The sequence below is a fragment of the Pseudomonas sp. RA_15y_Pfl1_P11 genome, from assembly GCF_963970975.1.
Lineage (GTDB): Bacteria > Pseudomonadota > Gammaproteobacteria > Pseudomonadales > Pseudomonadaceae > Aquipseudomonas > Aquipseudomonas tritici.
This window is the reverse complement of the sequence record NZ_CAXAOY010000028.1, coordinates 1-48212: the sequence shown is the minus strand read 5'-3', so window position 1 is coordinate 48212 and position 48212 is coordinate 1. Positions and strand designations below refer to the sequence as shown.

The 48212-nt window shown below is 58.1% G+C and carries 37 protein-coding genes; 18 read left to right on the top strand and 19 right to left on the bottom strand.

Annotated features, from left to right (window positions below):
* The 3 genes from AACY44_RS26075 to AACY44_RS26065 all read right to left on the bottom strand — a co-directional run.
* A partial coding sequence (locus AACY44_RS26075; protein ID WP_339531361.1) for a transposase domain-containing protein occupies positions 1-257 on the bottom strand: 257 nt, incomplete at its 3' end.
* 115 nt (positions 258-372) lie between these two features.
* A complete protein-coding gene (locus AACY44_RS26070; RefSeq protein WP_339456713.1) occupies positions 373-1236 on the bottom strand; it encodes a DMT family transporter in 864 nt (287 codons plus the stop codon).
* Between the two features lie 175 nt (positions 1237-1411).
* Positions 1412-1768, bottom strand: coding sequence for a DUF1493 family protein (locus tag AACY44_RS26065; protein WP_065875831.1), 357 nt, complete (start codon positions 1766-1768; stop codon positions 1412-1414).
* 734 nt (positions 1769-2502) lie between these two features.
* Between AACY44_RS26065 and AACY44_RS26060 the strand changes: the two genes are divergently transcribed.
* Together AACY44_RS26060 and AACY44_RS26055 are read left to right on the top strand one after the other, a co-directional pair.
* A complete protein-coding gene (locus AACY44_RS26060) occupies positions 2503-4440 on the top strand; it encodes a RecQ family ATP-dependent DNA helicase (protein ID WP_339427354.1) in 1938 nt (645 codons plus the stop codon).
* A gap of 23 nt (positions 4441-4463) precedes the next feature.
* Positions 4464-4895, top strand: a complete 432-nt coding sequence (locus AACY44_RS26055; RefSeq protein ID WP_339419937.1) for an acyl-CoA thioesterase — start codon at positions 4464-4466, stop codon at positions 4893-4895.
* A gap of 141 nt (positions 4896-5036) precedes the next feature.
* Here the strand turns inward: AACY44_RS26055 and AACY44_RS26050 are convergent, their stop codons facing one another.
* From AACY44_RS26050 to AACY44_RS26035, 4 genes are all read right to left on the bottom strand, one after another.
* Positions 5037-5516 (bottom strand): YMGG-like glycine zipper-containing protein, encoded by a 480-nt coding sequence (locus tag AACY44_RS26050; RefSeq protein ID WP_339419938.1) that lies wholly within the window; start codon positions 5514-5516, stop codon positions 5037-5039.
* Positions 5517-5723: 207 nt separating this feature from the next.
* Complete coding sequence (locus AACY44_RS26045; RefSeq protein ID WP_339419940.1) at positions 5724-8072, bottom strand: FdhF/YdeP family oxidoreductase; 2349 nt, start codon at positions 8070-8072, stop codon at positions 5724-5726.
* Positions 8069-8908, bottom strand: a complete 840-nt coding sequence (gene fdhD / locus AACY44_RS26040) for a formate dehydrogenase accessory sulfurtransferase FdhD (RefSeq protein WP_339419942.1) — start codon at positions 8906-8908, stop codon at positions 8069-8071. The genes AACY44_RS26045 and fdhD overlap by 4 nt, the downstream gene beginning before the upstream one ends.
* Positions 8909-9011: 103 nt before the next feature.
* Positions 9012-9893 (bottom strand): LysR family transcriptional regulator, encoded by an 882-nt coding sequence (locus tag AACY44_RS26035; protein ID WP_339419944.1) that lies wholly within the window; start codon positions 9891-9893, stop codon positions 9012-9014.
* A 132-nt stretch (positions 9894-10025) separates the two neighbouring features.
* On the opposite strand from AACY44_RS26035, the gene lysM reads away from it, so the two are divergent.
* Complete coding sequence (gene lysM, locus AACY44_RS26030; protein WP_339419946.1) at positions 10026-10466, top strand: peptidoglycan-binding protein LysM; 441 nt, start codon at positions 10026-10028, stop codon at positions 10464-10466.
* 109 nt (positions 10467-10575) lie between these two features.
* Here lysM and yrfG read toward each other — a convergent pair whose 3' ends face one another.
* A complete protein-coding gene (yrfG, locus tag AACY44_RS26025; protein ID WP_339427349.1) occupies positions 10576-11238 on the bottom strand; it encodes a GMP/IMP nucleotidase in 663 nt (220 codons plus the stop codon).
* An 87-nt stretch (positions 11239-11325) separates the two neighbouring features.
* Between yrfG and nudE the strand changes: the two genes are divergently transcribed.
* Together nudE and cysQ are read left to right on the top strand one after the other, a co-directional pair.
* Entirely contained in the window at positions 11326-11892 is a 567-nt protein-coding gene (gene nudE, locus AACY44_RS26020; RefSeq protein WP_065875823.1) for an ADP compounds hydrolase NudE, read from the top strand.
* Positions 11889-12725 carry a 3'(2'),5'-bisphosphate nucleotidase CysQ gene (gene cysQ / locus AACY44_RS26015; RefSeq protein WP_339419951.1) on the top strand — a complete coding sequence of 279 codons (837 nt, stop codon included), beginning with the start codon at positions 11889-11891 and terminating at the stop codon, positions 12723-12725. Before nudE ends, cysQ begins: the two co-directional genes overlap by 4 nt.
* Before the next feature lie 63 nt (positions 12726-12788).
* Here the strand turns inward: cysQ and AACY44_RS26010 are convergent, their stop codons facing one another.
* The 7 genes from AACY44_RS26010 to rfbB are packed head-to-tail and all read right to left on the bottom strand — an operon-like array spanning position 12789 to position 19851.
* Complete coding sequence (locus AACY44_RS26010; RefSeq protein WP_339438755.1) at positions 12789-13244, bottom strand: YiiD C-terminal domain-containing protein; 456 nt, start codon at positions 13242-13244, stop codon at positions 12789-12791.
* 26 nt (positions 13245-13270) lie between these two features.
* Positions 13271-14647 (bottom strand): sigma-54-dependent transcriptional regulator, encoded by a 1377-nt coding sequence (locus AACY44_RS26005; RefSeq protein WP_339419955.1) that lies wholly within the window; start codon positions 14645-14647, stop codon positions 13271-13273.
* A complete protein-coding gene (locus tag AACY44_RS26000) occupies positions 14644-16452 on the bottom strand; it encodes a sensor histidine kinase (protein WP_339419957.1) in 1809 nt (602 codons plus the stop codon). The genes AACY44_RS26005 and AACY44_RS26000 overlap by 4 nt, the downstream gene beginning before the upstream one ends.
* Positions 16453-16488: 36 nt before the next feature.
* Complete coding sequence (gene rfbD / locus AACY44_RS25995; RefSeq protein WP_339419959.1) at positions 16489-17358, bottom strand: dTDP-4-dehydrorhamnose reductase; 870 nt, start codon at positions 17356-17358, stop codon at positions 16489-16491.
* Positions 17355-17900, bottom strand: coding sequence for a dTDP-4-dehydrorhamnose 3,5-epimerase (rfbC, locus tag AACY44_RS25990; protein WP_339419961.1), 546 nt, complete (start codon positions 17898-17900; stop codon positions 17355-17357). The genes rfbD and rfbC overlap by 4 nt, the downstream gene beginning before the upstream one ends.
* Positions 17897-18772, bottom strand: a complete 876-nt coding sequence (rfbA, locus tag AACY44_RS25985; protein ID WP_339419963.1) for a glucose-1-phosphate thymidylyltransferase RfbA — start codon at positions 18770-18772, stop codon at positions 17897-17899. The genes rfbC and rfbA overlap by 4 nt, the downstream gene beginning before the upstream one ends.
* The gene (gene rfbB / locus AACY44_RS25980; RefSeq protein ID WP_339427347.1) at positions 18769-19851 is read right to left on the bottom strand and encodes a dTDP-glucose 4,6-dehydratase; all 1083 of its coding nucleotides are present in this window, start codon (positions 19849-19851) and stop codon (positions 18769-18771) included. The genes rfbA and rfbB overlap by 4 nt, the downstream gene beginning before the upstream one ends.
* Before the next feature lie 151 nt (positions 19852-20002).
* Here rfbB and AACY44_RS25975 point away from each other — a divergent pair, with 151 nt between their 5' ends.
* From AACY44_RS25975 to AACY44_RS25965, 3 genes are all read left to right on the top strand, one after another.
* A complete protein-coding gene (locus AACY44_RS25975; protein WP_339531358.1) occupies positions 20003-22915 on the top strand; it encodes an aminotransferase in 2913 nt (970 codons plus the stop codon).
* Positions 22916-23033: 118 nt separating this feature from the next.
* A complete protein-coding gene (gene aguA, locus AACY44_RS25970; protein ID WP_339531356.1) occupies positions 23034-24140 on the top strand; it encodes an agmatine deiminase in 1107 nt (368 codons plus the stop codon).
* Between the two features lie 234 nt (positions 24141-24374).
* Entirely contained in the window at positions 24375-24590 is a 216-nt protein-coding gene (locus AACY44_RS25965; protein WP_339427344.1) for a hypothetical protein, read from the top strand.
* 61 nt (positions 24591-24651) lie between these two features.
* On the opposite strand, the gene AACY44_RS25960 is transcribed toward AACY44_RS25965, so the two are convergent.
* The gene (locus AACY44_RS25960) at positions 24652-26739 is read right to left on the bottom strand and encodes a TonB-dependent receptor (RefSeq protein ID WP_339531354.1); all 2088 of its coding nucleotides are present in this window, start codon (positions 26737-26739) and stop codon (positions 24652-24654) included.
* Between the two features lie 410 nt (positions 26740-27149).
* Here AACY44_RS25960 and AACY44_RS25955 point away from each other — a divergent pair, with 410 nt between their 5' ends.
* The 9 genes from AACY44_RS25955 to pelG all read left to right on the top strand — a co-directional run bounded on the left by AACY44_RS25955 (position 27150) and on the right by pelG (position 42128).
* Positions 27150-28466, top strand: a complete 1317-nt coding sequence (locus tag AACY44_RS25955) for an OprD family porin (RefSeq protein ID WP_339531352.1) — start codon at positions 27150-27152, stop codon at positions 28464-28466.
* 500 nt (positions 28467-28966) lie between these two features.
* Positions 28967-29899: an NAD-dependent epimerase/dehydratase family protein gene (locus AACY44_RS25950; protein ID WP_339427341.1), complete on the top strand. Its 933-nt coding sequence runs from the start codon at positions 28967-28969 to the stop codon at positions 29897-29899.
* Positions 29900-29961: 62 nt separating this feature from the next.
* On the top strand, positions 29962-32775 hold the full coding sequence (locus AACY44_RS25945) for a bifunctional glycoside hydrolase 114/ polysaccharide deacetylase family protein (protein ID WP_339497344.1): 2814 nt from the start codon (positions 29962-29964) through the stop codon (positions 32773-32775).
* The gene (locus tag AACY44_RS25940; protein ID WP_339531349.1) at positions 32753-36361 is read left to right on the top strand and encodes a tetratricopeptide repeat protein; all 3609 of its coding nucleotides are present in this window, start codon (positions 32753-32755) and stop codon (positions 36359-36361) included. The genes AACY44_RS25945 and AACY44_RS25940 overlap by 23 nt, the downstream gene beginning before the upstream one ends.
* A 27-nt stretch (positions 36362-36388) precedes the next feature.
* Positions 36389-36907, top strand: coding sequence for a hypothetical protein (locus tag AACY44_RS25935; RefSeq protein ID WP_049710551.1), 519 nt, complete (start codon positions 36389-36391; stop codon positions 36905-36907).
* Positions 36908-36912: 5 nt separating this feature from the next.
* Positions 36913-38280 carry a PelD GGDEF domain-containing protein gene (locus AACY44_RS25930; RefSeq protein ID WP_339421206.1) on the top strand — a complete coding sequence of 456 codons (1368 nt, stop codon included), beginning with the start codon at positions 36913-36915 and terminating at the stop codon, positions 38278-38280.
* Positions 38258-39250, top strand: coding sequence for a HEAT repeat domain-containing protein (locus AACY44_RS25925; RefSeq protein ID WP_339427338.1), 993 nt, complete (start codon positions 38258-38260; stop codon positions 39248-39250). Before AACY44_RS25930 ends, AACY44_RS25925 begins: the two co-directional genes overlap by 23 nt.
* Entirely contained in the window at positions 39243-40757 is a 1515-nt protein-coding gene (pelF, locus tag AACY44_RS25920) for a GT4 family glycosyltransferase PelF (protein WP_339421210.1), read from the top strand. Before AACY44_RS25925 ends, pelF begins: the two co-directional genes overlap by 8 nt.
* Complete coding sequence (gene pelG / locus AACY44_RS25915; protein ID WP_339421212.1) at positions 40758-42128, top strand: exopolysaccharide Pel transporter PelG; 1371 nt, start codon at positions 40758-40760, stop codon at positions 42126-42128.
* Between the two features lie 67 nt (positions 42129-42195).
* Here the strand turns inward: pelG and AACY44_RS25910 are convergent, their stop codons facing one another.
* From AACY44_RS25910 to AACY44_RS25900, 3 genes are all read right to left on the bottom strand, one after another.
* On the bottom strand, positions 42196-42480 hold the full coding sequence (locus tag AACY44_RS25910; RefSeq protein WP_339421214.1) for a DUF3077 domain-containing protein: 285 nt from the start codon (positions 42478-42480) through the stop codon (positions 42196-42198).
* 696 nt (positions 42481-43176) lie between these two features.
* Entirely contained in the window at positions 43177-43881 is a 705-nt protein-coding gene (locus AACY44_RS25905) for a TOPRIM nucleotidyl transferase/hydrolase domain-containing protein (protein ID WP_339531347.1), read from the bottom strand.
* Between the two features lie 202 nt (positions 43882-44083).
* Positions 44084-46735 (bottom strand): AAA family ATPase, encoded by a 2652-nt coding sequence (locus AACY44_RS25900; RefSeq protein WP_339531345.1) that lies wholly within the window; start codon positions 46733-46735, stop codon positions 44084-44086.
* Positions 46736-47248: 513 nt separating this feature from the next.
* On the opposite strand from AACY44_RS25900, the gene AACY44_RS25895 reads away from it, so the two are divergent.
* Complete coding sequence (locus AACY44_RS25895) at positions 47249-48133, top strand: hypothetical protein (RefSeq protein WP_339531343.1); 885 nt, start codon at positions 47249-47251, stop codon at positions 48131-48133.
* Positions 48134-48212 lie beyond the last annotated feature (79 nt).

Below are 48212 nucleotides of genomic sequence, written 5' to 3'. Positions count from 1 at the left end.
TGATCGGTTGCCAAGCCTTGGGCGCAGATGTTGAGCCGCCTAGCGACCTCGTGCACCGGTTCGTCGCGAAACAGCGCCATGCCAAGCACAAGCCAGAGCACTTGATCGGCAGGCAAACGACGGCGCCTGATGGTTGCCTGACTGGAGAGATCCAACGCAGATGCCACCCACTCAACGGGGATATTTTGAGTGAAGGTACTCAGGTCAGAAAAGTTGAAAAGGTCGCCGAGGTCGAGCAGGTGCTGCTGAACAGACATAAAAAATCCGATGCCAGATATCTGGCATCGGATTTTCTAGGAACTTCGACGTGAGCTCAAATGCTTAAGTGAACAGCATTAGCCTCTCGTAGGCGGCTTTTTTGTGTGCGAGAGTTTAATCGGCGATGTGCAGAACCACTGCGCCGACCAGTACCAGCACAACCCCCAGCACCTGCACCGCCGACAACCGCTCCTTGAAAAACACAAACCCCAACATCGCCGCAATCCCGCCCGACAACGTACTGATCACCGTCACCACCGAAACCGACCCCGCCATCGCCCCCCACGAAAACGCCGAGAACCCACCGAGGTTCATCAGGCTAGCCCCGGTCAAGGTCGCGCAGTTTTTCAGTGGCGGGATTTTCAGGCCGTCCTTGATCTTCAGCACCATCACCACCAGCACGCACAGGCCTACCAGGTAACCCAGCCACAACATCGAGACCGGCCCCAGCGCCGGTAAGGTGTACCGGCCTTGCAGCCAGAAACTGGTGCCGTACAGCAACGCGGCAAGCATGGCGTAGGCAATGGACAGGCGTGGGTTGTTGTGGGGTACACCGTTGTCCTTGTGGATGCTGGAGAGGATCACGCCGATCACGCACAGGGCGATGCAGCCCAGCTGGATCAGGCTGATGTGCTCACCGCTGGCCCAGGACAGCAATGTGGTGACCACGCCGTAGGACGTCACCAGTGGCGCGACGATGGCCGCTTTACCCAGGGCAAAAGCCTTGGACAGCGCAAGGGCGCCGGAGACGGTAAGCAGTGCAGCAGCGATGCCCAGCAGCCAGACGCTCAGCGGCGCATCGAGAGATTTGAACAGGAAGGTGGGGAAGATGACCAGCAGCAGCGTCATGATCAGGAAACCGAGCGCTTGGCCGAAATAGACCGCGCGTTTAACGCCCACGGCTCTGGCGTTGAGGCCCACGAGAAAGTCCGTACCACCCCAGAGCACGGCGGCCAGCAGGCCCATTATTACGTCCATGTAAAGTCCTTGTTGTTCAGTGCGCGGTTGAGCAGATTAGTGCAGATCCAGTGTGGGAGCGGGCTTGCTCGCGAAAGCGATGTATCAGTCAACATATTCGGCGACTGACCCTCCGCTTTCGCGAGCAAGCCCGCTCCCACATTTGACTTTCAGTGTGTTCGAAATCTGTATTCGCTCAGCTCAGATTCTCCAGCGTCTGCGTATCCCAGCTATGGGTCTTGATAGCCAGGTAGAGCATGCCGATGGTCAACGGCACCTTCTCGCCTCGCCCTTTGGCCCGGCGCTTGAGAAACACATCAAACACCGGTGGGTTGAAGTAACGATAAGTGTCGTAGTCGCCGAGGTCGAGCGCGAATTCCTGCTCCAGTGCTTCCATAAGTTGCTTGGCCTCACTGCCGTCACAGCCCAGGTCGAAGTTGAGTGAGGTTTGCAGGCGGATCGTCTTGTGTTTCGGCAGGCCGATTTCTTCGTGCAGCAGTTGCAGGAGTTGCTGCATCACGGGGTCTTCGGGGAGGTCAGGGGCCAGGTTCATGGTGGGGGCACGCAGGAGTGGGTGAGGGGGATGGTTGTGTGGGTGTCGGTATTTAGTTTGGCGGATCAGCAAAGCAACGCCCGTAACAAAAGCAATGACAAGCAGGCTCTCGATCTGTGACGCCCTTATCCAAGAGGTCGCGCAGAATAGAAGTGTAGGACCGATTACCACAAGGATCAGCCCACACCATTTTCTAAGGGCAGGACGCTTGAGTGTTTTTTCAACTAAGGCGGCAACGGCAAAGAGTAGGGTCAGGCTGATCCAGTCGAGGTAGTCGGTCATTGTATTAGCCACCCTGGCGATTGGCAGCCAAGAGGACAAGGCGAATCACCGTCAAGATGACGCCGCAGTGAACTATGGGTTGAGTCCTTTCCATATTCACGGGTCTTAGCCGAAACGGTTGAGAGGACGCTATTTTCCGTCAGCGGTGGGTAACATCTACAGAGGGGCGAGCGACTGTTTGAAGCAGTTTGGGAAAAGTACAGCGCGAGGGCTAGAGGTTTCTTACAGCAGTTTCTGGCATTTGTAGCTTGAAAGTGATTTAACAGAAAGCGCTCCCACATTTGGTTTGAGGTGTTCCTACAATCGCTATCGAATCTGTCTGATTTGGCCCAAGGCCATCGCCGCACCCTGTGTATCATCCTGTCTCTTTTTTCCTTGCGACCTTTCTCGATTCGCTGAGATTCCCAGGCTATGTTTTTAAGCCAACTCAGCGGTCAATGGAGTGACAGCCTATGCACGACACCCTCCAGCAGGTCTTTGGTTATCCACAGTTTCGTTTGGGCCAGGAGCAAACGGTCAACGCCGTACTGGCCGGTCGTTCTGCAGCGGCAATTTTTCCTACAGGGTCGGGCAAGTCCCTGTGTTACCAGCTGTCGGCGGTGTTGCTGCCGCACCTGACGCTGGTGGTGTCGCCGCTGTTGGCGTTGATGCAGGACCAGCTTGGCTTTTTGCAGCGTCACGGTATTTCGGCAGGCAGTATCGATTCGGCCCAGAGCCGCGATGAGGCCAATGACGTGATGGCCCGTGCGCGCTCGGGTGAGTTGAAAATCCTGATGGTTTCGGTGGAGCGCTTGAAGAACGAGCGCTTCCGTAACTTCCTGCAAAGCGTGCAAATCTCGCTGCTGGTGGTGGACGAGGCTCACTGTATTTCCGAGTGGGGCCACAACTTCCGGCCGGATTATCTGAAGCTGCCGGACTACCAGCGCCAGTTCAATATCCCACAAGCGCTGTTGCTGACAGCTACAGCGACGCCCAAGGTGATTGCCGACATGCAGGCGAAGTTCGCCATTGCGCCGGACGATGTGGTCACCACGGGCTTCTACCGGCCCAACCTCAATCTGTTGGTGGAACCCGTCAGCGGTGCGGACAAGCGTCGTCGTTTGGTCCAGTGGATGAGTGAGCGCGCCAATCAACCCAGCATCGTCTACGTCACACTGCAGAAAACCGCCGAGCAGATTGCCGAGCACTTGAACCGCAACGGTATCCAGGCCGAGGCGTATCACGCTGGTCTGCCCCACGATAAGCGCGAGGGCATCCAGCGCCGCTTCATGGGCGGGCGCTCCAATTGCATCGTCGCCACCATCGCGTTTGGCATGGGCATCGACAAGAGTGACATCCGCAACGTGGTGCACTTCGACCTGCCCAAGTCCATCGAGAACTACAGTCAGGAAATCGGTCGCGCGGGGCGTGATGGGCAGCCGTCTGACTGCCTGGTGTTGGCCAACCGTGACAGCCTCAACGTGCTGGAAAACTTCGTGTACGGCGATACGCCGGAGCAGGACGGTATCCGTCGGGTGTTGGAAGAGTTGCAGGCCGCGCGGGGCGATGGGCAGTGGGAGTTTTTGCTCAGGTCTTTGTCGGACCACAGCAATATCCGCGAACTGCCGTTGAAGACCCTGCTGGTGCAGCTGGAGCTCAAGGGCGTGATTGCGCCGCGCTACGCGTTTTATGCCGAGTACCGCTTCAAGTACCTGATCGAGCCAGAGGCTTTGCTGGCGCGATTCTCCGGCGAGCGGCAGCAGTTCGTGGCGGCGATCATCCAGGTATGTAAACGAGCGAAAACCTGGGCGACGGTGGATTTCGACGCGCTTTATCAACAGCACAATGCCGAACGCAGCCGGGTGGTGAAGGCGCTGGATTACTTCCAGGAGCAGGGCCTGATCGAGCTGGAAAGCAAGCAGATGACGGAGGTCTACAGCCTGCTGGATACCGATTTTGATCCGCAGGTGCTGAGCGCGGAGTTATACACAGGCTTCAAGCAGCATGAGGTGGGCGAGGTCGCACGCATTCATGCGATGCTCGATCTGTTCGCCACCGAGCGCTGTCTCGGGCAGCGCCTGGCGCAGTACTTTGGCGATGAAAATGCACCGCAGCGTTGTGGGCATTGCTCCGTGTGCCACGGCCACGTTGCGCACCTGCCGCCACCGCCAGGCTTGCCGCCGCTTGTGGATAAAAACTTCATGGGGCTGTGCGGTGATTTTATCCACAGGCATCATGAGCACACCGGGGAACTACCGGGCGCGGAACGACTGACACGGTTCCTCGGCGGGATCAGTGTGCCGTTGTTTACCAAGTTGAAGGCGCGGGGTATTCCAGGTTTCGCTGCGTTGGAAGACTACCCTTACGCTGAAGTACGCGAGTGGGCGCAGGCCCATTTGAATGACCTGTAAACCCACCTTCGCGAGACTTACCGATGCCTGACTCAGTGCCACAACGTGCAGACTACGCTCACTTCCAGCCCATCATCACGCGCTGGCACGACAACGATGTGTATGGCCATGTAAACAACGTGACTTACTACAGCTTCTTCGACACAGCGGTGAATACCTACCTGATCGAACAAGGTGGCCTGGATATTCATGACGGTGAAGTAGTGGGGTTTGTGGTGAGTTCGGCGTGTGATTATTTTGCGTCGATCGCCTTTCCGGAGCGCATCGAAATCGGTCTGCGGGTGGGCAAGTTGGGTAATAGCTCAGTGCAGTACGAATTGGCGGTGTTCAAGGCAGGCGAGGAAGAGGCCTGTGCGGCGGGGCGCTTTGTGCATGTGTTTGTAGATCGAGGGTCGAACCAGCCGGTGACGATTCCGGGTTCGCTGCGCGAGGCGTTGCAGCGGTTGTTGGTCTAGCCCAATCCCACTAACACCACGGAGCCAAATGTGTCAGCGGGCTTGCTCGCGAAAGCGGTGGGTCAGCTTAAAATGCGTTGGCTGACACTCCGCATTCGCGAGCAAGCCCGCTCCCACAGTGGATGCGGTGTTCTTTAGAGCTTACCGGTGACGGTAGTGATGCTTGTTCTTGCGATGCCCATAGGCATGCCCGCGTCCACGGTGATCGTCGCGGTCATACCGACGCTTATCACGGCTACGCGAACGACGGTCGTCGTCATCGCTCTTGTTACCCATGTAGTTACCCAGTGCACCACCCGCACCGCCGCCGGCGGCTGCGCCGATCAGGCTGCCGGTGTTGCCGCCCATGCTACGGCCAACCACGTTGCCGCCCGCTGCACCCAAGGCGCCACCGATGGCGGCTTCGCCACGGCTGCGTTTGTCGGCACCGACCGCACTGCCGCCCGCGCCGCCCAGGGCTGCGCCGATGGCCGAGCCCGTGTTGCCGCCAATCGACTGGCCGACAACCGAACCGAGTACCCCGCCCAATGCGCCGCCCACACCGGCTTCGGTGGTGCCACCGGCCATGGCTGCGCCACTGACCAGGCCAAGGGACAACAAGAGAATCGAGGAGAACTTCATAGAGAGACCTCAAGAGGATGACGGCGCGATCCTGAGGCTGTGTCGACATTGTGACAATAGAAATCCGACCAGTAACACGAGTTGTACACAATTCGCTAAGTTACTGTTTTAGCTAGGGAACTTAAGTCAAATTAGTGAGTCTTTTGCTACTTGGGAATGGCCGCTTTTATGCAAAAGCGGCCTTTTTTTGCCCGGAATTCATGGCATTTACGCCGAGCGGGCCATGATCAAGCCATTGTCACTTGCCGCTTCCAAGCGGATCGCCACGAACTTCGACGTCGGCGTATGGCTGCCATCCCCGGTGCTTTCCAGCGGCACCAGTGGATTAACTTCCGGGTAATAAGCCGCAGCCTGCCCCGCCGGAATATCAAACGCCAACAAGGTAAAGCCTTTCACGCGGCGCTCACGCCCGTCTTCCCACAGCGACACGATGTCGGCCTTCTGCCCAGGTTTGAAGCCCAGGCGGATGATGTCGGCTTCGTTGACGAACAGTACGTCACGCTGGCCCTTGACCCCGCGATAACGGTCGTCCAGGCCGTAAATAGTGGTGTTGTACTGATCGTGGGAGCGCATCGACTGCATGATCAGGTCCGGCACGCGGCCGGTGGCGTGGGTGCGTTCATGGATCAGGTCTTTGGGCAGGATGTTCGGGCGGAAGTTGGCGCGGCCCGACGGCGTGTTCCAGCGGCGCGCACCTGCGGAATTACCCAAGTAGAAACCGCCCGGATTTTTGATCTTCTCGTTGAAGTCCTTGAAGCCAGGAATGGTGTCGGCGATCAGGTCGCGGATACGCCCGTAGTCCGCCACAAGCCAATTCCAATCCACGGGTTTGCTACCCAAGGTGGCGGCCGCAATGCCCGCGAGGATTGCCGGCTCCGATTTCATCAGCTTCGACAGCGGCTGCAGTTGGCCGTTGGAACCGTGCACCATGCTGAACGAGTCCTCTACCGTTACCGCTTGCGGGCCATCGGCCTGGATATCAATGTCGGTACGGCCCAGGCACGGCAGGATCAGCGCGTCTTTGCCGTGCATCAGATGGCTGCGATTGAGCTTGGTGCTGATCTGTACGGTCAGGTCGCAATTGCGCAAGGCTTCGAAGGTGCGTGGGCTGTCCGGCGTCGCTTGGGCGAAGTTGCCGCCCAGGCCGATAAACACCTTGGAGCGGCCTTCGAGCATGGCGTGAATCGCCTCGACCACGTTGTGGCCGTTGTCACGCGGCACCTGGAACTGGAAACGTCGCTCCAGGGAATCGAGAAACGCCACCGGTGGGCGTTCGTTGATGCCCATGGTGCGGTCGCCTTGCACGTTACTGTGCCCACGCACCGGGCACAGGCCGGCGCCAGGGCGGCCAATGTTGCCGCGCAGCAGCATCAGGTTGGCGATTTCCTGGATGGTCGGCACCGAGTGGCGGTGCTGGGTGATGCCCATCGCCCAGCACATGATCACGTTCTTGCCTTTGGCGTACATGCGCGCCGCTTGCTCAATCTCGACCAGGGTCAGGCCGGACTGCTCGACGATTTCTTCCCAAGAGGTGTCGTCGATCTTGCCCAGGTAATCCAGCACATTAGCGGTGTGTTCGTTGAGGAAGTTGTGGTCGAACACCGCTTCCTTGCCTTCGGCCTGGGCCTGGCGTTCCCACAGCAGCAGGAACTTGGCCATGCCGCGCAAAATTGCCATGTCACCACCCAGCGCCGGGCGGAAGTACGCGGTATTAGTCGGTTTGTCGCCGTTGGTGAGCATTTCCAGCGGGTGTTGCGGGTGTTGGAAGCGTTCCAGGCCGCGCTCTTTCAGCGGGTTGATGCACACCACCTGGGCGCCGCGTTTAACCGCTTCGCGCAGCGGTTCGAGCATGCGCGGGTGGTTGGTGCCGGGGTTCTGGCCCCAGACAAAAATCGCGTCGGCATGTTCGAAGTCATCAAAGGTCACGGTGCCTTTGCCCACGCCCACGCTCTGCGCCAGGGCCACGCCGCTGGCTTCGTGGCACATGTTCGAGCAATCCGGAAAGTTGTTGGTGCCGTAGGCGCGCACAAACAGCTGGTACAGGTACGCCGCTTCATTGCTGGCGCGGCCCGAGGTGTAAAACTCGGCCATGTCCGGGCTAGGGAGGGCGTTGAGGTGTTTGCCGACCAAGTCGAAGGCCGCTTCCCAACTGATGGGCAGGTAGCGATCGGTTTCGGCGTCGTAGCGCATCGGCTCGGTCAGGCGGCCCTGGTATTCCAGCCAATAGTCGCTCTGTTCAATCAAGGCGCTGACGCTGTGCTTGGCGAAGAACGCAGCATCCACGCGACGTTTGGTGGCTTCCCAGTTCACCGCCTTGGCGCCGTTTTCGCAGAACTTGACCATGCCGCTTTCCGGCGAGTCGCCCCAGGCGCAGCCCGGGCAGTCGAAACCGCCGTTCTGGTTGGTCTTGAGCATCATGCGCAGGTTTTTCAGCGCGTTGTCGCTGGTCAGCCACGCCTGGGCCACGCTGATCAGTGCGCCCCAGCCGCCAGCCGGGCCTTTATAGGGCTTGTAGCGTGGGGTTGGGGTTTGGTCGGCTTGGTGATGATTGCTCATGGCTGGTACTCCATCGCAGGGCTGTAGACCCGCGGCGCGCTTTTCTGCGGCAGGTGGATGAGATTGAGGTTGTGCCGGCGCGCCCATTGCAGGGCCAGGCCGGTGGGTGACGACAGGCTTACCAGGGTCTGGATGCCCGCGCGCAGGACTTTCTGTATCAATTCGAGGCTGCAACGGCTGGTGACAATCGCCAAGCCGCTGTCAGTCGGGATCTTTTGACGGATGAGTGCGCCAATCAACTTGTCCAGGGCGTTATGCCGGCCGATGTCTTCGCGGCCCAGCAGTAATTCGCCCTGGCCGTTCATAAATACCGCCGCATGCACCGCGCCACTGTATTGGCCCAAGGGCTGGAACGCGCTGATGCGCTGGCGCAGGCCGTCGAGCCATTCGGCAGGCGGCAAGGGTGCGCCGGGCAGCACTTGCAGGTCTGGCAAGGCTTGCTCCACCGCTTCCACGCCGCACAGGCCACAGCCGCTGGTGCCGGCCAACTGGCGGCGCTGCTGCTTGAGGTTCCAGAAGGCACGGCTGGAGATCTGCACCTGAGCGTATTGGGTCGAGCCCGAACCGCTGAGTTTAAGATCATATATGTCGCTAACGTCGGTGATAATGCCGCTTCCTAGGCTGAAGCCGACGATGAAGTCTTCCAGGTCGGTGGGCGTTACCAGCATGACCGCCTGGCTGATGTCGTTGTAGGCAATCGCCAACGCCACTTCTTCCGCCAATGCAGTACTGGCGACTTCTGTGTGTTCGAGGTTGCAAAACTGGTAGCTCTGGCTGGCGGCGGGCGCGGGCGTTTCAACAGCGGGCGCCGCGCAGACTGGACGCTTGGCGTTCATGGGGCAGTACCACCGACGGATTGATCAGTGCTCAGACTAGGCGCGACAAAGCGTCACGTCTAATTGCCAGTACTGATCTATCGATAGATGACGTCGATCAAGATTAGATTTGCGATTTCTGATACAGCGCGAAACACGCCTCCGCCAACGCTGAACGCGGCGCGCTGCGGCGCATGATGAACCCCAGGCGGGCCAGTGTATGAGCGTCTTCGATCGGCTGCAGGCGCAGATGTTCGGTGAGCGCATCCAACCCCCCATCCAGCGGCATCACCGCGCAGCAGAGGCCGCCGTGCACAGCTTGTAACAACTGATGGACGGCATCGGTCTGCAGCAAGGGTTGCGGGTTGAGCCCACGGCTGTGGAAGTTGTGGTCAATGGATTGGCGAAAGTGCATGCCACTGGTCAGCATGCCCAGCGGCAGCTCGATCAGCGCTTCCCAGCTCAACGGCGTGTCACCAAAACTAAAGAAGCGCTGGTCGTAAAGCAGGCCCATACGGGTTTCGCCCAACGCCAGCGAGTCGAAGCGTTCGTTGTCCAGGCGTTCGAGGTAAGACACGCCCAGGTCCAGCCGATTGCTCGCCAATTGTTCAAGGATCTGTTCGGAGCTGAGCGCCGACAGCTCGAAGCGCAGGCTCGGATGTTCTCTATGCAGTTGCTGCATCAACGCCAAGGGATCGAAGCTCGACAACGGCACTACGCCCAGGCGCAACGTACCCACCAGGTTACCGCGACAAGCTGCCGCTTCGGCCTGCAAACCGTCATATGCCGCCAGCACCGTGCGAGCCCAGGCCAGCACCCGTTCACCGGGGGCGGTAAAACCTTCGAAGCGCTGGCCACGGTTGACCAGCGATAGATCAAGCTCTTCTTCAAGGTTGCGCAGGCGCATCGACAGAGTCGGTTGGGTGATGTGGCAGCGCGCCGCCGCCTGGCCGAAGTGACGGGTTTCGTCGAGGGCGATGAGGAATTTCAGCTGTTTGATGTCCATCTTCGCTCCAGGGCATATTCCAATGGCGGTGGGATTCTAGCGCGTTTGGGTCTTGGGCCGGGCTGGAACCCAAATCCACAGGACTGGTCTAGTCTTGGGCATCTGGAAATCAAAAACCAAGGAGAGCGCACTATGAGCATTTTTAGCTTTATCAAGGAAGCTGGCGAAAAGATTGTGGACCTGTTGACGCCGGGTAATGCAAACGCCAGTGAGCAGTTGAAGGACCACGTGTCCAAAGTGGGTCTGGGTAATCCGAACGTGCAGACCACGGTAGAGGGCGACAAGGTGACGGTGACCGGTGAAGTCGCCACCCAGGAAGAGAAAGAGAAGATTCTGCTGGCGCTGGGCAATATTGCCGGTGTGGCCAGTGTGGATGACCAGATCACTGTCACGGGGCCGGCTGTCGAGGCTGCCACTTTTGTCGTAGTGAAAAAGGGCGACACGCTGAGTGCTATTTCTCTCTCGGTGTACGGTAACGCCAATTTGTATAACAAGATTTTCGAGGCGAACAAGCCGCTGTTGTCCCATCCGGACAAGATCTATCCAGGCCAGACGCTGCGTATTCCCAAGTAATACGAAGGCCTGAATGTGGGAGCGGGCTTGCTCGCGAAAGCGGTGGATCAGTCACCCAATATATTGACTGACACACTGCCTTCGCGAGCAAGCCCGCTCCCACATTGGGTTAGAGTCCGGCAATGAGATCTCGGTAATCACCAACCGCTGCGAATTCAGCGGTGTCCTTGGGCCCTTTCTTACTGTCCGGCTCTTTCACCGCCAGCAAATGCCCCACGCCAAACGCCTGGGCGCTGCGCAGGATCGGCAACGTGTCATCGATAAACAGGCTGCGGGCGGGGTCGAAGTTGATGTCGGCTTGCAGGGCATCCCAGAATTGCGGGTTTTCCTTGGCGAAACCGTAGTCGTGGGAGCTGATCAACCGTTCGAAATACGGCGCCAGTTCAATGCGTTCCAGCTTCAATGACAGTGAATCACGATGCGCGTTGGTGATCAGGATCACACGCTTGCCGGCCATTTTGATTGCCGCCAGGAACGTGTCGGCATCCGGGCGCAGGGCGATCAAGTGGGCAGTCTCCAGCTTGAGTTCGCGCACCGGGATCTTCAGCTCCGCGCTCCAGAAATCCAGGCAATACCATTGCAACTGTCCGGCGTTATGCTCGAACAGGGGCTGCAACTCCATCTCGGCCATGGCACGGCTTACGCCGTGCAACTCGGCGTAACGCTGGGGCAGGTGCTCCATCCAGAAGTGGTTGTCGTAATGCAGGTCGAGCAGGGTGCCGTCCATGTCCAGCAGGACGGTGTCGATGGCGTGCCAGGGCAAAGAGGGCATGGGGCGTTCTCATGTAAGTAAAGATATCCGACACAGACAATCGGAAAAGCCACGGTATAGTAACCCGATCACGCCAAGGAGCCGCTTATGCGCCAGAAACCCACCGTCCTCGCCCGCGAAATAGTCGCCAGTAGCCGTTTGTTCCGCGTGGAGGAAGTGCAATTGCGCTTTTCCAATGGCGTTGAACGAACCTACGAACGCCTTGTGGGCCGCGGTGCCGGCTACGGTGCGGTGATGATCGTGGCGATGATCGATGAGGATCATGCATTGCTGATTGAAGAGTATTGCGGTGGCACCGACGAGTATGAGCTGTCCTTGCCCAAGGGCCTGATCGAACCCGGTGAAGATGTGCTGGCGGCAGCCGATCGCGAACTCAAGGAGGAAGCCGGCTACGGCGCGCGGCAGTTGGAACACATTACCGAGTTGTCGTTGTCGCCCGGTTACATGAGTCAGAAAATCCAGGTGGTGCTGGCCACCGACCTCTACGAAGAACGCCTTGAAGGCGATGAACCTGAGCCGATGCGTGTGGACCGGGTGAACCTGCGCGAGCTGTCGATGCTTGCGCAAAACGAACAATTCAGCGAAGGCCGCGCCCTGGCCGCGCTGTACCTGGTACGAGACCTGTTGACCCAGCGTGGAGCGTTTACTGCATGAGCGAACTGTTTTTAGGCCACGCGTTTATTGCCCCTGTGATCGAACTGGCACGCCAGGCGGGTGAAGTGATAATGCCGTACTGGCGCGCTGATGTGGCGGTGACTTCCAAGGCCGACGATTCGCCGGTGACGGCGGCGGACCTGGCCGCGCACCATCTGATTCTGGCAGGCCTGACCGCGCTGGACCCGAGCATTCCGGTGCTGTCCGAGGAAGACGCCGACATCGACCAGAGCGTGCGTGCCGGCTGGCAGCGCTGGTGGTTGGTTGACCCGTTGGACGGTACCAAGGAGTTTATCGCCGGCACCGAAGAGTTCACCGTCAATATCGCCCTGATTGAACGAGGCCGCGTGGTGTTTGGCGTGGTGTCGATGCCCACCAACGGGCGTTGTTACTTCGGTGGCGCGGGCCTGGGCGCTTGGCGTTCGGACGTCAATGAAGCGCCCAAACAGATTCAGGTGCGCGCCGCGCCGGCGGCGGGTGAGTCATTTACTGTGGTCGCCAGCCGTCGCCATACAAGTCCTGAGCAGGAACGTTTGCTGGACGGTTTGAGCGAAAGCTTGGGTGAGCTGAAACTGGCGAATATCGGCAGTTCGTTGAAGTTTTGCCTGTTGGCCGAAGGCAGCGCCGATTGTTATCCGCGTTTGGCACCCACTTCCCAATGGGACACGGCAGCAGCCCAAGGCGTGCTGGAAGGTGCGGGAGGCGAGGTGCTGGAGTTGAGCGGCGCGCCGTTCAGTTATCCGGCGCGGGAATCATTATTGAATCCATTCTTCTTGGCCTTGCCGGCAAAAGCGGCGTGGCGTGAGCGGTTGCTGACCCTGGCCCGGTCATGAGGCTACAGTAGATCAAACTGTGGGAGCGGGCTTGCTCCCACATGTGGTTTTGCGTGATGGCGGCTAGCGGTGCAAGACGTACTGCCCGGTAAAGGCCACTGCCCGCTGCTCACTGCCCTCATTCACAACCCACGTCTCCAACGCCAACCGCGCACGACCATAACGCTTATACGTCGCCACAAAGCGTTTCCACACTTTCTCCTCCGGCGCCTGGCACACCACCGTCGCATCCCGCGTAACCGGCAGCGGATAACTGATCTGCCCCTCCTGAATCACGATATGTCCGTCTTCAATCCCTTCTTCGCGCAGCTGCAAGTGCAGCCAGCCCCAGCCCGCCAGGACTGCGCCGCAATACAGGCTGCCGCCGAACATCGTGCTCTTATGGTTGATATTGGCTTGCAAGGGCAGGTGCAGTTCCAACTGCCCGTGCTGCCAATCGAGCACTTTGAGGCCCATTTCCCGCGTGAGGGGGATGTCGTGGTGAAGGATGGATTCCAGGTAACGGCTGTCGCGGCTCATGGGGGCCTCTTGGCAGGTGGGGGCGTTCATTCGTCGTCGCCACTTTGGTTGGCGAAGTTCAGGCCGTGCTTGCGCAGTTTGTCGTGCAAGGTTTTGCGCGGTACGCCCAAGGCTTCGGCCAGGCTTCGCATGGAGCTGTGCGGGCGGGTCAGTTCGGCGGCAATCAGGCTTTTTTCGAACTGCTCGACTTGCTCGCTGAGGCCGCCGGGCGTGGAGGTCAGGGCACCGGCTGATGGATTGTCCGGTGTGTTATCCAGCGCCAGTTCCAGGCCAAGCGCGAAGCGTTCGGCAGCGTTTTGTAGCTCGCGCACGTTGCCCGGCCAGCTATGACGCAGCAGCAGCGCGCGCTGGCCCGGTTGCAGCTCGTGCAGCGGCAGGCCGTGGCGGCTGCTGGCTTCATCGGCAAAATGTTGGAACAGCATCAGCGCATCTTCACCGCGCTCACGCAGCGGTGGAATACGCAGCGGCGCGACGTTGAGGCGGTAATACAAGTCGGCACGGAAACGGCCCTGGTCGGCGGACTGGCGCAGGTCTTCCTTGGTCGCGGCGATGATGCGGATATCCAGCGGTATCAGCTGATTGCCGCCCAGGCGCTCGACTACACGCTCTTGCAACAGGCGCAAGAGTTTGACCTGTACATCCAGGCTCATGCTTTCGATTTCATCGAGGAATAAAGTACCGCCGTTGGCAAATTCGAATTTACCGATCCGGCGTTTCTGCGCGCCGGTAAACGCGCCGGGTTCATGGCCGAACAGTTCGCTTTCCACCACGGACTCGGCCAAAGCGCCTGCGTTGATTGCCACAAACGGACCGCTGCGGCGGCTCGACAGGTCATGCAGCGCGCGCGCCACCACTTCTTTGCCGGCGCCGGTTTCGCCGAGGATCAGCACATCGGCTCTGGTCGCCGCCAGTGCACCGATCTGTTCGCGCAGGCGCAGCATTTGTGGCGAGTGCCCCACCAGGCGTGTGCTTAATTGCTGGCGGTCGCTGAGGGCCAGGCGCAGACTGCGGTTGTCCAGCACCAGGCGGCGCAAGGCCAGGGCGCGGCGCACGCTGTCGAGCAGGGCATCGCTGGCGAAGGGTTTTTCGAGGAAGTCATACGCCCCGGCGCGCATGGCTTGCACCGCCAGCGGCACATCGCCGTGGCCGGTGATCAGCAGCACCGGCAGGTCCGGGTCCTGGCCGTGCAGTTCGGCGAGCAACTCCAGGCCGTCCATGCCGGGCATGCGGATGTCGCTGACCACCACGCCCGGCCAATCCCGCGACAGGCGCGCGGTAAGGCCGGTGGCTTCGCCCAGGGTCAGGACTTTCAGCCCGGCCAGGTCCAGGGTCTGGCACAGGGCCTGACGCAGGTGTGGATCGTCGTCGATCAACACCACCTGAATCTGGTTATCGATACTCATACACTGCGGTCCTCGGACGGTTGCAGACTGACGCCCGGCGAGCCGGCACGCAATTTCAAGGTTAACAGCGCGCCGCCTTCCTTGTGGTTGGCAAACAGCAGTTCACCGCCAAAGGCGCGCATCAGGGTTTCACAGATCGCCAGCCCCAACCCCAGGCCCTGGGTGCGGGTCTTGGTGGTATAGAACGGCTCGCTGGCGCGGCCCAGGGCCTCCATGCAAAAGCCTGGGCCGTTGTCGCGAATGTACAGGTTGACGCCCTGTTCGGTGGTTTCGGCACTCAGCCAGAGTTTGCGCGGCGGGCCTTTTTCGGTGAGGGCGTCGAGGGCATTGGCCAGCAGGTTGCCGAGCACCTGGCGTAATCGGGTTTCACCGGCCTGTACCCACAATGTTGCCTCCGGCAAATCGCGGATCAGCTCCACCTCCATTGACCGACGCCGCTTGGCCAGCAAGGCCAGCGCATCGTCCAATGCCGGTTGCAGGGCCACGCTTTCGGGCGCATGCCGGTCGCGACGGGCAAAGGCGCGCAAGTGGGCGATGATCGAGGCCATGCGCCCGGTCAGTTCGCTGATCAGCTTGAGGTTGCCGCGCGCGTCGCTGGTGCGCTCGTGGTCGAGCAAGATTTCGGCATTTTCCGCATAGCTGCGAATCGCTGCCAGAGGCTGGTTGAGTTCGTGGCTGATGCTCGCCGACATGGTGCCCAGCGCCGACAGTTTGCCGGCCTGCACCAGGTCGTCCTGGGCACGCACCAGCTCCTGCTGAGCGTGCTCGCGCTCCAGCACTTCCTGTTTCAGGCGCCGGTTGAGGCCTTCAAGGTCACTGGTCCGTTCGACCACCCGCGCTTCCAGCTCGCGCCGGGCCTTGGCTTCAAAGGCGATGCGTTCCAGGTAATGGCGGCGACGTTGCATCATCAAGCCCAGTAACAGCATCAACACCAACAGCGTGGCGCCGCCCACGGCAACGACTGTGCGTACCGGGCGGTTGATCAACGAACGTGGCGCGAGGATTTCCACGTTCCAGCCGGTCTCGGCGAGGGCTGTGGATTGGCGAAGCCAGGCGGTGCTGCTCAGGCTCAGAGGCTGTGGATCGCGTGTGGGGTAGGGCTGGATGGCGATGATGGCCTGGCGCTCTTCAGCCGTCAGCGGTCGGGTGGCGCGGAATCGCCACTGTGGTCGCGACGTGAGAATCACCACGCCGTTATGGTCGGTGACCAGCAGTTGTTCCGGGGTGTTGCCCCACAGGCTTTCGGTGTGGTCCAGGTCGACCTTGACCACCAGCACACCGGTGATTTTATCGCCATCGCGCACGGCGGCGGCGAAGAAGTAGCCGCGCTTGGCCGACGTGGTGCCCAACCCGAAAAAACGCCCCAGGCGCCCGGCCATGGCTTCGCTGAAGTAGGGGCGGAACGAGAAATTGCGCCCGACAAAGCTGTCTTGCTTATCCCAATTGGAGGCGGCGAGGGTCTTGCCGGTGGCGTCCATCAGGTACATCACCTCCACCCCGGCCTGGGCGGCGACGTCCTTGAGCAGCAGGTTGGCGTTGACCAGGTTGGTGCTGACCTGGGGTGCGCCAAGTGCGGTGCGCAAGGCCGGCAGGTCGCCAAGAATTTGTGGCAGTACTTCGTAGCGGTGCAGGGTGCCCAGCAGGTTGGCCACGTACAGGTCAAGGGTTTGGCGATTCTGGCCGGCCAACTCACTGCGGTAATAACGCTCGGCCAGGCGCTCCAGCGGCCACAGCAGCGGTGCCAGGCACAACGCCAACAGGGCGAGGCTGCGCCAGCGAGGTCTACGCGGGAGGGGTGGAGTCATGGGGTTCGTGCGCCTGTGGGTACAGGCGCATTATGCCTAGTGCTGCTCTGCAAGACACTCGCGCAATGCGTCTTGCCACGGCGGTTGGCTGACGTGCCATTGCTGCTGCAGGCGACTGCAATCGAGACGCGAGTTCAATGGGCGCCTGGCTGGCGTCGGGTAGGCGCTGGCAGGGATCGGCTCCAGTTCAGCGCAGGCGTTGCCTTGCTTGCGCAGATGCTCGCCAATCGCCTCGGCAAACCCGAACCACGACGTTTCGCCTCTGGCAGTCAAGTGATAGACACCCCATTCACCCGGCTCGCCCGCCTGCCAGCGCTCGATCAACCTACGCGTGCTGTGGGCGATGCTGCCGGCCCAGGTTGGCGCGCCGATTTGGTCGGCGACGATGCGCATCTGCGGCTTTTCCTGTAACAGGCGCTGCATGGTCAGCAGGAAGTTCTTGCCGTGGCTGGAGTAGACCCAGCTGGTGCGCAGGATCAAGTATTTGCCGCCAACGGCCGTAATCGCCTGCTCGCCCGCCAGTTTGCTCTGGCCATAGACCCCCAGCGGGTTCGGCGTGTCGGCTTCGGTGTAGGGGGCGGGTTTGCTGCCGTCGAACACGTAGTCGGTGGAGTAGTGGATCAACGGGATGCCCAGGGTTTTGGCTTCCTGCGCGAGAACGCCGGGGGCGATGGCGTTGATCGCAAACGCCACGTCTGGCTCGCTTTCAGCTTGATCGACAGCCGTGTGGGCGGCGGCGTTGATGATCAGGTCAGGGCGATGGGCGCGGACCTGCTGGCGGATCTGGTCTGGGTTGGCCAGGTCGAGGTGGTCGCGGCCGAGAACGATGAGATCGCCGAGGTCCTGGAGCCGAAGTTGCAGTTCGCGGGAGACTTGGCCGTGTTGGCCGGTGATCAGGATTTTCATGGGAATAGATCGGCATCTTTCAGGCTTTTGCCATTTTGATCCTTGGCGGACATATTCGGGATGCCGGCAAACTGCCAATCAATATTGAGATCAGAATCGTTCCAGCGAATGCAGCGTTCAGCAGAGGGTGTGTAGTAATCAGTTGTTTTATAGAGGAATTCAGCATAATCACTGAGCACCACAAAACCATGTGCAAATCCTGGCGGAATCCACAGCTGCCGGCTATTTTCGGCAGACAACCGTACGCCCGCCCATTTGCCAAAGTGAGAAGAGCTGCGGCGGATATCCACAGCTATGTCCAATACTTCCCCAGCTATCACGCGCACCAACTTCCCTTGGGCATGTTCGATCTGGTAGTGCAAGCCGCGCAACACACCTTTTTGCGAGCGCGAGTGGTTGTCCTGCACGAAGTGCTGTTGCAACCCGGTGGCATGGGCAAAGTCCCGGGCGTTGTAGCTCTCATAAAAGAAGCCGCGCTCATCGCCAAAAACCTTCGGCTCGATGATTAGTACACCGGGCAGCTCAGTGGCGGTTACGTTCATGAAGTCTCTCCTGCGAGAGTGAACAGATATTGACCATAACCGGTCTTGCCAAAGTATTTGGCACGCTCCAGCAGATAGTCGCGGTCGATCCAACCATTTTCGTAGGCGATCTCTTCAAGGCAAGCTACCTTCAGGCCTTGGCGGTGCTCAATGGTTTGTACATAGGTGGAGGCTTCGAGCAAGCTGTCATGGGTGCCGGTATCCAACCAGGCAAAACCGCGTCCGAAGCGCTCTACATGGAGTTCACCACGCTTGAGATAGGCGTTGTTTACGTCAGTAATCTCCAATTCGCCGCGAGGTGAAGGCTTGACCGCTTTGGCAATTTTGATTACTTCGTTGTCGTAGAAATACAAACCGGTAACGGCATAGGAAGATTTGGGCTTGGTCGGTTTTTCTTCGATAGAAAGGGCGCGTCCTTCTTTGTCGAAGTCGATCACTCCGAAGCGTTCCGGATCTTTGACCCAGTAGCCGAACACGGTGGCGCCAGAAGGGCGTTCGGCCGCAGTACGCAGCTGATCACCGAAGTGTTGGCCGTGAAAGATATTGTCGCCCAGAATCAGGCAAACCGGATCTTGCCCAATGAACTCTTCGCCAATGATAAACGCCTGGGCCAAACCATCCGGCGAAGGCTGCTCGGCATAGCTTAAACGCACGCCAAATTGACTGCCATCCCCGAGCAAGTTGCGGTACTGAGGTAAGTCCACAGGGGTGGAAATCACCAGGATGTCCTTGATCCCCGCCAGCATCAGCACCGAGATCGGGTAATAGATCATCGGTTTGTCATACACCGGCAGCAGTTGCTTGGACACGCCCAAGGTAATGGGGTGCAAACGGGTACCTGAGCCACCCGCCAATACGATTCCCTTCATCATGCAATCAAATCCTTCATGTCGGTGTTGCCCAAACGTTCGCCTTGATAACTGCCGTCCTGGACCCTGCGGCACCAATCCAGGTTTTCGAGGTACCACTGCACCGTCTTGCGCAGGCCGCTCTCAAACGTTTCTTCGGGAACCCAGCCTAATTCGCGTTCGATCTTGCTCGCATCGATCGCATAACGCTGATCGTGACCAGGGCGATCTTGGACGAATGTGATCAGATCGGTGAATTGCTCTACACCAGAGGGGCGTTGCGGTGCCAGCTCTTCCAGCAGCGCACAGATACCACGCACCACATCGATGTTTTTTTGCTCATTGTGACCTCCAATATTATAGGTCTCGCCCACCACACCTTCGGTTACAACTTTCAACAATGCTCGGGCATGATCATCCACGAACAGCCAATCACGAACTTGTAAACCGTCCCCATAAACCGGCAATGATTTGCCTGCGAGAGCGTTCAGAATCACCAGCGGAATGAGCTTCTCTGGAAAGTGGAAGGGCCCGTAGTTGTTCGAGCAGTTAGTCAACAGTACTGGCAGGCCGTAAGTGCGTTGCCAAGCACGCACCAGATGGTCGGACGCTGCCTTGCTCGCAGAGTACGGTGAGCTTGGCGCGTACGGCGTGGTTTCGGTGAACAGGTCGTCCACGCCGTGCAAGTCGCCGTACACTTCGTCGGTAGAAATGTGGTGAAAACGGAAGGCACTCTTGGCAGGCTCTGCCAGCTTATGCCAATAAGCCCGGGTAGCTTCCAGCAGGCTATAGGTACCCACAATGTTTGTTTGAATAAAATCAGACGGACCATCGATCGAACGGTCGACATGAGACTCGGCCGCCAGGTGCATGATCGCCTGGGGCTCAAAACGTGCCAACACTGCGCTGACAGTAGCCTGGTCGACAATATCGGCCTGGACGAACTCATACCGGCTATTGCCCGCGATGCTGCTCAGCGATTCCAGGTTGCCGGCATAAGTGAGCTTGTCCAGATTGAGCACTTCGTGCTCGGTGTGTTGAATCAGGTGGCGAATCAGGGCGGAGCCGATAAAACCAGCACCGCCGGTGATGAGAATGCGCATGTCGGAGGGCCTTTTTCTTAAACGGACAGTAAGCGAATGGAGCATAGCTTGAGTTGTGCGGCGGGGTGGTGCAAGCGCCGGATGCGTAGGGGGTTGCCTAACCCCCTGAACAATGGCGATATACACCCCTAAAAAACCGAGGCTTCCCTCCATGTTGCTCGCCACCCTGATCCATCGCGCCAGTCTACCCTGCCCGCAAGTTGGCCCCGATCAGGCGGCTCGGCTGCTCGAGGAGCATTACGGCCTGACGGGCTCCCTGTACTCGTTGGGGAGCCAGCAGGACCTCAACTACAGAGTCGACAGCCCGCGCGGCCGGTTTGTTCTGAAAATCTGCCGCGGTGACTACGCTGCCGTTGAGCTGCAGGCCCAGCACGCGGCGCTCAATGCTCTACAGGCCCAAGCCGATGTGCACGTGCCCAAGGTCATCAAGGCCTTGAGCGGTGAAGAATTGCTGACCCTGACCCTCGACAGCCAAACCCTGCACGTGCGGGTGCTGGGCTATATCGATGGCCAGCCGTTGACCCATCAGCCTCACTTGGGTCGTGAGGTCATTGCACGTTTCGGTGATCTGTGTGGGCGGATGAGCCAAGTGCTGGCCTCGTTCGAACACCCGGGCCTGGAACGTACCCTGCAATGGGACCCGCGCCATGCCCCGGAGCTGATCGCCCATCTGCTGGCAACCCTGGAAAACCTGCCCCACCGCGAAGCACTGGAGCACGTGGTCGGGCAGGTCGAAGACCACCTCCGTCCCCTGGCTGATCATCTACCGTGGCAAGCGGTGCACATGGACATCACCGATGACAACGTCGTGTGGCAGCGTGATGCGCAACGTCACTGGCAACTTCAGGGCGTTATCGATTTCGGCGATCTGGTGCACACCTGGCGCATCGCCGATCTGTCAGTGACCTGCGCCGCGTTGCTGCACCATTCCGAGGGCGATCCCTTTGCCATCTTGCCTGCGATCCAGGCCTGTCATGCGGTGACACCGTTGCAACACGAAGAATTGCAGGCGCTGTGGCCGCTGATCGTTGCGCGGGCGGCGGTGCTGGTGTTGAGCAGCGAGCAGCAGCAACGCCTGGATCCAGATAACAGCTACCTGCTGAAAAACGCCGAACATGAGTGGGAAATTTTCCACGTGGCGACGTCAGTGCCGTTTGAGTTGATGGAGGCGGCGATCCTGGATTGTGTCGGGCAGGCGTTGGCGCCGATTGCCGGCCAAGGCTTCGCGCCCTTGCTACCGGGCCTGGTAGGACGTGAGTTTGCGTTGATCGACCTGGGCGTGCTCAGCCCGCATTTCGAGGCAGGCAACTGGGAACAGGCGGGAATTGACCAGCGCTTGTTGCAGGATGCAGCCGCAGTGCACGGCTTGGCCGCCAGTCGATACGGGCAGTACCGCTTGTCGCGTACGCAGCCCGACAGTGCTTATGAACCTGAGACGTTCGCGTTGCACGTCGAGCTGCACGTGCCCAAGGGCACCTCTATCGAGGCGCCGTTTGCGGGCATCGTCCGCCCTGGCGTGAATGGCGAACTGCGTGTGCACTGCAGCGAAGCCAATGTGCGGTTGTGGGGTGCCAACGCGCTGTTGCAGCCTGGCACCGCCGTACTCAAGGGCCAGGTGATCGGTGAGGTCGAAGGCCCGCTGACCGTGCAACTGTGCCGTGTTGGCTTTCCGGCGCCGCTGTTCTGCACGCCGTCCCGGGCGCAGGCGTGGCAGGCGCTGTGCCCCTCGCCGGCGGCACTGCTGGGGCTGGCGTGCGACGCAGAGCCCGAGTTGGACCCTGAGGCCCTGCTCGCTCGCCGCGACGCCAGTTTCGCCCGTTCGCAAAAGCACTATTACGTAGACCCACCGCGCATCGAACGCGGCTGGCGCAACCACCTCATCGACATGCAGGGCCGTTCGTACCTCGACATGCTCAACAACGTGGCAGTGCTGGGCCATGGCCACCCGCGCATGGCGGCAGTGGCGGCGCGCCAGTGGTCGCTGCTCAATACCAACTCACGTTTTCACTACGCGGCGATTGCCGAGTTCTCCGAGCGCTTGCTGGCGCTGGCGCCGCAAGGCATGGACCGCGTGTTCCTGGTCAACAGCGGCACCGAGGCCAATGACCTGGCGATCCGCCTGGCCTGGGCCTACAGCGGCGGCCGCGACATGCTCAGCGTGCTCGAGGCTTACCACGGCTGGTCGGTGGCGGCAGATGCGGTGTCCACCTCGATTGCCGACAACCCCCAGGCGCTGAGCAGTCGCCCGGACTGGGTGCACCCGGTGACCGCACCCAATACTTATCGAGGTGAGTTCCGCGGGCAGGACAGTGCGCCTGATTACGTACGAAGCGTGGAACACAACCTGGCGAAAATCGCCGCGAGCAAACGCCAACTGGCAGGGTTCATCTGCGAGCCGGTGTACGGTAACGCCGGCGGCATCTCCCTGCCGCCGGGCTATTTGCAGCAGGTGTATGCACTTGTCCGCGCCAGGGGCGGCGTGTGCATCGCCGATGAAGTGCAAGTGGGTTACGGCCGTATGGGGCATTTTTTCTGGGGCTTTGAAGAGCAGGGCGTGGTGCCCGATATCATCACCATGGCCAAGGGAATGGGGAACGGCCAGCCGTTGGGGGCGGTGATCACCCGTCGCGAAATCGCCGAGGCGCTGGAGGCTGAGGGGTACTTCTTCTCATCGTCCGGGGGGAGCCCGGTGAGTTGCCGGATCGGCATGGCCGTATTGGATGTGATGGAGGAAGAAAAGCTGTGGGAAAACGCCCAGGTGGTCGGTGGGCATTTCAAGGCGCGGCTGGAAGAATTGATCGATCGACATCCATTAGTGGGCGCTGTCCATGGCTCCGGGTTTTATCTCGGCCTGGAATTGGTGCGCGACCGGCGCACCCTGGAGCCGGCCACTGAGGAGACCGCCTTGCTATGCGACCGCCTGCGGGAGCTGGGGATCTTCATGCAGCCCACGGGTGATTATTTGAACATTCTCAAGATCAAGCCGCCGATGGTCACGTCCAAACGCAGCGTGGATTTCTTTGTCGACATGCTGTCGAAGGTGCTGGAGGAACACGCGCAATAATCGATTTTTATCGGCTATTTTCTGTCATGTTCATCTACTATGATCTTATGTTGCTTTTAAAGCCGATTTATATCCGTTATAAAGTCGGCCTTTACCCCCATTCGGAGTCCTGATCGCCATGACCACCCTGCACAGCACCCCCCGCGCCGATGGCTTCCACATGCCTGCCGAATGGGCGCCACAGACTCAAACCTGGATGATCTGGCCAGAGCGCCCGGACAACTGGCGCCTGGGCGCTAAGCCAGCGCAGGCCGCTCACGTGGCGGTGGCCAAGGCCATCGCACGGTTTGAGCCGGTGACCGTAGCGGTTTCCGCCGGCCAGTACGAAAATGCCCGCGCGCGCCTGGATGTGCCGAATATCCGGGTGGCGGAGATGTCCAGCGATGACGCCTGGGTGCGCGACACCGGGCCGACCTTCGTGATCAACAACAGCGGCGAAGTGCGCGGTGTGAACTGGGACTTCAACGCCTGGGGCGGTTTTGATGGCGGCCTGTATTCGCCGTGGAACCGCGATTCGCAGGTCGGCGGCAAGATCCTCGAGATCGAACGGGCCCCGCGCTATCGCACCGAAGGCTTTGTGCTGGAGGGCGGTTCGATCCATGTTGACGGCGAAGGCACCCTGATCACTACCGAAGAATGCCTGCTCAACCGCAATCGCAACCCGCACTTGGGCCGTGCCGAGATTGAAGCGGTGCTGAGTGCCAACCTGGCTGTGGATAAAATTATCTGGTTACCAGACGGCCTGTTCAACGACGAGACCGACGGCCATGTGGATAACTTCTGCTGCTACGTGCGCCCTGGCGAAGTGCTGCTGGCCTGGACCGATGACCCGCAAGACCCGAACTACGCACGCTGCCATGCCGCCATGGACGTGCTGCAAAGCAGCACCGATGCCCAGGGTCGCTCGTTCACAGTGCATAAAATGCCGATCCCGGGACCGCTTTACGCGACCGAGGAAGAATGCGCCGGTGTCGATCCGGTTGACGGGACCCAGGAGCGTAATCCGACCGTGCGGTTGGCCGGTTCCTACGTCAACTTCTTGATCGTCAATGGCGGCATCATTGCGCCGAGCTTCGATGACCCGCTGGACAGCGTGGCCAAGACAATCCTGCAGGACCTGTTCGCGCAGCACGAAGTGGTGATGGTGCCGGGCCGCGAACTGTTACTGGGTGGCGGTAATATCCATTGCCTGACCCAACAACAGCCAGCCCCGCACAAAAACTGAGTGCACTTGTAACAGTGTCATGGCGCTAGCCGGGTGCTCCCCGGTTTCAGCGCCAACAGCAAGCCCGCAGCCCTGCAAGGTTGCGGGCTTTTTTGTGTCGGCATACCTATAAACACGAGACATTGGCATAGCTCTTGTATCGCTGTTGTCACAGTGGCCCAGGGCGATGACTGCGCAGTTCTGTCATAAACCTTGAGTAAGTTAGCCGCTCACGCAGTAGGAGAGAGCGCAGAAATGAACGCCGATATTAACCCGATGTACACGCGCACGTTTCACCCCTTGCGGGTCAATGGTGACGCGATCCATGCGCTGGCGCTCTGGTTGAAGGAAAACGGTTCGCGACAGATCAGGCAACAGCCTGACTTGCACAGTGTGATGCGTGAACGCTACCCGGCGGGGTTGTTCAGTGAGGACGAAGTGCATGCGTTTTGTGACGTGTTGAGTAGCTAAAGCACCACCGAAATCAACTGTGGGAGCAGGCAAGCCAGCTCCCTCACTGACCGCGTTTTCCTCAAAAGCTATAGGTGCCGGTCACGACGAGACTGCGCGGCTCCCCTGGCTGGATCTGCGCCACACTGGTCGCCGACGCGTAGTAGGTTTTATCCGCGATGTTGTTCAGCGCCGCCCTTACATCCCACGCCTTCTGACGGAACCCCGCCAACGCATCCCAGCGGCCATAACCCGGTAACACCACGGTGTTGAGGCTGTCGGCATAACGGTCGCCGACCAGCGTCAGGCCGGTTTCCGCGTACCAGCCCATCTCCGGTTTCCAGGTAATGAACAGGCTGCCATTACGCTTGGCCACATCGCTGACGCGCTTGCCTTCAAAGCCGTTGTTGTCCTTCTCGATCGTGGCATTCTGCAAGCCCACACCACCGCGTACATACCAGTTTCCGACGATTTTTCCGGTGGCGGTCAGCTCCACGCCGCGTGAGCGCTGCAAGCCGCTGAGCAGGGTGATGGTGCGGTCCAGCGGGTCGCTGGTGCGGCGGTTGTAGAGTTCCAGTTCGTACACGGCGAGGGTGGTGCTCAGGCGGTCGTCGAGCCAGTCGCTCTTGACCCCGATTTCCTTCTGCTTGGTCAGCTCAGGGCTCAGGTCGTTGACGCTGCCGGCGGCGTTCGGGGTGATGCCGATCAAGCCGCCGCCCGCTGGGGAGAACGTCTTGCTCCATGAGGCATAGAACGAGTGATGTTCAAGCGGCGTCCACACCAGGCCAAAACGCGGGCTGGTGCTGTGGCTTTTGACGGCCTGCTGGGTGTTGAGCAGTTTGCTCTTGGTGTCTACCTCGAAGCGGTCGTAACGCAGGCCGGCCAGGATTTGCCACTGGTCATTCAGGCGCAGTTGATCCTGTACATAGATGGCGCGACTGTCGACTTCGGTGTGGTTGTTGCTTTGCAGGCTCATCCGCCCGGTGTGGCTGAGGTTGCGATTGGGCTGGTTGAGATCCAGGGGCGGCACGACGCGGCCGCCTTGTGCGACGGCAGTGGCGGTATACAGCTTCGGGTCGCGGCGCTGGCTGCCCAGTTCAAGGCCGGTGAGCAAGCGGTGCTCCAGGCCGAAGGTGCTGAAGCCGCCTTCCAGCTCGACGTTGTTGAAGATGTTGAGAGTGGTCAGGTCCTGCTGCCAGCGCTGGCGCGTGACACGGTTGGTCGACGGGGTATAGGCGGTGACGTAGGTATTGTCGAAATCGCTGTCGAGCTTGAACACACCCAGGGTCTGGCGCAGTTGCCAGTTGGCGTTGAGCTCATAGGCCAGCTTGGAGCGCAGCGACTGGGTTTTGTCGTCGATGTAGTCCCGGCTGTCGCCGTAGGTGGTGCTTCGGCTCACGTCAGCCGGGCGCCCGTTCGCTCCAGGAATGCCACGGTCGGGCGTGCGGTTGTAGCGACTGTATTCGTATTGCACCAGCCAGTTCAGGTCTGGCGTCAGTTGCCAGCTCAAGGACGGCGCGAAGAGCTGGCGGTTGCCGCTCACACCGTCGCGAAAGCTGTTGTTGTCCTGGTTACCCATGTTCAGGCGCAGGCTGATGTTATCGGTGGGGTCGGTGCTGAGGTCGGCGTACAGGCTGCGCAAATCATTGCTGGCGCCTTGGGCCTCAATGCTCGACGTGTGTCCGGCAATAGGCAGCTTGCTCACACGGTTGACGATTCCTCCCTGACCGCCTCGCCCGTAAAGTACTGCCGCAGGCCCCTTGAGCACTTCGATGCGCTCGATGTTATGCAGGTCGCGAATGTATTGGCTGTCGTCACGAATGCCATCAAGGTAGAAGTCATTGCTCGCGTCGAAACCGCGGATGCGCAAACTGTCGAAACGTGTGTCGGCGCCGCTGCTGACGTTCGGGATGCCGCTTAACGCCTGGCCAAGGTCATTGGTGCCGTAGGCGCGCAGGCTTTCGGTCTTCACTGAATCGATGGCCTGGGGCACATAGCGCACGGGTGTGGCGGTGCGGGTGGCCGTGCTGGTTTCCTTGACCCGCGGGTCGTCTTCGTCAGCTTCGGCACTGATCGAGGTTTCAGGCAAGGTGGTGGCCGCACAGGCAAAACCGGCAGACAGCAGAACGCAAAGCCCAAGGGTGATGGGCGTCAGGCGAAGGGCAGGCATGAAGGCATGTATCCGAATTGTGTGGGAGGAAAACTGCGCGTTAATGGTAATGCTTTGCATTTGCGCGCGTTATCTATTACCAAACGTATCGACTTCGAAATATGTTACGAGATGTGTTTCAAAGGCATTTGAAGGGGATTTTTTGTCGTTTTCAGAACAGCAATAGGCCCTTGTTTAGAATTATTTCGCCTAAATACAGACGATTCACGAAATTGACACATAGTTCAACGCGCGACTAGGATTGCGCCCAACGCCTTGGCTAATAGCCATGACTCATCCAATAAAAAAGGCTCGCGGCCTGTTAAGTCGTCCGCGGGCCTTCTTTTTTCCGGAAGCAGTCGACACCAGAAAAGCGACACGGGGCCTGGTGTCATAGCGCGTACTCAACCAGAAACAAGGAATACAAAAAAATGTTGAAGCAACGGATGAGTCTGATCGCTCTGGGGATTTTGAGCGCATCGACAGCAATGGCCAACGACCAGGACCAATCCAAGGGTTTTGTTGAAGACAGCCACCTGAATATCGCCGCCCGTAACGCCTACATCAGCCGTGACTACAAAAACGGCAAGCAAGACAAAGCCGAATGGGGCCAAGGCTTCATCGGCAAGTTCGAGTCCGGTTTCACCCAAGGTACCGTGGGTGTGGGTGTGGACGTGATCGGCCAGTACGCGATCCGTCTGGACGGTGGTCAAGGTCGCGCTGGCGCGGGCGGCATCGACTTCTTCAAACAGGGCAATGGCACTACCAACCCTTATGGCTCGAACAACCCTGGCTCGGCACCCCATGACCTGGCCAAGGGCGGCGCTGCCGTGAAGTTCCGCGTTTCCAACACGGTGCTCAAGTACGGTGATCAGTTCCCGGCTGTGCCTGTGCTGCAGTACGACAACTCCCGTCTGTTGTCGGAAACCTACACCGGTACTTCGATTGTTTCCAAAGAGATCGCCGGTCTGCAACTGGACGCGGGTCACTTCACCAAAGAAGCGCGCAAGAGCATGGAAGGCACCGACAGCGGTCGCCTGAAAAGCATCGACTATATCGGTGGTAGCTACAAATTCACCGAAAGCCTGTCGGCCGCGCTGTATGCCTCCCACATGCAGGACGTGCTGAAGAAGCAATACGTCAACGTCAACTACGTGCTGGCCCTGCCAGAGAAGCAGTCGCTGACGTTTGACTTCAACGGCTACAAAACCAAGCTGGACCGCAGCTTCGCCCTGGAAAACCAGAAAGATGCTGACGCCCGTGACAACAAAATCTGGAGCCTGGGCGCCACGTGGGCTGTTGGCCCGCACAGCTTCACCGTCGCTCACCAGCGCAGCACCGGCGACACCGGCTACCTGTATGGCGGCTACCGCAACGCTGGCGGCATCGGCGACGGTGGCAACACCATCCTGCTGGCCAACTCCTACTGGTCTGACTTCAACGGCAAGGACGAGCGTTCGTGGCAACTTGGCTACGGCATCGATTTCGCGACCTTCGGCGTACCGGGCCTGACCTACAACGTGGCCTACGTGCGCGGTACCAACATCGACGACGGCACCAACCGTGGCGATGGCACCGAGCGCGAAATCTGGAACCAGTTCAAGTACGTGGTCCAGAGCGGCCCAGCCAAAGACCTGAGCCTGCGTGCTCGCGCCTCGTGGCTGCGCGTTTCCAACAACGCTGACCAGTACAACGTAGGCGGTAACGAAATCCGTCTGTTCGCCGACTACCCGATCAACGTTTTCTAATTGATCCGGGGTCGCGCCTGATGCCAGGCGATAAAAACCCCGACCCGTTCGGGGTTTTTTATGTGCGCCCGGCAGTCCTTTTGCGCCTCAGCACACGCTTTATGCCCACAAATGTTGCGCAGATCCCTTTTCAGGAGCGCTGTAAAAAATTTTTAAAAAGCACTGACAAGGCGGGATTTCTGAAACAACGGATCACAGATAAGTGGCGAAAATTTCGCCTAATCCAATCGACGTTAACCGCGTTTAAACACCCGATGCGAGTCAATTAAATGGCGATGATTTAAAGTCACCTACCGTCTGGCGGCATAAAAGACGATATGTTGACAGTTTCTCCCGGATCTAACATGATCGGCGGCGTTTTGATGGCTTCAAGCCACTAAACTGACATCATTGCACCAAGCGGGCTGAGGTATTTTTCAGCCTGTGCTGGGCCTTAATCGTGCCACCGTTAGCGGACTGCCTATATGAAATCTCCGCTTGAGTCGTCAGGAAGAACCTCCATGGATGTTAAGCGAGTTTTGATTACCGGTGGTGCAGGCTTTATTGGCTCGCATTTGGTAGATGCCTTGCTGGGCAAGGGCTACAGCATTCGTGTGCTGGATAATCTGTCGACCGGCAAGACGAGCAATTTGCCTATCGGGAATCCGCATCTGGATGTCGTCGTGGGTGATGTTGCAGACACCGCGGTGGTCGAGCAAGCCATGCTGGGCTGTCATGCTGTGGTTCACCTGGCAGCAGTGGCATCGGTGCAGGCGTCGGTGGATGATCCTGTCGCTACCCACCAGAGCAATTTCGTCGGCACGCTCAATGTGTGCCAAGCCATGTTGAAGGCGGGTGTCAAACGTGTGGTATTCGCTTCCAGCGCTGCAGTCTATGGCAACAATGGCGAAGGCACGGCCATTGAAGAAGACACCCCCAAGTCTCCCCTGACGCCTTACGCGTGCGACAAGCTGGCCAGTGAGTATTACCTGGACTTCTATCGTCGCGAACATGGCTTGGAGCCTGTGATTTTTCGCTTCTTCAATATCTTTGGCCCACGCCAGGACCCGTCCTCTCCGTACTCGGGTGTGATCAGTATCTTCAGCCAGCGGGCAATCGCCAAGCAGCCGATTACCGTATTCGGTGACGGTGGGCAGACGCGCGATTTTGTCTACGTGCAAGATCTGGTGAGCATTCTCGTGCAGGCCGTGGAGGCCCGCGAGGCTGCCCCTGGTGCGGTCAATGTCGGGTTCAGCCGCGCGACCAGTTTGAACGACCTGATCAGCGAGCTGGGTGGTGCGACCGGTACGGCGCTGACGGTGACGCACCAGGCGCAACGCCAAGGCGATATTCGTCATTCCCGCGCGGACAACACGCGCTTGCTGCAACGCTACGTGCTCTCGGAACCGACGTCCGTGGGCCAGGGTTTAACACAGCTACTTCGCAGTTTGTAACCCGCCGGTCACCCTGTTCGACCTTAGCGCCGTCTCAGTTTCAATCATTTCAAGAGTGCATTATGGAAATCGTTTTTCGCAGGACGCGTGTCCGCGCAATAGCTGAGCGGCTACTGACCGCTTTTGCGTTGTTCGTTGGCGGGTCTATTGCGCAGGCCGCGACGTCGCCGCAGCCGGCCAGCGTGGCCTTCTGGTACGCCGAGCAGCCGCCCCTGGCGGAGTTGTCGCAGTTTGACTGGGCTGTGGTCGAGCCCGGCCACATGACGGCCGCCGACGTCAAAACCTTGCGTACGCTGGGCAGCGAACCCTTTGCTTATTTGTCCGTGGGCGAATTCGACGGCAATAAGGCGGCGCTCGAAAAAGCCGGCTTGAGCAAAGCGGTTTCCCCGGTGCGTAACGATGCCTGGGACAGCCAGGTCATGGACCTCACTTCGCAAGCCTGGCGTGAGCATTTATTTGCTCGCGCCAAAGCCTTGGAAGCCCAAGGTTATGGCGGTGTATTTCTCGACACCCTCGACAGTTTCCAGTTGCTGCCTCAAGCCCAGCGTGAAGCTCAGCGCGTGGGCCTGGCCAACCTGCTGCGTGAAATGCACAAGCGTCAGCCAAAATTGAAGTTGTTCTTCAATCGCGGTTTCGAAGTATTGCCTGAGCTGGATGGCGTCGCCGCCGCCGTGGCAGTCGAGTCGATTCACGCGGGCTGGGACGCCTCCGCCAAGCGTTATCGCCCGGTCTCGGAGTCCGACCGCGAATGGCTTGAAACGCATTTGAAACCGCTGCGTGCCAAAGGCATCCCGCTGGTAGCGATTGATTACTTGCCGCCTGAGCGCCGTGAAGAAGCGCGCAAACTGGCAAAGCGTCTGCGCGAAGAAGGCTACATCCCGTATATCAGCACGCCTGACCTCAATACCCTGGGCATCAGCAGCATCGAGGTTCAGCCACGCCGAATCGCGCTGATTTTCGACCCGCGCGAAGGTGCGCTGGAAGATGCTGCCGGCCATAGCGACCTCGGCGGCTTGCTGGAATACCTGGGCTATCGCGTCGATTATTTTCCGGCCGACAGCAACCTTCCGCTGTACAGCTTCAGTGGCCTGTACGCCGGCGTTGTTACCTGGATGACCAGCGGCCCGCCGCAGGACCCGGCTGCGTTTAGGCGCTTCATCAATGCGCGCCTGGACGAACAGGTGCCCGTGGCGTTTTTCAGTGGGTTGCCGGTTGAAGACAAGCTGCTGCTCAAGCGCCTTGGCCTCAAGCGTGATGCGCCGCCCGCCACGCAGGTGCTGACCGTTACTCATCAGGACAAGGCCCTGGTGGGCGCATTTGAAGCGCCGGTGGTGCCGCGCTCGCGTGACCTCACCGCCGTTTCCGTGATGCCCAATGGCCCGACAGCTGCGTTGTCGTTGAAGGGGGCCGGCGGTGAGGTGTTCACGCCGGTGGTGGTCGGCAAATGGGGTGGCTTGGCACTTGCGCCCTATCTGCTTGAAACCAACAACGAGCGCAGCCGTTGGATCCTCGATCCCTTTGCGTTTCTCCAGGCCAGCCTGCACCTGCCAAGCCAGCCGCGCCCGGACAGCACCACCGAAAATGGCCGGCGCATTGCGACCGTGCACATCGATGGCGATGGCTTCCCTTCCCGCGCCGAAGTGCGTGGCACACCTTACGCCGGGCGCCACACGCTGGACGACTACATCAAGCCCAACCCGTTTCTGACTTCGGTGTCGATCATCGAAGCCGAGATTTCGCCCCGCGGCGCGTTCCCCTTCCTGGCCCGTGAGCTGGAGCCGATTGCACGCGAGATCTTTGCCAACCCTAAGGTTGAAGTTGCCACGCATACCTACAGCCACCCATTTTTCATGCAGCCGGAAAAAGCCAAGAAACGCGAGAACTTCAATCCGGAATACGGCATGAACATGAAGGTGCCTGGCTACGACAAAATTGATTTTCGCCGCGAAATCTTTGGCTCGCGCGACTACATCAACCAGAACCTGACCACCCCGCAGAAGCCGGTGAAATTAGTGTTCTGGCCAGGTGATGCGCTGCCATCGGCGAGCACCATCAAATTGGCGTATGACGCTGGCCTGAAAAACGTCAACGGTGCCGAAACCATCATGACCAAGGCCAATCCGTCGCTGACCGGCCTTAACCCGCTGCTGCGCCCGACCGCAGGCGGCTTGCAGTACTACGCGCCGATCATCAACGAGAACTTGTACACCAACTTGTGGAAGGGCCCGTATTACGGTTTCCGCGAGTTGATCGAGACGTTCCAGCTCACCGACAGCCCACGCCGTCTGCGTGGCCTGCACCTCTATTACCACTTCTATTCCAGCACCAAGCAGGCGTCGATCAAGGCCATGCACGAGATCTATGGCTACATGCGCGAGCAGCAGCCGATGTCGTTGTGGATGAGCGACTACCTCGACCGTCTGCACGGTTTGTATCAGGCGAGCCTGGCACGCACCGCGGATGGCGCCTGGCAGATTCGCGGGATGGACGCACTGCGTACCGTGCGCCTGGACGCGCAAATGGGCTGGCCGGACCTGTTGAAATCGCAAGGCATCGCCGGCGTGCGCGATTTGCCGCAAGGGCGCTACGTGGCCCTGAGCAGCGACAAGGCGTTGCTGGTGCTGCGCCCGGATCGAGACCCGAGACCGGCGCTGGAAGAGGCCAATTTGCCTCTGCTGGACTGGCGTTACCTGGATGAGCGCCGCGTGAGCTTTGCGTTCGCCGGCCAATTCGACCTGACCTTCTCCGTACGTTCGGCCACTGCCTGCCGCGTGGAAGTGGATGGCCAACGATTTGCGGGCAAGGCTTCGGCCGGCCTGTGGACTTTTCAATTACCTATGAAGCAGGTGAGTAATGGTCAGCTCCTCTGCAACTAAAAACAGCCGCCTGCTCAACCCTTGGGCATTGGCGGTGGTGGCGGTTGCCGTAGGTGGCCTGTTGTGGGCGACCTTCCAGCGCGAAGAAGTGTTCCAGCCCGACGGTCGCCAGCCGGATGCGGTCTCGGCCAACTATGCCGAGTTGCTGCTGACGGCTCACCCGGACGACGATCACCTGCGTCTGCAACTGGTCGATTTGTTGATTCGCCTCGGTGACTACACCAAAGCGCGCCAGCACCTGGAAGCCTGGCCCAAGCCACAGCCTGAAATCCAGGCTTACTATCGTCTTGAACTGGACGCGCTGGTCGCCACCAGCAGCAACGACTTGATCGCGCAGCAAGCGCTCGTCGAGCGCCTGGGTAGTTTCGATTACCACAAATTGCCATTGCCCCAGTTGCAAAACCTGGCGGCGCGGGCGTTGACCTTGCAGGCGCCTGAATTCGCGGCGGGTGTGTACGAAGAAATCGCCGCTCGCGATCCCGCACAGCGTGCCGAAGCGCTCAAATCGGCGGCTCAGTGGTACATGGCCAGCGAAAAACCTGAGCGTGCTGCCGATATTTACCTGCAGCTCAGGCGCGACGCCCAGCTACCGGCAGAGCGTCGTGATTACGCGCAGTTGGCGTTCAACAGCTTGCTGTCGGCGGGTCGCGACAAACAGGCTGCGCAGGTGCTGTCCGACGAATTGCCCCAGCTGACTAACCCCCAGACCGATGTGGCATGGCTGGAGCAGGGCGTCGACGTCGCCGTGGCAACCAAGCAATTTGACCTGGCGCAACGCGTGCTCAAGCAGTGGCGCGAAGTGCAGCCGGACAATCCGAACATTGCGCTGAAAGAATTCCACGTGCGTCTGGCCATTAATGACCTGGCGGGCGCCTGGGAAACCGGTCAGCAATTGACGGTCGATTATCCGGACGACACCGAGCTGCTCAATCAAATGGCGTTGCTCGGGGAGTGGCGCGGTGATAACGCAGCGGCCTTGGGTTATTGGATTCGCTTGCTCAAGCTCAAAGAAGACCCGCAAACCCGCGAACACGCCTGGCGCCTGGCCAGCCAGCAGTTCGATTTCGACCGCTCGATCCCGCTGCTAGCCGAGATCATGCAACAGCGCGCGCTCACCGATATCGAGCTGGACGCGTTGATCTATGGCCACGAATCGCGTGGCACGCCTGCCGAGGCCGAGGCCTGGTTGCGCACCTATCTGCGCAAATACCCAGGGCACCGCCTGGCGTGGACACGTTTGCTGCAAAACCTGGACAACACCGGGCAGTTCGCCGCAAGAAGCAAGGTTTACAACGACTACGCCAAACGCTTCACCCTGACCTCGGCCGAGCGGGTGGACTGGGTTGGCACCGAGATGAAGCTGTTTGACGAGCAAGCGGCATGGGACGTCGTGAAGGTGGATGACCCTTCGATCGAGGATCCTGAGTATTGGCACGCCCGCGCTAGCCTGGCGTGGGACCTGGAGCGTGATGAAGACCTGCGCGTTTCGTTGGAACGCCTGCTGGCCATCAACGGCAAGCTGATCAGCGGCGACGAGAGCCAGCTCATCACCCTTTATCGCACCCCAGACCCACAGCGCGCCCTGGCCCTGATGGTCGCCAGTTGGAAACGCGCCCAAGACCCGCAACGCTTGGTCGAGGCCTTGCAGCTCGCCCAGGAATTGCAGGAGTGGGACCAAGTGGTCGCGTTGCTCGAAGACGCTAAACAGTACCCAGAGGCCTACGAGCAAGCCCAGGTTCTGGCCGTGCGGGGTGCATTGGCGATTGAGCAGGGCGACAGCGCCGAAGCCGAGCGTTTGTACCTGCTGGGCCTGTCGCGTTATCCCAACGACAACCTGTTCCGCGAACGCATGATCTGGATGTATGTCGACCAGGGCAACACCGAGAAACTCAAGCCATTGCTGGCCAAATGGCGCGTCTATGCGCGTCAGGACCGTCTGCTCTGGCTGCCATTTGCCAGCGCCAGTCAGTTGTTGAATCGTGATACCGACGCCTTGGCCTGGTACCGCATGTACCTCAAGCTCACCCCGAACGACTGGCTGGTGCAGGCGGCATACGCCGATGCACTCGACACCGCCGGCTACCAGGATGCGGCACAACGGCTGCGCTTGAAACTGCTGCGCAACCCCGAGGCTGAAGGGCTGCAACCTTCGTCCCAGCGCTACGCGATCTGGTTGCGGCTGATGTCCAGCAGCTACTCGCCACGCAAGGCGCAGCAGGAACTGTTGAAGTGGAAAGACGGTTCGCCGTCGATGAAGCAGATGTGGTTCGAGCGCTTGCTGGCACGGCTGGACGCGAGCAATCAGGAGTCGCAGAAAGACCAATGGCTGGAATGGGCGCGTAGCCAAGGCCTCAAGGTCGACCGTTACGAGCAGATTCAGGAAGCGCTGCGCAGTCGCAACAAGGCCCAGGTTGAAACCCTGTTGGCCAGCAGCGACCTGAACCCGGCGCAACGTGCGCAGGCACTCAGCCGCCTGGGTCGCACCAACGAAGCGCTGGACGTCAGCTTGACCGCATTGGGTGACGACCAGCCGGAGTCGGTGCGCGAGCAACTGCGCCGTCAAGCTGTTGAGATCCACGAAAGCACTCCGCAAGGCGCGCTGCTGTCCTACCAGAAGCAAGACTTCGGTGGCCTCTCGTTTGATGCGCCGCGCTTGGAAATCGCTCACAACCTGGGTGACAACTGGTACGCCGACCTCGAGATGGAGCACGGCAACTACAAGGGCGACGACGTCATCTCATCGAGGATCGGTGACGAAAGCAACGCGGCCCTGACCTTGATTCGTTCGGTGGAAAACGGCAGCTGGAAGGTGTTCGCTGACACCAGCCAGCGCAAGGACGACGATCGCAACGGCCTGGTCCTGTCGCGCCTGTGGCAGCTGGGTTCCAGCCACCAACTCGAGACCGGCCTGGACTGGCATCGCAAGAGTGACGACAGCGGCTTGATGCGCGCCTTCGGCCAGCAGGACCGAGCCTGGGTCGGCGGGCGTCATGGCCTGACCGCACGGGACCAGTTGAGCTGGGAAGTGGCGCAGCGTTCGTTCTCTACCCGTGCCGGCGACTCGCTGGGTACCGGGCATGCGCTGAAGGTTGAGCTTAACCATACGCTGGAATTCGCCGGGCCTAACTGGACGGTGCGCGGCGGTGCGGATTATCAGAAGAACAGCGTGAAGGACCGGGAGCTGGAATATCTGTCGAGCCGCAACGGCGGCGCCGTCAAGGTTACGCCTCAGTCGATAGATGCCGATACGGGTCTGCCTGATCCTCTTGATGTAGACCCGGTCACCGCCGACAACCTGCTGCAAAGCCGCTACGGCCAACTCTACGTCGGTACCACCTGGCGTCGCGGCATCCCTGGCGCGCTGGTGCGCACCAAGCCCCAATACACCTGGCTGGTGGACGTGACGGCAGGCTGGCAGTGGACGGACCAAACCTTCAACTACGGCATGAACACCGGCATCGGCTTTGAAGTGCTGGGTGACGACGAACTGGCCCTGACCGTCGGTTACCAATCTGCGCCACAAGGCGGGGATGGCAAATCCGGCGGAACACTGGGCATGAGCTACGGCGTGCGTTTCGGGCGCTGATTACAGAATCTCTACGGGAGAAAACCTATGCAAGTAATTCGTAACCTGAGCCTGGCGCTGACAGTCCTGTTCGTTGCCGGCTGCTCAAGCTTCACCAGTGAGACCAGCCCGAACCTGCCACGCAATGCGCAGTGGGGCATCGTGCCGATGGTCAACTATTCGCAGACCCCGCAAGCCGGTGAGCGCAGCGAGCAGATCCTGCTCAGTGTGCTCAGCAGCCATGGTCTGCAACCACGGGTTTACCCTGTCACCACCCAGGGCGAACAAGCCTTGATGGACGACAATGAGCGTCTGGCCGGTGCCCTCGATTGGGCCCGTGAGCAGAAACTCGATTACGTGGTCGCGGGCAGCGTGGAAGAGTGGCAGTACAAGAACGGCCTGGACGGCGAACCGGCGGTGGGCATCAGCCTGCGCGTGCTGGAAGCCAGCAGCGGCCGCGTGCTGTGGAGCAAAAGTGGCGCCCGCGCCGGCTGGTCCCGTGAAAGTCTGGCGGGCAATGCTCAAACAGTCATCGACAAACTTGTTGGCGCCCTTCGGTTCGAGTGAACGCAATGAATTCTCCACACATGGATTACAGCCTGGCGCCTCGCGCCAGCGGGCCGGTGTCTTGGCTGGAAACGATACTGGTGACGGGCCTGGCGATCGGCCTCGGCTTCTGGCTCACGCCTGAAGACCCGTTGCAGATGCATGCCGGTTTCCCCTGGCCGATCCTGGCACCGCTGCTGTTAGGTGTACGTTATGGCTTTGTGCGCGGCTTGTTCAGCGCGGTTCTGGTGGTGGCGGCGCTGTTTGCGCTGCGCAGCAGCGGGCACGAAGGTTATACCCAGATTGATCCGTCGTTTATCGTCGGCGTGCTGGTGTGCGGGATGCTCGTCGGTGAAGTGCGGGACCTGTGGGTGCGTCGCCTTGAGCGTCTGCAGATGGCCAACGAATACCGTCAGTACCGTCTCGACGAATTCACCCGCGCCCACCAGATTCTGCGGGTCTCCCATGACCTGCTCGAGCAGCGTGTGGCGGGCAGCGACCAGAGCCTGCGCAGTTCCTTGCTGGGCTTGCGGGAAAAGCTGCGTGGCATGCCGGTCGAAGGCGATGCCCTGATCGCGCTGGCTGAGCCCATCGTAGCGATGCTCGGCCAGTACGGCGCCTTGCGCGTGGCCGGGTTGTACCGCGTCGATGACAGCGAACAAAACATACTGCCTCAAGCCTTGGCGATGATCGGTGTGATGGGCCCGTTGGACGTGGGTGATGACCTGATCAAGCTGTGCCTTGAGCGCGGTGAACTGGTCAGCGTGCGCCAGGAATTGATTGATTCCGGCAAATCCTCGCAGTTTTCGTCGCTGCAAGCGTGCATCCCGCTGATCGACGCCGAAGGCAACCTGTTGGCCATCCTGGCGGTTCGGCAGATGCCGTTCTTTGCGTTCCAGGACCGCACCTTGAGCCTGTTGTCGCTGCTGGCCGGCCACATCGCCGACCTGCTGCGTCGCGACCCGCAAGTGCTGCAACTGCCGGACGCCGGCGCCCAGCAGTTCACGTTGCAACTCAAGCGCTCGCTGGTGGACATAGAGCAGCACACCTTGCCGGCCGGGTTGTTTGCGTTTGAGATGACACGCCCCAACGACGAGCTGACGCGCCTGATGGCGCGCAGCCAGCGCGGCCTGGACCTGCACTTGCCGGTGCGCAACAACCGCGACCACGCGCTGCTGTTGGTGTTGTTGCCGTTGACCAGCCCGCAAGGCACCGAGGGCTACCTGGCCCGTATCAGCCTGATGTTGCATGAGCATTTTGGTATCGACAGCGACTTCGAGAGCCTGGGCGTACGGGTGATGCCTTTCAACCTGGAGCCTGGCTGTGACCGCAACGGGCTGCGTAACTTCCTTTACAACGAGTGTGGCTTGAATGATCAGCAAGTGGCTGTTTAGCGGAGCCTTGGTGCTAGAGGCGGGCAGTTGGGCAAGTTTGTGGCTCGACGCGCCTCAAGCGCACCAACTGCTGGTCTTCACCTTCAGCCATGGCTTCGCCTGCCTGATGCTGTGCGCGGCCGTGTGGCTGTTGCTGCCGGCGCGCTACCGCAAGCCGTTGCCCTGGAGCCCGCTGTTCATTTTCAGCCTGGCGTTCTTTGTGCCGGTCATCGGCACCCTGGGTGTGGTGGCTGCGATCTTCCCGGCGCTGTACTTGCCGCGCAAGCGCGACAAACAAGCCTGGCAGGCCGTTGGTATTCCAAGCTTGCCGTACCGCGCGCAAGCGCAGTTGCACAAGCCGGTGTTCGCCGATGGCGGCTTACAGGATGTGCTGCGTCACGCGCCCGATCCGGACCAGCGTTTGTCGGCCTTGTTGGCCACACGACGGATGCCCGGCAAGGAAGCGGTGCCCATTCTCAAGTTGGCGCTGGCAGATCCCAGCGACGACGTGCGCCTGCTCGCCTACTCGATGCTCGACAAGCAGGAAAGCGATATCAACCTGCATATCCAGATGGCCCTTGAGCAACTGGTGGATGTCAGCTCGCGCACCGCAGGCCCGGTCCACAGCATGCTGGCGCGCTGGTACTGGGAACTGGCCTACCTCGGCCTGGCGCAAGGCAGCGTGCTGGAGCACGTACTCAACCAGGCCAGCGAGCATGCCGAGCAGGGCTTGGCAGCGGGCGAGGGCGGTGAGCTGTTCCTGCTGGCTGGCCGTATCGCCCTGGAGCGCGGCGAGAACGAGCGCGCCGAAGTCCTGCTGCGCCTGGCGGAAGAAAACGGCATGGGCTCGGCCCAGGTCTTGCCGTTTCGCGCAGAGCTGGCGTTCGAGGCCGGTCGTTATCACGAAATTCCCGGGTTGCTCGCCAGCCTTCCCGAGAAAACCCGCCAGCGGCCACCGTTCGCTGAGTTGGTGAGGAGCTGGAATGAGTAACAAGCAAGAGGCACCGATTGCAGACATCTGCCTGCTGCTCGAAGGCACCTGGCCTTACGTGCGCGGCGGCGTTTCGAGCTGGATTCACCAGATGATCCTCGGCCTGCCGGAGTTGACCTTTTCGGTGATGTTCATCGGCGGCCAGCGCTCAGCGTATGAGAAACGCCGTTACGAAGTGCCGGCCAACGTGCTGCACATCGAAGAGATGTTTCTCGAGGACGCGACCCATCCCACGAATCTGCACGGCACACCGCGCGAAGCCAACCCACAGCACCTGGCCGACCTGTATCGCTTTTTGCATCACCCGGACCAACCTGAACGTGAGCTGGGCGAGAAGCTGCTCGATTGCATCGCCAGCGGCGACATGACCCTTGACGACGTCCTGCGCAGCCGCGCCAGTTGGGAGACGCTCAGCGAGGGTTATCGCCTGCATTGCGCCGACCCGTCCTTTGTCAATTATTTCTGGACCCTGCGCTCGCTGCAGTCGCCTTTGCTGATGCTGGCCGAAGCCTCGCGCAAAATGCCGCGCGCGCGCGTGCTGCATTCGATTTCCACCGGTTACGCCGGGCTTTTGGGCTGCATTCTCAAGCAACGCTGGAACTGCGCCTACTTGCTCAGCGAGCACGGCATTTACACCAAAGAACGCAAGATCGACCTGGCCCAGGCCTCGTGGATCGCCGAGACCTCCGGCCAGGCGCTGAACCGCAGCCTCGACGGCGGCTCGGGTTACATCCGTACGCTGTGGGTGCGCTACTTCGAGCGGATCGGCCAATTGGCCTACAACAGCGCCGACAACATCATCGCCTTGTATGACGGTAACCGTCAGCGCCAGATCAAGGACGGCGCCGAGCCTGCACGCACGCAATTGATTGCCAACGGTATCGACCTGGCGCAGTGGAATCGTGTGCTTGAAACACGCGCGCCGGGCATTGCCCCGAGGGTGGGCCTGATCGGGCGTGTGGTGCCGATCAAGGACGTGAAAACCTTCCTGCGGGCCATGCGCGGCGTGATCAGTGCCATGCCTGAGGTTGAAGGCTGGATCGTCGGGCCGGAAGAGGAAGACCCGGAGTACGTCAGCGAATGCCGCAGCCTGATGGCCAGCCTGGGCCTGGAAGGCAAGGTGCACTTCCTCGGCTTCCAGCGCATTCAGGACATCCTGCCTCAGCTCGGCTTGATGGTGTTGACCTCGATCAGTGAGGCGCAACCCCTGGTGATCCTCGAAGCCTGGGCCGCCGGCACGCCGGTGGTCAGCAGCGACGTAGGCTCGTGCCGCGAACTGATCGAAGGCGGCAGCGCCGAAGACCGTGACCTTGGCATTGCGGGCAAGGTGGTCGCGATCGCCGACCCACAGGCCACCTCCGTCGCCATCCTGGAACTGCTGCGCAGCCCGGAACGCTGGCAAGCCGCACAGGCCAGCGGCCTGGCGCGGGTCAACCGTTATTACACCGAAGCCTTGATGTTGCAGCGCTACCGCGACCTGTACCAGGCAGCCATGGAGAACAGCTAAATGGCCGGTATTGGCTTTGAACTGCGCAAGATCCTTTCGCGCGACTCTTACACCGCCACCCTGCATGCCTACGTCTATGCCGGGCTGATCAGCTCCGGGCCGTGGGTGCTGTCGATCATCAGCGTGATGCTGGTGGGCATCATCAGCCTGGGCTTGATGTTGCCCAACTCGCTGGTCGGGCAGTTTCTGGTGACGGTGACGTACCTGATGGCCAGCTCGTTGATCCTGACGGGCGGCCTGCAACTGTTCTTTACCCGGTTTGTGTCCGACCAACTGTTCCAGCGCAACTACGAGCAAATCCTGCCCAACCTGCTGGGCATATTGCTGATGGTGACCGTGGGCGCCGGCGTACTCGGCATCATCCTGCTGGCGGTGCTGTTCGATCAGCCGCTGATCTACCGCGTGCTGGTGCTCTCGAACTTCGTGGTGCTGTGCAACCTGTGGCTGGTGATCATTTTCCTGTCGGGGATGAAAAAATATAACCGCATCCTGCTGGTGATGCTGGTGGGCTACTCGCTGATGGTTGCGAGCGCCTACCTGCTGAGCTTCCTGGAGATGCCAGGCTTGCTGCTGGCGCTGTTGATCGGGCACAGCACGCTGCTGTTCCTGTACCTCTACGACATCCTGCGCGAATACCGGGCTGAAAAACTCATCGCCTTCGACTTCCTCGATCGCCGCAACGTGTTCCTCAGCCTGCTGGTGACCGGGTTCTTCTACAACTTCGGCATCTGGGTGGACAAGATCATGTTCTGGTTCAACCCGGCCACCTCCAACACCGTCATCGGCCCGCTGCGCGCCTCGATCCTCTACGACATGCCGATCTTCATCGCTTACCTCGCGATCATCCCCGGCATGGCCGTGTTCCTGGTGCGCATCGAAACCGACTTTGCCGAATGGTACGACCGCCTGTTCCGGGCCATCCGCGACGGCGAAACCCTGCAGCACATCGGCTCGCTGAAGACCGAGATGACCCTGTCCATCCGCCAGGGTCTGCTCGAAATCTGCAAAGTCCAAGGCCTCACCGTGGTGCTGCTGTTCCTCTTCGCACCACGCCTGCTGGACTGGCTGGGCATCTCCAGTTACTACCTGCCACTGTTCTACATCGACCTGATCGGCGTGAGCATCCAGGTTGTCTTTATGGCGCTGCTCAACGTGTTCTTCTACCTCGACAAACGCCGCGTGGTGCTGGAACTGTGCGTCCTGTTCGCCGTCCTCAACGCCGGCCTGACACTGCTCAGCATGCACCTGGGCCCGAGCTTCTTCGGGTACGGGTTTACGCTGTCGTTGCTGGTGTGTGTACTGCTGGGGCTGGCGCGCTTGTCATCGGCGCTGGAGGATCTGGAGTACGAGACGTTTATGTTGTCGCGTTGATCGCGGTTGCTGGCGAATAAAAAAGGCACTTGTCGGTGAGCGGCAAGTGCCTTTTTTTGTTGCTGCGTTATTGCTCTGTGTTGCAGGGTGATTCCAGTACTTTCACGACGTCATCAATCACCGCCTTGCTCATCTCCTGCAGATAATGCGATGCCCAGGCATAACGATCTGTGTCTCGCGTCATTGCTGCGTCTTCTGCGAGCAACTGGGCGACATGGAGCAGATCGGAAACGTGGTGCAAGGCTTCATGCAGGGAAACACCGCTGTTGACGCGGAACAGAGGGTGGTCGGAGTGAAAGGAGAAGGGGGTGACGCCGAGGGTGGTTAGTGCGGATGGACTTGGAGCGGTCATTGGTAAAACTCCCATATCGGGTGAGCGCTACCACGTTCGTTCTCAGGCGAATGGGTGGCAGCTGTGCGCAGGCTGAGAAACCGGAGATACAGGAACCCGGCAGACCCGAAGGTCTCCCACGCACAGCCGCCATTGCACGAATTGTGAGGCGAAAAAAAACGCCTGCAAATCGGGTTTTGGGGGCGCTTGGTGCGCCTGCATCTTGCCGGGTTCTCAGGCCCGATCGCTGAATTGGCAGCGACGCAGGGAGAGTAGCGTGGTGGGGGCGGGGGAGCAATCGAGAAAGTTGATGGGAGGGTTTTTTGCGGCGGTTTGCGTTGCCGTGTGGTGAGCCTAAGTCGTTGTTCTATATGGTGCGGCACCAGACGAACGGTATGTTTCGGGGAGGCTAGGTGTTCTGCGGGTCTGGAAGTCTGTGGAAAATTTGACGTACCCCAAACGGTAACTGTAAATAAATCAGCTAGTTATGGTTGTCAGTGGAATCGAATCAGGGACCTTTTAAAGGTGTCAGCAAGTTGTCGGGTTGCACGTAAAATATCCAGAGTAAGATACGGCATGGTAAACCTCTAGAATTTGAACGTTGCCTTATTTCTCCGTGGGTAATAGGCAGGAGCCGGCGCATAAGCGACCAGTCACATGTGTCTAATATCAGGGTCGATTAAGTTCTTCGAGAGTAAAGTAAAATAAGTTACATGACTATTTGAATGGTAATTCAATATCATTTGGGTGCTTTATAGGGTGAATTTTTCTCAAGCTTAATACTGTTTCAGCTAGGGCTTTAAAAGTGTCTGGTACAGATGCACATGACTCTGCCATATGTTCAGCTAATCTTACTTTGTTTATCGAACAGGCTCTGCCGTTGTTCTGTTCTATAAACTTTGCAAATTGGGAAAACCATGGCTCTTTGATTTTAAATGTAGATCGAAAAGAAACTTGCATGTCATGTGAGAAATTTGCGATGACATCTTTCTCAAAACAAGCCTGCATAAAGTTCTCAGGAGTAAATACCTCCTCAAGAGAACCTCCTGAGCTTCCGTCAGAGTAATTTACAACTGGAGTCTGTGGGATTTTAAAAGTAGTGATTAAGGTGTCGCTAATATTCATAGATGCCTTTTTTCCGGGTAAGTCATCGTCATAGGTCACGATGATTGGCCTGTCATGACTTAATGTTTTTCGCAATAGCCGAATAGCGTGCTTCAGATTGCCGATTCCATTGTAGTTAGCGATAAATATGCCATCTGAATTAAAATTCAAACCACAGTCTTCCAGAAGCCTCTGAAATATTGCCTCCTCAGAGTCTCCTTCAACAAAAATATAGATGCACTGGGCAATGGCGGCGTTTTTCATAATTACTTCTTCGCAAAAGTCCGTAATCATTTCATCGTAGAGGATGTCTTCCATGGTTGTACTCATTATTGGCAAGCCCCTAGGTTAAAATTCTAGAAAAGGTACGTGAAAAAAATCTGTATAATTGCCGTTGTTGAAGTTCTGCCTAAAATCTAGCCGGTAGAGGTATGTGCTGCTATAAGCAATCGTTAGCGCCTCTTAAACCTGCTCGCATCGAATCCTGGATGGGATTCAATGCGTTGTAGAACTAACGCTATTAGCCGACCTCGCACATGGGGGGTTTAAATTGATCGCCGAACTCTTTCTCTGCAGGTTTCCGTCGTGCAATAACTTCTTTCGAGAACGCTCTAAGCTTGGCAATGTCTTCAAGAACCTCCGCAGGAGCGGGCCGGTTTTCTGTTAATGCTCTAGATTTGTCGTGACCGAACATCCAGTTACTGGCCTTGGTCATTTGTTGGGTGATGATATTTGCATCTGTGGGTTCAATGCTAAGTTGATCCAGTCTAAGTGTTTGAACACTATTTCGGCCGCGTGTTACGATCTGGCAAAATAGATCCTGCTCGATTAGCGATTCCCACGCTTCCCGTAGCAAACAGTAGAGCAGAGCCGCACGCTGGTTGTAATTATCAACATCACTATCGTATAAAACCTTAATGGTGTGAACATCTTCATCTAGGTGTTGTGCACGTTGAGCTGTACTCATGCCGCGCCAAGGAGCTTTGCTGTAGCAAATGCCTGAATCCGTACCATTTCTTCGTATAGTAAAGGTAGAGCGCGCGGGTCCTTTTCCGAGGCTAAGAGCGATATCATCGCACTTTCCCTCGATTTCCATAATCAGTGAAAGGTCGTGTGTAAATGTAATGACCTGTCGAGTTAGCGCCTCTTTGGCTAGCCGCTCCGCGATTTTCTCCCGGTATATATGATCCAAGGAGCTGACCGGATCATCCAATATTATTGGCGCGTCGTTTTTAAAAGTTTTAATTTCCGCTAAGAATGCGGATAACGAAATTACTTTTTGTTCCCCCTCGCTAAGGATTTTTCCAGGGCGCTTGGTTGCTATGGAAAAACTATGAGAGGTATCGGAGTCACGCACGACGGGGGAGATTTTTACGTCAAGGGAAACCCCCATAAACTCTAATTCAGTCTTGAAGTTTTCAATAAAGTCTGGGGTGACCAGCTGTGAGATTATAGCCTTGGCCTTGGTGGAGAATTTCTGCTTTGTGCTTCTTATTGCGTTTAATGCATCGGAGACTTTTTTGTTGAAAACAAGCGATTGCTGATATTCGATAATTAAATCTTGAGATTTGTTTAGGTTGTGGTTGAGCTGAAGCTCAGTGCGTCGGGTGACATTGTTTTTATGTATTTCCGGGGTAATCGTTTGCAACAGATCTTGCTTTTTCTGTTCCAGTAGTTTTATCAACGTCTGTGCCAGAAAATCAGCATCTACTAGATCGGAGGGGTATGTGTGATTTTGATCCTCGGGCAGCTCAAAATAATCTTTTCTTGATTTTATGATTTTGAATATCGAGCGCACTTTATGATCATTGCCAAGAATCTCTATCAGGTCATTACAAAGTGGTTCGTAGGATTCTTGATCCGGCACAACAAGATCTTTAATTGCCTTTTTAACCGCTTGAAGATTTTCCAGCTTTTTTTCGTATATCGTTTTGCTTTTGTCGATGATGTATGATTCAAATCGCGACAACCTTTCTTCGGCCTCATGTTCTAGGGGCTGCATACACAGTACGCACAGGGCACCATCATCAATGTTGGGGAAGTCTTTGCCAACATAGGCATGGCTCTCTGAAAACTCTTTTGCGGCGTTGAAGAGTAATTTCCATGCTTCGGTATGCACACCGTCCAACGGCTCTGCTATTTCCAATTTCGCGATAGCTAAATCGTACGCTTGTTTCGAGGTAGCCACAGCGCTCTCTAACTCAGAGATTTCCCTAACCTTTTGACTACTAAGTACAGCTAGACAGCTCTTGAGTTTCAAAATCACCCTAGGGATTCGGGTTTCGATCAAGGTAGTAATTTTCTCAAGTTTCTTTGTGCTAGTACCGTTTTCATTTTCTTGAATAGTAACTACCAGGCCGTCTAATTCAATCTGATTTTCATCGGCCCATGAAAGCTTTGTTCTTATACTTTGAGGTGTTGTCTTGTCAGAGATTGCTTTCAGCCAACCATGAAGGAGAGGTGAGTGCTCAATTTCGGAAATCTCGGGGAGTTTAGCTACCTTGAGTTTTCCAGAAACTATTCTCTTAATCTCCTCAGTTATAGTAGCTACCTCATCAAATATCTCTACCCCTTTTGGTTTGTAAGTGACTTGGTTGTTTTTTTCTAAGAGTATTTTTCCAGAGTCAGAGTCATATACGTTTATAACCGAAAGATCTGTCAATGTTTTTCCGGGGGACCAATCCCAAACCAATCGTTCGCCGTTCTTTAGAAGAGAAATTTTCGCGCCCTGCGGGCCTTTCTGGTTTTTATAGACGTTCGATAAAATTTCTGGCTCGACATGTTTGGCGAAGCAAGCATTTTTTAAAATCCTTGTATATCCAGATTTTCCAGAACCATTTTCACCATAGATTAAAGTGATACCGCTATGACTAAACGGTAGTGTCGATCCACTATAGATTGCGTTTACATTTTCTACGGCATGTACGCTGCATAGTTTAATTGGGTCAGATGACAGCAGATCGTCTACGGTTTCGCTCTTAAAAAATGGGGCAGTGCATTTTTTCTGCTCTCCACCTTCATTAATCCCAAAGCTTGCGATGACGTTGTCAATCACCTGTTTTGTGGAGTCTTCCGTTAGCGTCCCATTTTCCAAAAGACGTCGGACTAAGTCGGCCTCCCAGTCAGAAAGGCCCGTGACGGCCCATTCAACGATTTCCTTGACAGAATTCATGCGACGACATCCCTATTATTGGCATTTTGCCATTACTTTTACCTTCACAGTGCGGTGATGTCCATACCCTGAAAGTAGAAGAAGCCACTCCCGATGCAGGAGAATCCAGACCACGCAAACTCAGGGATGGCCGCTTTGGCCACTGCTGAGTAAAAGAGCGCCTGAGCTTCGCCGGCTTGGCAAGATAAATGTTGAGGTGCGATGGTTAGCGCTACAAAGCCTATTTACATGCTATTTCCATCCAGGCGACGTGTTCAGAGGTATCGATGTCTCGCTTGTACACTGAGCAAAGAAGATTTTTTAAACGGATGAGCGTCTCCAAAGCGCGGGGGAGTGACTCGATTGTCGGATAATTAGTAAAAGGGTTCACGCCCCCTTTTCTCCAAAAAGAATTAAAGTGCAGCAACCCATATGGCCTTATAGAGTAAAGCCATAAATTCACATAATCAAAATTGCCATGGCCGAACATGATCAATGTAGCATCCACCAACACTCATGCTAAAGGGGTAGCTTATGAACGAATCAGATCCAATACCGTTCAATAGTGGCATAGGTATTCAAGGGGTCAAAACTGGAACACGGTCTGGTTCATTTCTAAGAAAATTTATACCCGCGATTTACGTTGTAGTTGAGGATCCCGTAGCCAAGGGGGTCATCGAGAGTATTATCCATACAAACGAATCAAAACCAGCATGTAAGTTCATGGTAGTAGGCGCTTGGAAGAATCTTATATCAAGCCTTTACGGATTCTTGAAGTACGGGGATGAACTGCAGAGCAATTTTAGGATGCCTGCATTTTCAATTGTCGCAATTCATGATGGTGATATAACGGCATTAGAGATAACGAAGAGAATCAACAGTGTGATCAATGGGGATCATCCCCCAGCAGCGGATGCTGCATTGAAAGAAATCATGACCCAAAGCATCCTAGGACTCAATCTCCAGCATACTGACAAAAAACAGATAGCTGGCCTTCCAGAATATAACCACAAAATGTGGTTTGAAGAAATAAACGAACAAGAAATTGTCGCTTATCACCAACGGGAACTAGAAGGATTAGATGAGATATGGAGAATAAGATGCAAGCAAGAAATAAAAACTCTGCTTGAAATTATCGAATATTCAAAGTCTATGATTTTTGATGTTTCAAACGGCAAAGAAGATTACCATAAATATTATGAGCTTCTAAAAAAAGCAAGAACTAGTACTGCTGAGGACAAATTAAATCAGGCGCAGTGGTATGTATTGAAAGCAATTCAACGCTACAACCCCGCCAGATGGAACGCTTACACCAAGGAGGTTCGAAGCAAAATCGAAGAAGTTACGCGAGAAAACAAAGAACGATTCTTGGTAAGCGATCCACCATGTACACATTCAAAACTGCCCGTTGAAGCCTGATGCTGTGCTCCCGATTCCCATCAGGAGCCCGCAGTTATGATGCGCCCCGACGCCAAAGTTGAAAAAGTCTACCTCTACC

What these genes read in the sequence shown, in the direction of transcription:
- AACY44_RS25960 (WP_339531354.1), bottom strand. Translation starts at nt 26,739, where the DNA reads ATGCCTGCCCTTCGCCTGACGCCCATCACCCTTGGGCTTTGCGTTCTG.
- AACY44_RS25945 (WP_339497344.1), top strand. Translation starts at nt 29,962, where the DNA reads ATGGAAATCGTTTTTCGCAGGACGCGTGTCCGCGCAATAGCTGAGCGG.
- AACY44_RS25900 (WP_339531345.1), bottom strand. Translation starts at nt 46,735, where the DNA reads ATGAATTCTGTCAAGGAAATCGTTGAATGGGCCGTCACGGGCCTTTCT.
- AACY44_RS25905 (WP_339531347.1), bottom strand. Translation starts at nt 43,881, where the DNA reads ATGGAAGACATCCTCTACGATGAAATGATTACGGACTTTTGCGAAGAA.
- rfbA (WP_339419963.1), bottom strand. Translation starts at nt 18,772, where the DNA reads ATGATGAAGGGAATCGTATTGGCGGGTGGCTCAGGTACCCGTTTGCAC.
- AACY44_RS25975 (WP_339531358.1), top strand. Translation starts at nt 20,003, where the DNA reads ATGTTGCTCGCCACCCTGATCCATCGCGCCAGTCTACCCTGCCCGCAA.
- AACY44_RS25935 (WP_049710551.1), top strand. Translation starts at nt 36,389, where the DNA reads ATGCAAGTAATTCGTAACCTGAGCCTGGCGCTGACAGTCCTGTTCGTT.
- yrfG (WP_339427349.1), bottom strand. Translation starts at nt 11,238, where the DNA reads ATGCCCTCTTTGCCCTGGCACGCCATCGACACCGTCCTGCTGGACATG.
- AACY44_RS25950 (WP_339427341.1), top strand. Translation starts at nt 28,967, where the DNA reads ATGGATGTTAAGCGAGTTTTGATTACCGGTGGTGCAGGCTTTATTGGC.
- aguA (WP_339531356.1), top strand. Translation starts at nt 23,034, where the DNA reads ATGACCACCCTGCACAGCACCCCCCGCGCCGATGGCTTCCACATGCCT.
- rfbC (WP_339419961.1), bottom strand. Translation starts at nt 17,900, where the DNA reads ATGAACGTAACCGCCACTGAGCTGCCCGGTGTACTAATCATCGAGCCG.
- rfbD (WP_339419959.1), bottom strand. Translation starts at nt 17,358, where the DNA reads ATGAAAATCCTGATCACCGGCCAACACGGCCAAGTCTCCCGCGAACTG.
- lysM (WP_339419946.1), top strand. Translation starts at nt 10,026, where the DNA reads ATGAGCATTTTTAGCTTTATCAAGGAAGCTGGCGAAAAGATTGTGGAC.
- AACY44_RS25910 (WP_339421214.1), bottom strand. Translation starts at nt 42,480, where the DNA reads ATGACCGCTCCAAGTCCATCCGCACTAACCACCCTCGGCGTCACCCCC.
- AACY44_RS26050 (WP_339419938.1), bottom strand. Translation starts at nt 5,516, where the DNA reads ATGAAGTTCTCCTCGATTCTCTTGTTGTCCCTTGGCCTGGTCAGTGGC.
- AACY44_RS26005 (WP_339419955.1), bottom strand. Translation starts at nt 14,647, where the DNA reads ATGAGTATCGATAACCAGATTCAGGTGGTGTTGATCGACGACGATCCA.
- AACY44_RS25940 (WP_339531349.1), top strand. Translation starts at nt 32,753, where the DNA reads ATGGTCAGCTCCTCTGCAACTAAAAACAGCCGCCTGCTCAACCCTTGG.
- pelG (WP_339421212.1), top strand. Translation starts at nt 40,758, where the DNA reads ATGGCCGGTATTGGCTTTGAACTGCGCAAGATCCTTTCGCGCGACTCT.
- AACY44_RS26055 (WP_339419937.1), top strand. Translation starts at nt 4,464, where the DNA reads ATGCCTGACTCAGTGCCACAACGTGCAGACTACGCTCACTTCCAGCCC.
- AACY44_RS26010 (WP_339438755.1), bottom strand. Translation starts at nt 13,244, where the DNA reads ATGAGCCGCGACAGCCGTTACCTGGAATCCATCCTTCACCACGACATC.
- AACY44_RS25955 (WP_339531352.1), top strand. Translation starts at nt 27,150, where the DNA reads ATGTTGAAGCAACGGATGAGTCTGATCGCTCTGGGGATTTTGAGCGCA.
- fdhD (WP_339419942.1), bottom strand. Translation starts at nt 8,908, where the DNA reads ATGAACGCCAAGCGTCCAGTCTGCGCGGCGCCCGCTGTTGAAACGCCC.
- AACY44_RS26065 (WP_065875831.1), bottom strand. Translation starts at nt 1,768, where the DNA reads ATGAACCTGGCCCCTGACCTCCCCGAAGACCCCGTGATGCAGCAACTC.
- AACY44_RS25925 (WP_339427338.1), top strand. Translation starts at nt 38,258, where the DNA reads ATGATCAGCAAGTGGCTGTTTAGCGGAGCCTTGGTGCTAGAGGCGGGC.
- rfbB (WP_339427347.1), bottom strand. Translation starts at nt 19,851, where the DNA reads ATGCGCATTCTCATCACCGGCGGTGCTGGTTTTATCGGCTCCGCCCTG.
- nudE (WP_065875823.1), top strand. Translation starts at nt 11,326, where the DNA reads ATGCGCCAGAAACCCACCGTCCTCGCCCGCGAAATAGTCGCCAGTAGC.
- cysQ (WP_339419951.1), top strand. Translation starts at nt 11,889, where the DNA reads ATGAGCGAACTGTTTTTAGGCCACGCGTTTATTGCCCCTGTGATCGAA.
- AACY44_RS25895 (WP_339531343.1), top strand. Translation starts at nt 47,249, where the DNA reads ATGAACGAATCAGATCCAATACCGTTCAATAGTGGCATAGGTATTCAA.
- AACY44_RS26035 (WP_339419944.1), bottom strand. Translation starts at nt 9,893, where the DNA reads ATGGACATCAAACAGCTGAAATTCCTCATCGCCCTCGACGAAACCCGT.
- pelF (WP_339421210.1), top strand. Translation starts at nt 39,243, where the DNA reads ATGAGTAACAAGCAAGAGGCACCGATTGCAGACATCTGCCTGCTGCTC.
- AACY44_RS26045 (WP_339419940.1), bottom strand. Translation starts at nt 8,072, where the DNA reads ATGAGCAATCATCACCAAGCCGACCAAACCCCAACCCCACGCTACAAG.
- AACY44_RS25965 (WP_339427344.1), top strand. Translation starts at nt 24,375, where the DNA reads ATGAACGCCGATATTAACCCGATGTACACGCGCACGTTTCACCCCTTG.
- AACY44_RS25930 (WP_339421206.1), top strand. Translation starts at nt 36,913, where the DNA reads ATGAATTCTCCACACATGGATTACAGCCTGGCGCCTCGCGCCAGCGGG.
- AACY44_RS26060 (WP_339427354.1), top strand. Translation starts at nt 2,503, where the DNA reads ATGCACGACACCCTCCAGCAGGTCTTTGGTTATCCACAGTTTCGTTTG.
- AACY44_RS26000 (WP_339419957.1), bottom strand. Translation starts at nt 16,452, where the DNA reads ATGACTCCACCCCTCCCGCGTAGACCTCGCTGGCGCAGCCTCGCCCTG.
- AACY44_RS26070 (WP_339456713.1), bottom strand. Translation starts at nt 1,236, where the DNA reads ATGGACGTAATAATGGGCCTGCTGGCCGCCGTGCTCTGGGGTGGTACG.